The 56,777-nt window shown below is 71.1% G+C and carries 53 protein-coding genes (2 of these 53 only partly in view); 30 read left to right on the top strand and 23 right to left on the bottom strand.

Annotated elements, in window-relative coordinates; all coding sequences use genetic code 11:
- Both PBV52_RS40395 and PBV52_RS40390 read right to left on the bottom strand, forming a co-directional pair.
- On the bottom strand, window positions 1–122 hold the 5' portion of the coding sequence (locus tag PBV52_RS40395) for a transketolase (protein ID WP_274245698.1). It extends 1,726 nt beyond the left edge of the window; the window shows 122 of its 1,848 coding nt (coding positions 1–122); its start codon is at window positions 120–122; its stop codon lies beyond the left edge, outside the window.
- Window positions 119–2,119 (bottom strand): FAD-dependent oxidoreductase, encoded by a 2,001-nt coding sequence (locus tag PBV52_RS40390; protein ID WP_274245696.1) that lies wholly within the window; start codon window positions 2,117–2,119, stop codon window positions 119–121. Before PBV52_RS40390 ends, PBV52_RS40395 begins: the two co-directional genes overlap by 4 nt.
- A gap of 196 nt (window positions 2,120–2,315) precedes the next feature.
- Here PBV52_RS40390 and PBV52_RS40385 point away from each other — a divergent pair, with 196 nt between their 5' ends.
- Window positions 2,316–3,305 carry a TIGR03557 family F420-dependent LLM class oxidoreductase gene (locus PBV52_RS40385; RefSeq protein ID WP_274245694.1) on the top strand — a complete coding sequence of 330 codons (990 nt, stop codon included), beginning with the start codon at window positions 2,316–2,318 and terminating at the stop codon, window positions 3,303–3,305.
- 20 nt (window positions 3,306–3,325) lie between these two features.
- Complete coding sequence (locus PBV52_RS40380) at window positions 3,326–4,417, top strand: enolase C-terminal domain-like protein (RefSeq protein ID WP_274245693.1); 1,092 nt, start codon at window positions 3,326–3,328, stop codon at window positions 4,415–4,417.
- Between the two features lie 11 nt (window positions 4,418–4,428).
- Here the strand turns inward: PBV52_RS40380 and PBV52_RS40375 are convergent, their stop codons facing one another.
- Window positions 4,429–5,466 carry an SDR family oxidoreductase gene (locus PBV52_RS40375; protein ID WP_274245692.1) on the bottom strand — a complete coding sequence of 346 codons (1,038 nt, stop codon included), beginning with the start codon at window positions 5,464–5,466 and terminating at the stop codon, window positions 4,429–4,431.
- Between the two features lie 6 nt (window positions 5,467–5,472).
- Window positions 5,473–5,994, bottom strand: a complete 522-nt coding sequence (locus tag PBV52_RS40370; RefSeq protein ID WP_274245691.1) for a phage holin family protein — start codon at window positions 5,992–5,994, stop codon at window positions 5,473–5,475.
- Between the two features lie 148 nt (window positions 5,995–6,142).
- On the opposite strand from PBV52_RS40370, the gene PBV52_RS40365 reads away from it, so the two are divergent.
- Together PBV52_RS40365 and PBV52_RS40360 are read left to right on the top strand one after the other, a co-directional pair.
- On the top strand, window positions 6,143–6,490 hold the full coding sequence (locus PBV52_RS40365; RefSeq protein ID WP_274245690.1) for a VOC family protein: 348 nt from the start codon (window positions 6,143–6,145) through the stop codon (window positions 6,488–6,490).
- A gap of 204 nt (window positions 6,491–6,694) precedes the next feature.
- Window positions 6,695–7,042 (top strand): DUF6204 family protein, encoded by a 348-nt coding sequence (locus PBV52_RS40360; RefSeq protein ID WP_274245689.1) that lies wholly within the window; start codon window positions 6,695–6,697, stop codon window positions 7,040–7,042.
- Here PBV52_RS40360 and PBV52_RS40355 read toward each other — a convergent pair.
- From PBV52_RS40355 to PBV52_RS40315, 9 genes are all read right to left on the bottom strand, one after another.
- On the bottom strand, window positions 7,020–7,568 hold the full coding sequence (locus tag PBV52_RS40355) for a GNAT family N-acetyltransferase (RefSeq protein WP_274245688.1): 549 nt from the start codon (window positions 7,566–7,568) through the stop codon (window positions 7,020–7,022). The genes PBV52_RS40360 and PBV52_RS40355 overlap by 23 nt on opposite strands.
- Before the next feature lie 19 nt (window positions 7,569–7,587).
- On the bottom strand, window positions 7,588–7,842 hold the full coding sequence (locus tag PBV52_RS40350; protein ID WP_274245687.1) for a DUF1049 domain-containing protein: 255 nt from the start codon (window positions 7,840–7,842) through the stop codon (window positions 7,588–7,590).
- Between the two features lie 76 nt (window positions 7,843–7,918).
- Window positions 7,919–9,697, bottom strand: coding sequence for a CocE/NonD family hydrolase (locus tag PBV52_RS40345; protein WP_274245686.1), 1,779 nt, complete (start codon window positions 9,695–9,697; stop codon window positions 7,919–7,921).
- A 142-nt stretch (window positions 9,698–9,839) separates the two neighbouring features.
- Window positions 9,840–10,775, bottom strand: a complete 936-nt coding sequence (locus tag PBV52_RS40340; protein WP_274245685.1) for an LD-carboxypeptidase — start codon at window positions 10,773–10,775, stop codon at window positions 9,840–9,842.
- Window positions 10,772–12,790 (bottom strand): prolyl oligopeptidase family serine peptidase, encoded by a 2,019-nt coding sequence (locus PBV52_RS40335; protein WP_274245683.1) that lies wholly within the window; start codon window positions 12,788–12,790, stop codon window positions 10,772–10,774. The genes PBV52_RS40340 and PBV52_RS40335 overlap by 4 nt, the downstream gene beginning before the upstream one ends.
- Window positions 12,791–12,795: 5 nt before the next feature.
- On the bottom strand, window positions 12,796–14,100 hold the full coding sequence (locus PBV52_RS40330) for a M20/M25/M40 family metallo-hydrolase (RefSeq protein WP_274245681.1): 1,305 nt from the start codon (window positions 14,098–14,100) through the stop codon (window positions 12,796–12,798).
- The gene (locus PBV52_RS40325; protein ID WP_274245679.1) at window positions 14,093–14,926 is read right to left on the bottom strand and encodes a M55 family metallopeptidase; all 834 of its coding nucleotides are present in this window, start codon (window positions 14,924–14,926) and stop codon (window positions 14,093–14,095) included. The genes PBV52_RS40330 and PBV52_RS40325 overlap by 8 nt, the downstream gene beginning before the upstream one ends.
- Window positions 14,927–15,026: 100 nt before the next feature.
- Window positions 15,027–15,914 (bottom strand): MOSC domain-containing protein, encoded by an 888-nt coding sequence (locus PBV52_RS40320; protein ID WP_274245677.1) that lies wholly within the window; start codon window positions 15,912–15,914, stop codon window positions 15,027–15,029.
- A gap of 7 nt (window positions 15,915–15,921) precedes the next feature.
- A complete protein-coding gene (locus tag PBV52_RS40315) occupies window positions 15,922–16,611 on the bottom strand; it encodes an aminoglycoside phosphotransferase family protein (RefSeq protein ID WP_274245676.1) in 690 nt (229 codons plus the stop codon).
- Between the two features lie 193 nt (window positions 16,612–16,804).
- Here PBV52_RS40315 and PBV52_RS40310 point away from each other — a divergent pair, with 193 nt between their 5' ends.
- From PBV52_RS40310 to PBV52_RS40300, 3 genes are all read left to right on the top strand, one after another.
- Window positions 16,805–17,605 (top strand): SDR family oxidoreductase, encoded by an 801-nt coding sequence (locus tag PBV52_RS40310; protein WP_274245674.1) that lies wholly within the window; start codon window positions 16,805–16,807, stop codon window positions 17,603–17,605.
- Between the two features lie 105 nt (window positions 17,606–17,710).
- Window positions 17,711–19,249 carry an APC family permease gene (locus PBV52_RS40305; protein ID WP_274245673.1) on the top strand — a complete coding sequence of 513 codons (1,539 nt, stop codon included), beginning with the start codon at window positions 17,711–17,713 and terminating at the stop codon, window positions 19,247–19,249.
- 14 nt (window positions 19,250–19,263) lie between these two features.
- On the top strand, window positions 19,264–19,485 hold the full coding sequence (locus PBV52_RS40300) for a hypothetical protein (RefSeq protein WP_274250027.1): 222 nt from the start codon (window positions 19,264–19,266) through the stop codon (window positions 19,483–19,485).
- Window positions 19,486–19,764: 279 nt separating this feature from the next.
- On the opposite strand, the gene PBV52_RS40290 is transcribed toward PBV52_RS40300, so the two are convergent.
- Window positions 19,765–20,772 (bottom strand): hemin ABC transporter substrate-binding protein, encoded by a 1,008-nt coding sequence (locus tag PBV52_RS40290; RefSeq protein WP_274245672.1) that lies wholly within the window; start codon window positions 20,770–20,772, stop codon window positions 19,765–19,767.
- Between the two features lie 208 nt (window positions 20,773–20,980).
- Here PBV52_RS40290 and PBV52_RS40285 point away from each other — a divergent pair, with 208 nt between their 5' ends.
- The 4 genes from PBV52_RS40285 (at window position 20,981) to PBV52_RS40270 (ending at window position 26,063) form a co-directional block, all read left to right on the top strand.
- A complete protein-coding gene (locus PBV52_RS40285) occupies window positions 20,981–21,739 on the top strand; it encodes a hypothetical protein (protein WP_274245670.1) in 759 nt (252 codons plus the stop codon).
- Between the two features lie 37 nt (window positions 21,740–21,776).
- The gene (locus PBV52_RS40280) at window positions 21,777–22,685 is read left to right on the top strand and encodes an HtaA domain-containing protein (protein ID WP_274245668.1); all 909 of its coding nucleotides are present in this window, start codon (window positions 21,777–21,779) and stop codon (window positions 22,683–22,685) included.
- Between the two features lie 171 nt (window positions 22,686–22,856).
- Complete coding sequence (locus tag PBV52_RS40275; protein ID WP_274245666.1) at window positions 22,857–23,396, top strand: hypothetical protein; 540 nt, start codon at window positions 22,857–22,859, stop codon at window positions 23,394–23,396.
- A 105-nt stretch (window positions 23,397–23,501) separates the two neighbouring features.
- Entirely contained in the window at window positions 23,502–26,063 is a 2,562-nt protein-coding gene (locus tag PBV52_RS40270) for an immunoglobulin I-set domain protein (RefSeq protein WP_274245664.1), read from the top strand.
- Window positions 26,064–26,123: 60 nt separating this feature from the next.
- Here the strand turns inward: PBV52_RS40270 and PBV52_RS40265 are convergent, their stop codons facing one another.
- From PBV52_RS40265 to PBV52_RS40250, 4 genes are all read right to left on the bottom strand, one after another.
- Window positions 26,124–26,849 (bottom strand): class I SAM-dependent methyltransferase, encoded by a 726-nt coding sequence (locus tag PBV52_RS40265; RefSeq protein WP_274245661.1) that lies wholly within the window; start codon window positions 26,847–26,849, stop codon window positions 26,124–26,126.
- Between the two features lie 153 nt (window positions 26,850–27,002).
- Window positions 27,003–29,441: a SpoIIE family protein phosphatase gene (locus PBV52_RS40260; RefSeq protein ID WP_274245660.1), complete on the bottom strand. Its 2,439-nt coding sequence runs from the start codon at window positions 29,439–29,441 to the stop codon at window positions 27,003–27,005.
- 186 nt (window positions 29,442–29,627) lie between these two features.
- The gene (locus PBV52_RS40255; RefSeq protein WP_274245658.1) at window positions 29,628–32,015 is read right to left on the bottom strand and encodes an MFS transporter; all 2,388 of its coding nucleotides are present in this window, start codon (window positions 32,013–32,015) and stop codon (window positions 29,628–29,630) included.
- A gap of 183 nt (window positions 32,016–32,198) precedes the next feature.
- On the bottom strand, window positions 32,199–32,642 hold the full coding sequence (locus PBV52_RS40250) for an SRPBCC family protein (RefSeq protein ID WP_274245656.1): 444 nt from the start codon (window positions 32,640–32,642) through the stop codon (window positions 32,199–32,201).
- Between the two features lie 193 nt (window positions 32,643–32,835).
- On the opposite strand from PBV52_RS40250, the gene PBV52_RS40245 reads away from it, so the two are divergent.
- From PBV52_RS40245 to PBV52_RS40230, 4 genes are all read left to right on the top strand, one after another.
- Window positions 32,836–33,885, top strand: coding sequence for an Rv2578c family radical SAM protein (locus tag PBV52_RS40245; protein WP_274245654.1), 1,050 nt, complete (start codon window positions 32,836–32,838; stop codon window positions 33,883–33,885).
- A 136-nt stretch (window positions 33,886–34,021) separates the two neighbouring features.
- Window positions 34,022–35,599, top strand: a complete 1,578-nt coding sequence (locus PBV52_RS40240; RefSeq protein ID WP_274245652.1) for an alpha/beta hydrolase — start codon at window positions 34,022–34,024, stop codon at window positions 35,597–35,599.
- 53 nt (window positions 35,600–35,652) lie between these two features.
- Complete coding sequence (locus tag PBV52_RS40235) at window positions 35,653–36,051, top strand: RidA family protein (protein WP_274245650.1); 399 nt, start codon at window positions 35,653–35,655, stop codon at window positions 36,049–36,051.
- Window positions 36,052–36,091: 40 nt separating this feature from the next.
- On the top strand, window positions 36,092–36,625 hold the full coding sequence (locus PBV52_RS40230; protein ID WP_274245648.1) for a GNAT family N-acetyltransferase: 534 nt from the start codon (window positions 36,092–36,094) through the stop codon (window positions 36,623–36,625).
- A gap of 112 nt (window positions 36,626–36,737) precedes the next feature.
- Here the strand turns inward: PBV52_RS40230 and PBV52_RS40225 are convergent, their stop codons facing one another.
- A complete protein-coding gene (locus PBV52_RS40225) occupies window positions 36,738–37,313 on the bottom strand; it encodes an adenylosuccinate lyase (protein WP_274245647.1) in 576 nt (191 codons plus the stop codon).
- Window positions 37,314–37,693: 380 nt separating this feature from the next.
- Here PBV52_RS40225 and PBV52_RS40220 point away from each other — a divergent pair, with 380 nt between their 5' ends.
- From PBV52_RS40220 to pssA, 10 genes are all read left to right on the top strand, one after another.
- Window positions 37,694–39,511, top strand: a complete 1,818-nt coding sequence (locus PBV52_RS40220; RefSeq protein WP_274245645.1) for a 3-hydroxyacyl-CoA dehydrogenase family protein — start codon at window positions 37,694–37,696, stop codon at window positions 39,509–39,511.
- 208 nt (window positions 39,512–39,719) lie between these two features.
- Complete coding sequence (locus PBV52_RS40215) at window positions 39,720–40,532, top strand: TetR family transcriptional regulator (RefSeq protein ID WP_274245643.1); 813 nt, start codon at window positions 39,720–39,722, stop codon at window positions 40,530–40,532.
- A 183-nt stretch (window positions 40,533–40,715) separates the two neighbouring features.
- A complete protein-coding gene (locus PBV52_RS40210) occupies window positions 40,716–40,934 on the top strand; it encodes a hypothetical protein (protein WP_274245641.1) in 219 nt (72 codons plus the stop codon).
- A gap of 839 nt (window positions 40,935–41,773) precedes the next feature.
- Complete coding sequence (ccrA, locus tag PBV52_RS40205; protein ID WP_274245639.1) at window positions 41,774–43,117, top strand: crotonyl-CoA carboxylase/reductase; 1,344 nt, start codon at window positions 41,774–41,776, stop codon at window positions 43,115–43,117.
- Window positions 43,118–43,134: 17 nt separating this feature from the next.
- On the top strand, window positions 43,135–45,183 hold the full coding sequence (locus PBV52_RS40200) for a protein meaA (protein ID WP_274245637.1): 2,049 nt from the start codon (window positions 43,135–43,137) through the stop codon (window positions 45,181–45,183).
- Window positions 45,180–46,154, top strand: a complete 975-nt coding sequence (locus PBV52_RS40195; protein WP_128434209.1) for a CoA ester lyase — start codon at window positions 45,180–45,182, stop codon at window positions 46,152–46,154. Before PBV52_RS40200 ends, PBV52_RS40195 begins: the two co-directional genes overlap by 4 nt.
- A 5-nt stretch (window positions 46,155–46,159) precedes the next feature.
- The gene (locus PBV52_RS40190) at window positions 46,160–46,684 is read left to right on the top strand and encodes a MaoC family dehydratase (protein ID WP_225827565.1); all 525 of its coding nucleotides are present in this window, start codon (window positions 46,160–46,162) and stop codon (window positions 46,682–46,684) included.
- Window positions 46,685–46,687: 3 nt separating this feature from the next.
- Window positions 46,688–47,893: an acyl-CoA dehydrogenase family protein gene (locus PBV52_RS40185; protein ID WP_128434208.1), complete on the top strand. Its 1,206-nt coding sequence runs from the start codon at window positions 46,688–46,690 to the stop codon at window positions 47,891–47,893.
- A gap of 170 nt (window positions 47,894–48,063) precedes the next feature.
- Window positions 48,064–48,720 (top strand): phosphatidylserine decarboxylase, encoded by a 657-nt coding sequence (locus tag PBV52_RS40180; RefSeq protein WP_274249870.1) that lies wholly within the window; start codon window positions 48,064–48,066, stop codon window positions 48,718–48,720.
- Window positions 48,707–49,561 carry a CDP-diacylglycerol--serine O-phosphatidyltransferase gene (gene pssA, locus PBV52_RS40175; protein ID WP_234439685.1) on the top strand — a complete coding sequence of 285 codons (855 nt, stop codon included), beginning with the start codon at window positions 48,707–48,709 and terminating at the stop codon, window positions 49,559–49,561. The genes PBV52_RS40180 and pssA overlap by 14 nt, the downstream gene beginning before the upstream one ends.
- A 107-nt stretch (window positions 49,562–49,668) precedes the next feature.
- Here the strand turns inward: pssA and PBV52_RS40170 are convergent, their stop codons facing one another.
- Window positions 49,669–50,799: a glycerate kinase gene (locus PBV52_RS40170; RefSeq protein WP_274245630.1), complete on the bottom strand. Its 1,131-nt coding sequence runs from the start codon at window positions 50,797–50,799 to the stop codon at window positions 49,669–49,671.
- Window positions 50,800–51,001: 202 nt separating this feature from the next.
- On the opposite strand from PBV52_RS40170, the gene PBV52_RS40165 reads away from it, so the two are divergent.
- Both PBV52_RS40165 and PBV52_RS40160 read left to right on the top strand, forming a co-directional pair.
- Window positions 51,002–52,126, top strand: a complete 1,125-nt coding sequence (locus tag PBV52_RS40165; protein WP_274245628.1) for an ADP-ribosylglycohydrolase family protein — start codon at window positions 51,002–51,004, stop codon at window positions 52,124–52,126.
- Between the two features lie 40 nt (window positions 52,127–52,166).
- Window positions 52,167–52,661, top strand: a complete 495-nt coding sequence (locus PBV52_RS40160) for an NUDIX hydrolase (protein WP_274245626.1) — start codon at window positions 52,167–52,169, stop codon at window positions 52,659–52,661.
- Between the two features lie 127 nt (window positions 52,662–52,788).
- Here PBV52_RS40160 and PBV52_RS40155 read toward each other — a convergent pair whose 3' ends face one another.
- Complete coding sequence (locus PBV52_RS40155) at window positions 52,789–53,454, bottom strand: DNA-binding response regulator (protein WP_274245624.1); 666 nt, start codon at window positions 53,452–53,454, stop codon at window positions 52,789–52,791.
- Window positions 53,455–53,629: 175 nt separating this feature from the next.
- On the opposite strand from PBV52_RS40155, the gene PBV52_RS40150 reads away from it, so the two are divergent.
- The 3 genes from PBV52_RS40150 to PBV52_RS40140 all read left to right on the top strand — a co-directional run bounded on the left by PBV52_RS40150 (window position 53,630) and on the right by PBV52_RS40140 (window position 55,500).
- Window positions 53,630–54,256, top strand: coding sequence for an NAD(P)-dependent oxidoreductase (locus tag PBV52_RS40150; protein ID WP_274245623.1), 627 nt, complete (start codon window positions 53,630–53,632; stop codon window positions 54,254–54,256).
- Between the two features lie 102 nt (window positions 54,257–54,358).
- Window positions 54,359–55,081 (top strand): Sir2 family NAD-dependent protein deacetylase, encoded by a 723-nt coding sequence (locus PBV52_RS40145; protein ID WP_274245621.1) that lies wholly within the window; start codon window positions 54,359–54,361, stop codon window positions 55,079–55,081.
- A 47-nt stretch (window positions 55,082–55,128) separates the two neighbouring features.
- Complete coding sequence (locus PBV52_RS40140) at window positions 55,129–55,500, top strand: VOC family protein (protein WP_274245619.1); 372 nt, start codon at window positions 55,129–55,131, stop codon at window positions 55,498–55,500.
- A 12-nt stretch (window positions 55,501–55,512) separates the two neighbouring features.
- On the opposite strand, the gene PBV52_RS40135 is transcribed toward PBV52_RS40140, so the two are convergent.
- Entirely contained in the window at window positions 55,513–55,995 is a 483-nt protein-coding gene (locus PBV52_RS40135) for a methylated-DNA--[protein]-cysteine S-methyltransferase (RefSeq protein WP_274245617.1), read from the bottom strand.
- Window positions 55,996–56,004: 9 nt separating this feature from the next.
- On the bottom strand, window positions 56,005–56,777 hold the 3' portion of the coding sequence (locus PBV52_RS40130) for an AlkA N-terminal domain-containing protein (RefSeq protein ID WP_274249868.1). Its footprint extends 706 nt past the window's final position; 773 of the gene's 1,479 nt are visible here — the last part of the coding sequence; its start codon lies beyond the right edge, outside the window; its stop codon occupies window positions 56,005–56,007.

Raw genomic sequence — 56,777 nt, 5'->3', positions numbered from 1 at the left:
ACGGCCGTCAGATCGGCGGCAGACATCGACGACGTCGGATGCCCCGAACCGGCCGCAGCTGAGGCCCGCACACTGTCCACCCGCAACTGCTGGGCGAGCTCGACGAGTTCAGCGGTGTTCATGAGGCGCCTTCCGAAGGGTTGTGGAAACGGTGTTCGGGCGGTTCGGGGGCTGTGGGGGCGTCGGGGTGGGGCTTGTGGATGGACGGGGTGCCAGGGAGTGGTTCGCCGGTCTCGGGGGTGACGGTGGAGGGGGCGCTGCCTGCGGGGGCGCCAGAGGACGGTTCGCCGTTCCCGGGGGCGGCGGTGACTGGGTCGCCACCAGCGGGCGCGCCAGAGGACGGTTCGCCGTTCCCGGGGGCGGCGGTCGAGGGGGCGCCACCAGCGGGGGTGCCGGGGCGCGGCTTGCCATGCGGTCGGGGGTCGGGGCGCTTCACGGGGCCAGGGGGTTCGTCGTGCTTGGCGGCGTCGGGGTCCTGGACGGGGTCGGGAGGTCCGGACTTCTCGGGGGTGCCGGCGCGGCCCCGGCCTGATGCCCCGCCACCCTTGACGGCATCGGGGCGCCGGACGGAAAGGGGAGCCCCGAAGCGCTTGCTGTCCTGGGCCTCAATGGCATCAGGGTGGTCTGCGGAGCTCGGCGATTCGAAGCCCTTCGCGGGCGCGGCCGGGTCGCTGCCCGCGCCCGAAGATCCGGGGTCCCTGCCGGCACCGGCATGCTCGACGGCGCCCGCGGCGGTCGCAGGCCCTGCCCCCGAACCCTTGGCGGGCCCAGCACCAGACCGGCTCCCCACTCCCCCCTCCCCCTCCGTCTCCCCCCGCCCCGGCACCCGAGGCACCTCCGGTGACGCGGTGTCCAGCGGTACCGACCACGCTCGCACCAGGCCCAACTGCACGGCCTGGCGCGGCAGTACGGCGTCCAGGAGCCAGTCGGCGGCGACGCGGACGCGGTTGCCGGGCATCGCGGCGAGGTGGTAGCCGCGGGCGACCGCGCCCGCCGCCACGCCGGACAGGTGGACGCCGAGCGGGTTGGCGGCCGCCTTGACGCCGCCCAGGTCCACGACGAAGCCCATGTCGCGGTGGCGGTAGGCGCGCCGCTCCCCGATGCCGAGGGACGCGGCGACGTTGTGGGCCACGGCCTTGCCCTGCCGCCAAGCGTGCTGGGCGGTCATCGGCGTGTACGCGCCGGGTTTCTCCAGGTCGGGCACGGCGGCCCCGTCCCCGGCGGCGAACACCTCGGGCCGGCCCGGCACCTGGAGGAGCGGGTCGACGAGAAGGCGGCCCCGCTCCAGGGGCAATCCCAGGGACTCGGCGAGCGGATCGGGCCGTACGCCGACGCACCACACCAGCGTGCGCGTGTCGACGAACTCGCCGTCGGTCAGCAGCACTCCGCTGTGCGTGGCCTCCTTCACGGAGGTACCCATCCGCACCTCCACGCCCCGCTGCCGCAGCACCCGGTCGGCGGTGCGCGACAGCCGCTCGTCCAGCTCGGGCAGGACGCGTTCGGCGATGTCGAGCAGCATCCAGCGCGGCCGTATGCCTGCCCGCAGGGGGTGTTTGCGCACCTGGGAGTCGGTGAACAGCTTGCCCTGCGCGGCGACCTCCGTACCGGTGTATCCGGCGCCCACCACCACGAAGGTGCACCGCGCCGAGCAGCTCTCGGGGTCGTCGGCGGCGGCCGCGAGCTCCACCTGCCGGGTCACATGGTCGCGCAGATACAGCGCCTCGGGCAGGCCGCGGAAGCCGTGCGCGTGCTCGGCGACGCCGGGGATGGGCAGCAGCTTGTTGACGCTGCCCGCGGCGAGGATCAGCCGGTCGAAGGTCAGCGTCCCGCCGTCGCCCTCGGGGCCGGTGTAGTGCACCGTGCGCCCGTCGAGGTCGATGGCGTCGGCCTCGCCCAGCACCAGCCGCACATGGGGCAGGGTGCCGGAGAGGGAGACGGTCACCCGGCGCGGTTCCAGGATGCCGGCGGCGACCTGGGGCAGCAGGGGCAGATACAGGAAGTAGTCGGTCGGGTTCAGCAGGGTGATGTCGGCCTTGTTCCGGGCGAGCCGGGACAGGGTGCGGGCCGCCCGGTACCCGGCGAATCCGGCGCCGACGATCACGATGCGGGGTCGACTCACGGTTGGCCTCCGGGGCTGTCGCGTACCTCGGGAGCCTTCCGCGTCCCCCTGGTCAAGGCCCCCAAACGTCGCCCCGGGGCAGCACCGGTTTCCGGCACGCCGACCCGGCCGGCCCGGTTTCCCGTCGGGCCGCCGGGTACCCGGACGGCAACCCGTCCCGCCGCTGACTCGACGCGGCAGTCCCGGAGGTGTCTCCATGCCCGAGTACGGCCACTTCCTGGCGTGCGAGGAGTTCCGTCCCGCCGAACTCGTCGAGCAGGCGAGGATGGCGGAGCAGGCCGGATTCCAGTCGCTGTGGATCTCGGACCACTACCACCCGTGGAACGACGCACAGGGCGAGAGCCCGTTCGTGTGGTCGGTGATCGGCGCGCTCTCGGAGGCGGTGTCGCTGCCCGTCGAGACGGCCGTGACCTGCCCGACCGTGCGGACCCACCCGGCGGTGGTGGCGCAGGCGGCGGCGACCTCCGCGGTCATGACGAACGGCCGTTTCCGGCTCGGCGTCGGCAGTGGTGAGGCCCTCAACGAGCACATCCTCGGGCATATCTGGCCGCCCGCGAGCGTACGCCTGGAGATGCTGGAGGAGGCGATCCTGATCATGCGCCGGCTGTTCACCGGCGAGGAGGTCAGCCATTACGGCGCCCACCACCGGGTGGAGAACGCCCGCCTCTACACGGTCCCCGACGAGCCGGTCCAGATCGACATCTCCGGCTTCGGCCCGGCGGCGACGGCGCTCGCGGCCCGGGTCGGCGACGGCTTCATCACGATGATGCCGGACCAGGAGCTGGTGACCCAGTTCCTCCCCCACTGCCTTAAAGGCGTGGGGGCACCCCCATCGGGCGGCGGGCACGCCAAGCCGGTCATGGGCGGCACGAAGGACTGCTACGGCACCGACCGCGACGAGGCCGTACGCACCGTACGGCGGCTGTGGTCCAACCAGCTGCTGCCCGGCGAGATGGCCCAGATCCTGCCCTCGCCGCGCCACTTCGAGCAGCTGGAACCGCTGGTGACCGAGCAGATGGTGAGCGAGAACACGGTGTGCGGGGACGACGTCGACGAGCACGTGACCGAGCTGAACGCCTTCGCCGACGCGGGCTTCGACCGGGTCTACGTCAGCCAGATCGGCCCCGACCAGCGCGGCTTCTTCGACTTCTACCGTACGAAGGTGCTGCCGCAGCTGCAGCCGTGACAAGGGGCAGGACCCACGCGATGAAACTCCACCTCCCCGTCGTCTCCGTCTACACGGTGCCCACCGACGCCCCCGAGGCGGACGGGACGCTGGCCTGGAACTCCACGACCGTGGTGATCGCCGAGGTGACGGCGGGCGACGCGACCGGCACCGGCTGGACGTACGGCCCGGCGGCGGTCGGCGACCTCCTGCGCGACCACCTCGCACCCCTCGTCGAGGGGCGAAGCGCCCTGGACATCCCGGCCGCGCACGAGGCGATGTCCCGCGCGGTCCGCAACGCGGGCCGCCCGGGCGTCGCCGCCTGCGCGATCTCGGCGCTGGACATCGCCCTGTGGGACCTCAAGGCCCGCCTGCTCGAACTGCCCCTGGCCCGGCTGCTGGGCATCTGCCGGGAACACGTCCCGGTCTACGGCAGCGGAGGCTTCACGACGTACCACGACACCCATCTGGCCGCCCAGTTGAACGGCTGGGTGCACGGCCAGCACATCCCACGCGTGAAGATCAAGATCGGCGAGGACTGGGGCCGCGCGGTCCTGCGCGACCTCTCCCGGGTCGAGGCGGCCCGCCAAGTGGTCGGCCCCGAGGCCGAGTTGTACGTCGACGCCAACGGCGCCTACACCCGCAAGCAGGCGGTCCGCGTCGGCCGTGCCCTCGCCGAGCACGGCGTCGGCTGGTTCGAGGAGCCGGTGTCCTCGGACGATCTGACCGGCCTGCGCCTGATCCGCGACGCCTTGGCGTGCGACATCACGGCCGGAGAATACGGCTACGACCTCCCGTACTTCGCCCGCATGATCGCCGCGGGCGCGGTCGACTGCCTCCAGATCGACGCGACCCGCTGCGGCGGCCTCACCGAGTTCCTGCGCGCCGCCGCCCTGGCCCAGGCCCATGGCCTGCAGGTCTCGGCGCACTGCGCCCCGCACGCCCACGCCGCCGCGGCCGCCGCGATCCCCAACCTCCGCCACATCGAGTGGTTCCACGACCACGTCCGCATGGAGGACATGTTCTTCGACGGCGCCCTGGACCCGACGGGCGGCACGGTGACCCCGACGCAGGGCATCGGCCACGGGCTGACGCTGAGGGCGGAGGAGGTACAGGAGTACCGGGTCGCCTGACACCGGGTCGCCTAATGGCGAACCAGGCGGGTCAGCCGTCGTGCCGCCAGAACACCGGCGCCGATCGTGAGCGCCTGCCCCACCCTGCCGCGGTTACGGGAGAGCCACTCCTGTGAGCTGCGCCGATGGGACTCCTCGTCGAAACGCCCATGCGCCCCGAAGTCCCGCCCCCGCGCCCCGTCCGCCGGCGTCCACAGGTTCCCCGGCCCCGGCTGCTCGCCCTCGTCCTGCTGCGCCTCGAAGCCGGTCCTCGCCAGATACCGGTCCAGCAGGCCGGGCACGACCGCGTTGGCCATCAGCGTCGCCACCGTGGAGCCCCCCACCCAGTACTCCCGCCGCCGCCCGTGCCCGGCCGCGTGCACGATCGCCCGCGCGGCGACCTCGGGCTGGTACACCGGCGCCACCGGCCGGGCCCGCCCCGGGAGGCGGTTCAACACCCAGTCGAACTGGGGGGTGTTGAGGGCCGGCAGCTGCACCATCGTCGTGCGCACCCGGCTCCCCTCGCGGAGCAGTTCGCAGCGCAGTGACTCGTTGAAGCCCTGGATGGCGTGCTTGGCTCCGCAGTACGCCGACTGCAGCGGAATCCCCCGGTAGGCGAGCGCGGACCCGACCTGCACGATCGTGCCCCGGTCGCGCGGCAGCATGTGGTGCAGGGCGGCCCGGGTGCCGAACACACAGCCCAGGTAGGTCACTTCGGTCACCCGCCGGAACTCGTCCGGGGTGACCTCGGTGAACGGCGCGTAGATCCCGGCGAAGGCGTTGTTGACCCAGACGTCGATGCGCACGAAGGCGTCGACGACCTTCTGCGCCGCGTCGTCGACGGCCTTTGCGTCGGCCATGTCCACGCTCACGACGAGGGCCTCACCGCCGGCCCGCTGCACCTCGTCCGCCGCCCCGGCGAGGCCCTCGCGCCCCCGGGCCAGCAGGGCGACCCGGTCGCCCCGCGCGGCGAAGGCGAGGGCCGCGGCCCGGCCGACGCCGCCGCTGGCCCCGGTCACCACGACGGTCCTGCCAGGCCCCGGCAGGGCGGTCTCCCACGGCCCGCGCACTGCGCATCACGCCCGGTGGTGCGGCTGCTCGGGGTCGATGTCGTCCGGATGCGGCGTCCGCGCGTCGGGCATGTCCGGCGGCACCGCACCGGGTACTCCCGTCCCGGGCGGGCCGGCCGGCATCGGCGGGTAGGGCAGGCCGAGCCCGCCCGGCGGGGCGGCCGGTGCCGTGCCGCCGACGGTGCGTCCATGGGCGGCGGCCAACTCGGCCTCGTGCTCCGGCGTCGGCCGGGACGCCGACGGGCGTGCCACGCCCCGCAGCACGTACGCCACCACGCCGAGGATGACCGCGGTGATCAGCGCGGCGGCCCAGTCCGGCAGCCCGGTGGCCAGGCCGAGCCCCAGGGCGAGCGCGAGGGACGCGCCCGCGTACAGGGCGACGGCGCCGGAGCCGGCGTACAGCATGGCCCGGCGGCGCTGCCTGCGCGTCTGCTCACGCAGCTCGTCACGCACGGTCTCGCGCGCCACCTGCGCCAGCTCGTCGACCAGTTGCTTGTCCAGGTGCTCAAGATGATCCAAGCGGTTCATGGCCGCCGAGTACCCGTACACGCGTACGCATAACGCGCTCCGTCACACCCCGTACCGGCGCGTGAGCCGTCGCAGGAGTGAAGGATCGCGTGAGGGGATCGCGTGAAACGATCTCCCTGCCCGAGGGCCCCCAACTAGGCTCGTCCGTATGGACATCCTGGGAACCACGCTGCGCGTGTGCGTCGACGACCTGGAGAGGGCAGTCCCCTTCTACGAGCGCCTCGCGGGCGGCACAGCCCTCCGCTTCGAACGCGGCGGCGTGCAGGTGGCCGCGGTGGGCTGCTTCCTGCTGATGAGCGGTCCGGAGGCCGAGCTGGAAGTGCTGCGCAAGGTCGCGGCGACGATCGCCGTCAAGGACGTCGAGGAAGCCCACCAGGTGCTCAGCGACCTGGGCGCCCACATCGTCGCGGGTCCGGTCACGACGCCGGGGGGCCGCAATCTGATCGCCATGCATCCGGACGGGGCGATCTACGAGTACGTGGACCGTCAGAGCTGATCCACGCCGCAGCAGCGCGACGGGTTCGTCGGGCGTGAGGTTGTCCGGGTCGAGGACGTCGGCGTCCAAGTGCGACCAGAATCCGACCGGTTGCCAGGTTGGAGGGGGCGTCGAGCACGACGAAATTCCGCATGCGGTCCATCCCCTCGGACGTAGAGTCGGCCCTCGACGCCCATTCACAGGAGCGCGAGCGGGAGCGGGAACATGAGCGAGCAGCACACGTACCGGGTGATCGTCCGGGGCACCTGGGACGGGCTCACCGACGAGGCCCGGGCGCGGCTGCTCGCCGAGGCCGCCGAGCACGGTCTGAGCAGCATGCGGTTCTCCGAGGAGGGCTCGCTCTCCTATGAACCGTCACCGCTCAAGCATTTCTCGATGCGGTACGTGGTGGTCTCGGACGCGGCGGACGGCGAGGAGATGGCCGGCGCGATCGCGGAGGACCGCGCCGAGACCACGCTCCGGGAGCTGGGCTATGGCTTCGGCGCCCTGAAGTCGACGGTCACCGACCTCGACACGATGAAGATCAACTTCAAGCCCGCATCTCGGCGGTGACGGCCCACCGCTGATGGTCGCGCCACGCCCCGTCGATGAAGAGCATGCTCGGCGAGAAGCCCTCCAGGCGGAAGCCACAGGCGCGGGCGAGGGCGATCGAGGCGGTGTTGGCGGGCTGGACGTTGATCTCCAGCCGGTGCAGCCGCATCGGCCCGAAGGCATGGCCCACCACCAGGTCCAGGCCCTCCCGCATCAGGCCCCGCCCGGCCGCGTGGGTGAAGGCGCCGTAACCGAGGGCGCCGCTCTGGAAGGCGCCCGCGACGATGTTGTTGATGTTGATGAACCCGGCGATGCCCCCGCCGTCGCCCTTCTCGCAGACCAGGAACCCCGCCTTGGTCGGATCCTCGATCAGCCGCCCCGCGTAGGCGGCGTACGCCGCGGCGCTGTCCGGCGGGAAGAGCCACGGCTGGTGCAGTTCCTTGCTCTCCCGGGCACGCGCGGTGAACTCGCCACCGTCCTCGTAGGTGAAGTGGCGTATGCCCACACGGGGGCCCTCGGCGAGATAGCGGGACGGAGGGTGAGGCATTCCGCCAGCCTACGACCCGCTAGCGGCGCCGCGTCATGAAGTACGCCCCGAACAGCGCACCGATGACGCCCATGCCGAGCAGCGCCAGCCACAGCGGCATCGTCACCAAGGGGACCAGCAGCCGGATCTCGGTCTCGCGGGTGTTCTCGAAGATGAAGATCAGCGCGAGGGCGACGAGCACCAGAACGGCGACCCTGGCGGGGGTCAGCGCCCCGCCCAGGCCTCTGCGCTGCCCGCCGGCCCTCCCGCCGCTCTCCGACGTCTTCGCGGTCATACGACAAGGATGCTCCCGAAGAGGCGATCACGCACGGTGAGCGGCTCTCCCGGCTCTCCCGGCTCTCCCACCTCGCTCAGCCGACCACCGGCAGCTGGAGCACCCCCGTGTCCCCGGGCGCGCTGACCACGGTCACCGGCTTGATCCCCCGGTTCCCGAAGTACGCGTCGTCACTCGCGGAGATCACGAACCGCAGCCGGTGCCCCTTCTCGTACCGGTGCACGATCCCCGGCAGGGTCACGGTGAAGCCCTTCGTGACGTCGGGCACCCGCACCGGCGCGACCAGCCGGTGCACCAGCGTCCGACTGCCGTCGGGGGCGACGTCGTACAGCTTGGCGAACAGGACGAGCTTGTCGGCGGCGTCCGGGGAGTGCTGGGTCCGCTCGGCCTTCGGGGAGAGGACCTTCAGCGTGGCCCGGGGCGCGCCCACGACGTCGGTGGTGCGCCCGAGCGGCTCGCTGGTCCAGCCGAGGTAGGTGCCCGGGGTGTCGTGCGGTGCCGGGTCCGGCAGCCCGAGGATCCCGTACAGCGAGCTCTCCGAATGGCTCGTGGAGACAAGCCAGTTGGTGTACGTACGACTGCCGCGCACCACCTTGCTGCGGTTGTCGACGAGTTTGCCGTCGCCGGAGAGGTAGAGGGTCCGGCTCGGGGCGGGGACGCGGTCGGCGGTGGCGTAGGTGCCGTTGGGGTCAGTGATCCAGTCCCGGTAGTAGGCGAAGGCCGGTCCCGTGTCGACGCTCTTCTTCCCCAGGTAGCGGTCGAACCAGGCGAGGATGCGACGGCCGACGTAACTGGTCTCCAAGTTTCCCTGGCCTAGGTTGAGTTCACCGGCTGCCGGGTCGGTGATGCCGCCGCTGTGGCCCCAGGACTGCCAGATCATCTTCGTCGGCGTTCCCTGGCCCTTGAGCGTCTTGTACGTCGCCGTCGCCTCGTTGAGGTTGAAGAGGCTGTCGGCCTGGCCCTGGACGAGGAGGGTGGGTGCCTTGACGCGGCTCAGGTACGACACCGGCGAGACGCTGCGTGCGTAGGCGAGCAGCTCGGCGGTCTGCTTCGCCGGGTAGCGGCCGGAGTTGAGGGTGCGGACGGTGTCGCAGGCCTTGGTGACGAAGTGCAGACAGGCGAGGGAGTTGATGCGGGAGGGGTCGAGGCTCGGCTCCAGCAGGGGCTGGCCCTCGCCGATGAGGTAGAAGCCGTTGGCCCACTGCCATTTGAAGGCGCCGGGCACGCTGCCGCTGCCTATGGTGTTGTTCGGGTCGAGGGAGTACGCCAGGTCGTTCCAGGTGATCATCGGGACCAGGGCGTCGAGTCGCTGGTCGACCGCGGCCGTGGCCAGCTGGATGGCCCCGCCGTAGGAGCCGCCCACCATGCCGACGCGCGGGTCGCCGGGGGCGTCGAGGGTGACGAAGTCGGCCTTCGTGCCGTCGTCGGCGGCGCGCCTGCCGCCCAGGAAGTCGACCAGCCGCGAGGCGGCGACGCCGTCGATGGTGGGGTCGTCGAGCGAGATCAGGCAGCCGGACTTGCCGAAGCCGAGCCCCGAGTAGACGAGGGAGACGTACCCGCGCTGAGCGAAGGCCTTGCCGATGGCGTCGGTCGAGCCGTCGGACTTGCTGCCGCCGAAGCCGTTGGTGGCGAGGACGGCGGGCGCGGGGTGGGCGCGGTCCACGCCCGCGGGCCGGTACAGGTCGGCGTCGACCGTGCACGTACGGCCGCCTGCCTGGACGGTGAACTTCAGGGCGGTGACGGTGAACTGGCCGGTCGCAGCGGCGGCCGGAGCGGTGAGCGCGAGGGGTGCGGTGAGCGTGGCGCCGAGGACGAGGGCGAGTGGGGCTCGGAATCTGGGCACACGACGGGACACGGAGACCTCCACATTGAGGCACGCTGGGGACAGCCCTGCTTACCGACCAGTAAGTACTGGCTGGTTGTCATGGTGTGACACGTGTCAGACGGGGTCAATCAGCGTGACGGAGGTTTCTTGACGGAGATTCAGTGAACAGTGCTCAGCGCAGAGCGGGCTCGTCGAGGATCAACGTCCCCGCGTCGGCGTCCAGTTCGGCGCCGACCCCGAAGGGGATCGTCAGCGCACCTTCACAGTGCCCGAACCCGAACTCCTCCACAACGGGCACACCGAGGCCACCCAGTCGGTCCCGAAGCAGCGCACGCACCCGCTCGTACGGCTCGCACTCCTGCCACGACCCGAGCAGCACGCCCCGCACTCCGTCGAACAGGCCGGCGCGAAGGAGTTGGGTGAGATAGCGGTCGAGGCGGTACGTCTCCTCGCCCACGTCCTCCAGGCACAGCAGTCCGCCGCGCGCGGAGGTCCTGGCGTGCGAGGTGCCCGCCTCGGCGGCGAGCAGGCAGAGGCAGCCGCCGAGCGTGACGCCCCGCGCCCGGCCGGGGACCAGCGCGGACCCGGTGGAGGTGATCGTGCGCACCGACTCCGGCTCGAACAGCGTGGCCTTCAGGTGCTCCTGTGCCCGCGCGTTCTTGATGAAGTCGATGCCCGCCGCCATCGGCCCGTAGAGCGTGGCCAGACCCAGCCGGGTGGCGAACGCCTCGTGCAGCACGGTGATGTCGCTGAACCCGACGAAGACCTTCGGTCCGGCCGCCCGCATCGCCTCCCAGTCGAGCAGGTCGATCATCCGCTGCACTCCGTAACCGCCCCGGGCGCACAGCACCGCGTCCACGGACGGATCGCACCAGGCGGTCTGCAGATCGGCGGCCCGGTCGGCGTCCGTGCCCGCCAGATAGCCGAACGCGTCATGCCGGTCGAGCACGTGGGAGGCCACCACCGGGTCGAGATCCCAGCCCCGCAGCACGTCGAGCCCGGCCTGCAGCCGCTCCTCGGGCACCGGCCCACTGGGGGCGACGACGGCCACGCGGGCGCCGGGGGCGAGCCGGGACGGCCGTACCAGTGGCCGTACGGACTGATTCACTTGGTGAGCTCCAGGGTCGGGATCCCGGGCGGGTTCAGTCCGAAGACCTGGGCGTACAGGGAGAGTTCGGACTCCAGGACGCGGATCATCGTCTCCGCCCGCCGGAAGCCGTGCCCCTCCCCTTCGAAGGCGATGTAGGCGTGCGGCACCCGGCGTCCCTCCATGCGGGCCAGGAACCGCTCGCACTGGGTGGGCGGGCAGATGACGTCGTCCAGGCCCTGCAGCAGCAGGAACGGCGCGGTGAGACGGTCGGCGTGCGCGGCGGGTGAGCGTTCCGCGTAGCGTCCCGGGACTTCGGCGAGCGGTCCGACCAGGGTTTCCAGGTACTGCGACTCCAAGTCGTGGGTCTCTCCGTCGCCCCAGCCGGCCAGGTCGAGGATGGGGTAGAGGATCGTGCCGCACGCGTAGACGTCGGTGGTGGTGAGCGACGCGGCCGCGGTCCAGCCGCCCGCGCTGCCACCGCGGATGGCGAGCCGGTCGCGGTCGGCGCTGCCCTCGTCGGCGAGGGCGAGCGCGACCGCGGCGCAGTCCTCGACGTCGACCACGCCCCACTGCTCGCGCAGCCGGTTGCGGTACGCCCGGCCGTACCCGGTGGAGCCGCCGTAGTTGACCTCGGCGATCCCGATGCCGCGCGAGGTGAAGTAGGCGATGGCCAGGTCGAGGACGAGGGGCGCCCGGCCGGTGGGGCCGCCGTGCGCCCAGACGACGAACGGCGGCGGCTTGTCGGCGGGGGCCACGCAACCGGGGTTGTGGGGCGGGTAGATGTGCGCGTGGATCTCGTGTCCGGCGGGGCCGGTGAAGGTGCGGATCTGCGGCTCGGGGTAGTAGGCGGGGTCGACGGCGTCGTCGTGCTCGGCGCCGATGACCCGGGCCCGGCCCGTACAGATGTCGAGTTCGATCACCTCGTGCGCGCTGCGAGGGCTGGCGCCGACGGCGACCACCTGCTCGCCGTGCACCGCGAGCGTGGGCTCGAACTCCGTCCAGGGGCCCGCCGCATCGACGATCTCACCGGTCTCCGGATCCAGCACCCCGAGGGCGGTCGAGCCGCGACCGTGCACCACCGCGACGAGCCCGCCCGCCAGCGGGGCGAACCAGCGCAGGCCCGGCTTCCACAGCGGCCCGCCGAACTCCTCCTCGCGCGGGCACAGCGGTTCACCGTCGCGGTAGAGGTTCCACCAGCCGCTGCGGTCGCTCGCGTACAGCAGCCGTCCGTCGGCCGACCAGTCGACCTGCGCGATCGATTCCTGCGGTCCCCCGGCGGCGGTCCGCGGGACGCCGAGCGTGCCGTCGGTGCCGACATCCGCGACCAGCAGCTCCGTACCGTCCCACGGCATCCGCGGATGGTCCCAGGCGAGCCATGCCGCGCGCCGGCCGTCGGGCGAGATCCGCGCTCCGGTGACGAACCGGCGCCGGTCGTCGGTGAGTTCGCGTACGGCGTCGCGGTTCTCGGCCGCCGAGCCGTCCAGCGGGACGGCGGCCAGGACGCGCCGCACATCGGTGGGCCCCTCGCCGGTGAACTCCTCCAGCACGCACCACACTTCACCGCGCCCGAGCCGCAACTGCGGCTCCACCCAGCGCAGTCCACCGCCCACCGCAGACACGGGAGTCAACGGGACCGGCTCGCCACCCTCCTCGTACCGGTAGAGCCGCTGGTCGGCGAAGTGGACGAAGACGACGAGCGGCCGGCCGTCGACCACCGCGCCGGCCCACGGCCGTCCGCCGTACTCGACGACCCGGCTGCGCACGTTCCACGGCGCGGGCAGCACCGACTCCTCCCGGCCGCCCGCCCGTCTCCCGCCACCACCCTTCCAAGGAGGCGCTTCGCGCCCCACCTCCTCATTCCGCCGCCGCACGAGAGTGCGCCGCCCGCCCTCCGTGGGCCGCGGCTCGGTCCACCACGGCTCGTCGCCGACGAAGCCCACATACTCGGGGTGCCCGTCGTGCGTGGCGGCGAGGGCCGCGTCGATCGGCGAGGGCCAGGAACCGTAAGCCAGCGTCCGCACTGTCTCCCTCAACTCCCCTACGCCGTCCGCAGAAAGCGGTCGAGTACCCGGACGCCGAAGTGCAGCGCCTCGACCGGCACGCGCTCGTCGACGCCGTGGAACATGGCCCCGTAGTCGTAGCCGTCCGGCAGCTTCAACGGGGAGAAGCCGTAGCCGGTGATGCCGAGCCGCGAGAACTGCTTGGCGTCCGTGCCGCCGGGCATGCAGTACGGCACCACGTGCCCCTCGGGCGCGAACTCCGCTACGGCGGCACGCATACGGGCGTATGTCGGCGAGTCCACCGGCGACTGGAGGGCCACCTCGCGGTGGTGGAACTCCCACTCCACGTCGGGGCCGGTGAGCTCGTCGAGGGTGGCACGGAACTCGTCCTCGACGCCGGGAAGATACCGGCCGTCGACGTAGGCCACGGCCTCCCCCGGGATCACGTTGACCTTGTAACCGGCTTCCAGCATCGTCGGGTTGGCGCTGTTGCGGACGGTCGCCTCGACGAGCCTGGCCACCGGGCCCAGCTTCTCCAGCAGGCCGTCCACGTCGTCCAGGTCGGCCTCCAGGCCGTACAGCGCGGCGAGTTCGGTGAGGGCGGCGCGGACCGTCGGGGTCAGCCGCAGCGGCCACTCGTGGGCGCCGATGCGGGTCACGGCGGCAGCGAGGCGGGTCACCGCGTTCTCCCGGTTGGGCCGGGAGCCGTGCGCGGCCCTCCCGCGTGCGGTGAGCTTGACCCAGCCGGTGCCGCGCTCCCCCGCCGCGATGGGGTAGATCTGCCGCCCGCCTCCGTCATGGACGGTGAACGCGCCGGCCTCGCCGATGCCCTCGGTGCAGCCCTCGAAGAGCCCCGCATGCCGGTCGGCGAGGAATCCGGAGCCGTCTTCGGCGCTCGCCTCCTCGTCGGCGGTGAACGCGATCACGACGTCCCGCCGGGGCCGTACGCCCTCCCGGGCCCAGGCCCGGACGACGGCCAGGATCATCGCGTCCATGTTCTTCATGTCGACCGCGCCCCGCCCCCACACCACCCCGTCGCGGATCTCCCCGGAGAAGGGGTGCACGCTCCACTCGGCGGCCTGCGCGGGCACCACGTCGAGATGACCGTGCACGAGCAGCGCGTCGGCCGACGGGTCGGTGCCCTCGATGCGGGCGACGACGTTCGTACGGCCCTCGGTGCGCTCCACCAGGGTGGGCTCCAGGCCCGCCTCGGCGAGCCGCGCGGCGGCGTACTCGGCGGCGGGGCGCTCCTGGCAGTCGCCGCCGCCACGGTTGGTCGTGTCGATGCGGATGAGGTCGGAGGTGAACGTCACGACCTCCTCCAGTGCCTGCTGGTCAGCCATACTGCTCCTCCACCGCGGCCGAGGCGATCGTGGTCACTGCCTTGAAGGTACGGATTCCCTCGTACATGCGCTCGCTGGTGTACGCCACCTTTCGCTCGCCGATCCGTTCGACACCGGGGACGACGGTGGCGGCCATCGCGAGATGCTCGGCGTCGAACTCGACGGCGACGGTGAACGGTCCGTCGCTCACCGGCTCCTGACGGCCCGCCAGCGCGGCCGCCTCCTTGGCGGCGGCCCGGATGTCGGCGGCGGTCCTGGCCGGCGTACGGCACACGGCCGCGTACCGCGAGACATGGTCCTTGACGGCGACCTTCAGCGCCTCGGGCGCGTACCCGAGCGCGTCCTCGCAGGCCACGTCGTCGCCGGTGACGAGCACGACGGGCACGCCGTACTCGGCGACGACGTGCGCGTTCAGCAGCCCCTCGCTCGCTCGTACGTCGTTCAGCCACACCCCGGTGATGGAGTTGGCGAGGTAGGTGTGCGCGAGGACGCCCTCCATGCCGGCGCCCGCGTGGTAGCCGACGAAGGCGATGCCGTCCACGTCGCCGTGCTGCACGCCCTCGACCATGGACAGCGCCTTGTGCCGGCCGGTGAGCATCTCGGCCCGCTCGTCGAGCCGTTCGAGCAGCAGATTGCGCATGGTCCAGTGGGCCTCGTTGATGACGACCTCGTCGGCGCCGCCCTCGAAGAATCCCAGCACCGCGGCATTGACGTCCGAGGTGAACATCCCCCGGCACCGCTCCCACTGCGGCGTCCCGGGCAGCACGTCGGCCGGCCAGGTCACGCCGGTGGCGCCCTCCATGTCGGCGCTGATGAGAATTTTCACGCGGGCCCGTCCCCTCGCTGCTCACAGGCTTGTCGTCCGGCTGGTGACAGCAGTGTGCGCCGGCACGCGGCGGTGACGGGGATCTTCATGCTCCTTCACGTTACGCGTCGGCCGGGGAACTGCCTACGAGGTCGCCACGGGGCGGTCGGGGGCGGGTCAACGTGACCACGTCGCCCACCCGCACCGTCCCTGCCTCCAGCACCTCCAGGTACACGCCGAGGCAGGAGAGCCGCCCCAGATCGAACACCGGTATGCGGTGCTCCCGGGCAACCGCGCGCATGATGCCGGGATCCGGCGGCAGTTCGTCATGGCCGAGGGTGGGGACCACGCAGCGAGGTGTGGGCACCACGACCCGGAAAAGCGCCTCGCCCACACGCAGGCACGATCCCGGCCAGGCGTCTTCCGGGAAGCCCGGTCCCTCGTTGGTGTCCACGACCAGGTTGGGCCGGAAGCGGCGCGCGTCGTAGTCCCCGGCGGGATACACGGTTCGCATGCGGGCCAGGGCCGCCGTGGTGACGAGATGGACCTGCCCGAAGTCGAAGAAGGTGCCGGGGGCGACGCTGCCCGTCGTGATGCTCTGCCCTGTGGCATCGACGGAGGCCGCCTCCCGCACAGCCTCCGGGACACCGCCTTCGTACTCCGGCACAGCGCGCTCGAGCCTGCCCTGCTCCGGCACGTCGGCCGACACGAACACCTGGCGGCCCAGCAGCTCGGACAGCCGTACGTCCAGATCAGGATCCTCCACCGGAAGGGCAGTGCCGTCCGGCAGCACGACCCGGACCACGCCGGAATCGTCCAGGCGGCTCCGGCAGCGCAGCAACGCCCCCCACTTGCGCGGATGCTTGGCGCTGCCCACGGCGCGCGTCTCGTCGAGCACGGCGTACATCCGGTCGCCGGACATTCCGCGTTCCGTGACCGACACGGCGGTCACGGCCTCCCCCAGCATCGACTTCACCGGATACCGGTGCAACGCCGTCACAGTCCCCATAGATCGATTATGGCTGCGTACTCCCGTCGGTGCCCGGTCCGAAGGTGCTCTCGATCCAGTGGGCGTCGGTCAGATACCGGCGGTCGTGGCCGTCGGCGACGTGCCTCGCGAAGGCCGGATTACCTGCTGCCGCCTCGGCGTACATCCACTCCACCAGCGCTCGCAGGCGCGCCGCCGCGACGGCCGGGAACGCGGCCCGCTCCTCGTCCGACAAGCCGTACGCGTCGGCGAAGAGCGTCAGCCGACGGCGGGCTTCGGGGACCGGCAGCGTGAGCTCGACCTCGTCCGGCGCGTACAGGGGCACGAAGCGGTACGCGGTGTAGACCGCGTCCCACAGGCGGGGGCCGGGGTGAGCGGTGTCGAAGTCGAAGAAGGCGACCGGAAGTTGATCCCGGAACACCGTGTTGTACGTGGCCGCGTCGCCATGCAAGATCACTTCCGCCGGTTCGCGCGCCGGGAACAGCCACCCGTCACCCGGCTGTCGCACGAAGCTCACCGAGGCATCGTGCAGAGCGCGCAGCAGGCGCGCCGCGGCGACCAACGACGCGTCACTGCGCACCTGCGGTGCGCCGAAATCGTGCCCCACCTCGCCGGGCAGGAACTCGACGACCTCCTCTTCGCCGTCCTCGCTCAGCCCGCAGGGTCGCGGCGCACCGGTGAACCCCACCTCGGCCAGATGAGCCAGGAACCGCTGCACGGTGGCGCTCCACGGACCCGCGGGACGTCTGACTCGATCCCCTTCTCGGACGACCTGGTTCACTCCGCCGGCCAACAGTTCGCGATCTTCCACCGGGGCACCATACCCAGGGCCGCCGGGCCGCGCAGCCAACTCCAGTAGCAGAAAAGGTAGTTGCCCAGCAGCTGTCGGTCATGGACGATCTCGGACCGTGATGACGAACAACAGCCAAGGACACTCCGCCACCGGTCAGGACCGACCGTCGGCCCGCCCGCTCGCCCTGATCACCGGCGTGGGGCGCACCGTCGGCATCGGCGCGGGCATCGCCCGCCGGCTGTCCGCCTCCGGTTGGGACATCGCCTTCACCTACTGGGCTCCCTACGACGAGCGCATGACCTGGGGCCCCGAACCCGGCGCGACCGGTGCGATCACCGACGCCCTCACGGAACACGGCGCCGCCACCACGGCCATCGAGGCGGACCTTGCCGACCCGGACGCTCCGGCCCGCGTCTTCGACGAGGTCGAACGCAGCATGGGCAGCGTCACCGCCCTGGTGATGTGCCACTGCGAGTCGGTCGCCTCCGGCCTGCTCGACACCACCGTCGAAAGCTTCGACCGGCACTTCACGGTCAATGCGCGCGCCACCTGGCTGCTGATCCGCGAGTACGGCCGGCGGTTCGCCGCCGCCCCGGGCAGCGGCCGGATCATCAGCCTCACCAGCGACCACACCGTGGGCAACCTCCCCTACGGCGCCAGCAAGGGCGCCCTGGACCGGATCACCCTGGCCGCCGCACATGAATTCGCCGACCTCGGCGTCACCGCCAACGTGATCAACCCGGGGCCGGTGGACACCGGCTGGATGACCGACGAAGGGCGCGCGTTCGTGCTCCGCCAGACGCCGCCGGGCCGCCTCGGAACCCCGCAGGACACCGCCCACCTCGTCGACTTCCTCTGCTCGCCACAGGGCCAGTGGATCAACGGCCAACTCCTGATGAGCAACGGCGGATTCGCCTAGCCCTGCAGCACCTTGGTGAACATGGACGCAGCAGAGGCATCAATGACCTGAATGTCCCCTACCTCCCTGTTGTATGGATTCACGTACGACAGGGAGTGAAGGCACATGGCCGACGACATCAAGGAGGCGGGCCCACCGCCGTCCGCCGGCTTGAAATCCAACGCGATCGGGTTCGTCGACGCGCTCGTCATCGGGCTCAACTCCACCTCCCCGGCGTACTCGGTCGCGGCGGTCATCGGCCCGGTCGTGCCACTGGTGGGGATCTACGCCCCCGGCGTGATGCTCGCGTCGTTCGTGCCCATGCTGCTGATCGCCTCGGCCTTCTACTACCTCAACAAGGCCGACCAGGACTGCGGCACCACCTTCTCCTGGGTCACCCGGGCCATGGGGCCGTGGGCCGGGTGGCTCGGCGGCTGGGCCATCACGATGACCGGGGTGCTGGTCGTCGGGTCGTTGGCGGATGTCGCCGTGACCTTCGCCCTGATCGCCTTCGGCCTCGACAGCTGGGCCGACAACGACGCCGTACGCCGACTGCTCACGGTGCTGCTCATCCTGCTGATGACAGCCGTCTGCGTCATCGGCACCGAGGTGTCGGCCAAAGTGCAGAACGCCCTGATCATCGCCCAGGTCGTCTGCCTGCTCGCCTTCGCCGTGGTGGCGCTGTACCGGGTCTACGCCGACACCGGCACGCTCGACTCCATCGAACCGTCGCTCCGCTGGCTGGACCCCTTCGGAGCCGGAGGTGCCGCGCTGACGGGGGCCCTGCTGCTGGGCGTGTTCATCTACTGGGGCTGGGAGTCGGCGGTCAATCTCACCGAGGAGACCGAGGACTCCGCCACCGCTCCCGGCAGGGCGGCCGTGTGGTCGACGGTCATTTTGCTGGTGACCTACGTGGCGGTGGGTTTCGCGGTGGTCGCCTACGCCGGAACGGCCTATCTGGCCGAGAACGCAGCGGAGGAGGAGTTCATCTTCGCCCTGCTCGCCGAAGAGGCCATGGGCGGCTGGGACTGGGTGGTCCTGCTCGCGGTCTCCACGTCCGCGCTGGCGTCGACACAGACGACGATCATCCCGGCGTCCCGCACGGCACTGTCCATGGCACGCCGTCATGCGCTGCCCAAGCATTTCGCCCGGATCCATCCGCGACTGCGCACACCCGACGTGAGCACGTGGTGGGTCGCCGCCATCGCCATCGCCTGGTACCTCGTCGTCAACGAGATCAGCGCCAACGCGCTGTTCGACTCGCTCACCGCGCTCTCGCTGCTGATCGCGTTCTACTACGCGCTCACCGGTGTCGCCTGCGCCGTGTACTACCGCCGCCAACTGACCACAAGCGTCCGCCACTTCGTCCTCATCGGCCTCGGCCCGCTAGTCGGCGCCGGGCTGCTGGCATGGCTGCTGGTGGAGTCGGTCATCGACATGTCCGACCCCGCCAACTCCTACAGCGGCGACTCGTGGTTCGGGCTCGGCCCCCCGCTCGTCATCGGCATCGGCATCACCGCCACGGGCGTGGTCCTCATGCTCGTGTGGCGGCTGGTGGCTCCCGCGTTCTGGTCGGAACGCCCCGGTGTGGTCGACCCCGCCCTCGTCGACGGCGAGACGTCGGGAAGTGGCGGGGAATCAGGAAGCGGACCCGACGTGCGCTGAGCATCGCCGTCGAGATGCCGGCAGCATTCGCCGAGCTGTCACGGTGGGCGGAGCCGGCCGCCGTACTGGACGGTGGGACCCGGCCCGACGACCTCCACGCGCGCGTGCCGCAGGCCGTACGGGACGGGACGGACCCTCGGCCGACAGACGCCGTACTGGTCGTGCGCACCTGGCCCCCGCGGCCGTCGGCGCCACCGACGCCGTACGCCGCTCCACGCCCCTCCAGTGAGCGGTAGCCGTGGACGCCGCCTCCGCCGAAGCCGGCGACCTCTCCGACGGCGTACAGCCCGGAGACCGGCGTACCTGAGGCGATCAACGGCCCCGCGCCCGCGTCCAGGACCTTGTGGGCCGAGGCGGTGCGGCTGAGGGGGTCGCCGGGGTAGGCGAGCGCGTTGCGGATGCCCATGACCTGGACGTCCTTGGTGTAGGGGTCCGGACCGTCGCCTGCGCGAGGGGGCCACGGAGTCGCCAGCTGCTGCAACTGTGAACTTCCCTGTCCCGGACGGGCGTTGACCTCAGGCGGCCCGATGTATGCGATCCACCAGGATGTCGATCACCAACGGCATCCGCGGCCCATACCCCAGCAACACCCCGTCCTCCAGGTCCACCACCCGCCGGTCCATCCCCGCCGGCGTCTGACCGATCCCGGGTATGTCGACCAGCCCGTCGATGCCGCCGACCGACTCCAGCCCCTTGGTCATCATCAGGATCACATCCGGCCGCGCCCGCACCAGGGCCTCACTCGTGATCGGCGTGAACGGCTTGTCCAGCCCGGCCTCCTTGCCCGCGTCCACCGCCCCCGCAGCCTCGATCAGCGAGTCGGCGCCCGAGCCCTTGCCGCCGATCAGATAGACGGCCGCGCTGCCGCGCATGTACAGGAAGGCGACCCTGGGCTTGCCGCCCTTGGGCACGGCGGCGCGGGCCGCGGCGAGTTCGTCGCTCATGCGCTCGTTGAGAGCCTTGCCCGCGTCGGGGACACCGAGCGCCTCGGCGATGCGGGTGGTGCGCCTGGGGACGTCGGCGAGTTCGGTGGCCGGATCGAGTACGACGACGGGGACGCCGGCATCGCGGATCTGGTCGATGGCCTCCGAGGGGCCGGTGTCGGTGTCGGCCAGCACGACCGTCGGCCGCAGCGAGAGCACGCTCTCCGCGCTCACGTCGTGCGCCTTGGTGACCTGCGGGAGTTTCTTCGCCTCCGCGAAGGTGGCGGTGATGTCGCGGCCGACGACACGGTCACCGAGACCCAACGTGAACACGATCTCCGCGACACCCCCGTTGAGCGGCAGGATGCGCGAGGCGTCCTTCACCTTCACCTCACGCCCGTCGGAGGAGTCGACGGTGACCGGCAACTTCGGAGTCGGCGGCTCGCCTTCGAGGGGGACGAGGGTGTTCTTCGCGAGCTGCTTCTCGGCAGCGGCCGCGCGTTCGCCCGCGGAGGCGGGTGACGCGTCCGCCGTCGAGGAGCCGCCACCCCCGCCGCCGCAGGCACCCGTCAGCAACGCGAGGGCCAGAGCAAGGGGCATGAGGGCTCGGCGGGCCCGTGGCCCGGGGTGGGGTCTTCCCGTCAACAGGTGGGGTCTTCCGGTCATTCGCATCGCTCGGCCCTCCGGTCTCTCGTCTCGCACCCAGTTGATCAATAGCTTAGGTTAGGTTTACCTTATTAACTCCTGGTGGGGGTGCGACGTGAAATCGCCATGTGGCCTGCGCGGCAGGCGAGTTGACCGTACGACCGTGCTGGCGGCCTCGGCCGCCGCCGTCCTCCTGGCGCTTCCGGCCGCCTCGCCGGCAGCCGCGGCGGGCGCCTCGGCAACGGGCCCGGAGGGCCAGAAACTCACGGTCTCCAAGCCCTCGGGCCTCAAGCCGGCGGGCGAGACGGTCACCGTGTCCGGCACCGGCTACAACACCGAGAAGGGCATCTACGTCGCCTTCTGCGTGGACAACGGCGCCGGCAAGACCCCCACTCCCTGTGTGGGCGGAGTGGACATGTCCGGCGAGTCCGGGGCGTCCGCGTGGATCTCCTCCAACCCGCCCTCGTACGGCGAGGGGTTGGCGACACCGTACGAAGGCAGCGGCCACAAGGGCTCGTTCGGCGTGCGACTCAAGGTCCGCGTCAAGGACGCGAACACCGACTGCACCAAGTCCGGCGTGAAATGCGCCGTCATCACCCGCAACGACCACACCCGGGGCGGCGACCAGAGCCAGACCGTTCGGATCCCGGTGACCTTCGGCGCCACCGGCGGCACCGGCGGCAGCTCGCCCAGCGGCGACGGCGCCACGGCGAGTCCGACCGCGACGGCCAGTGCGGGCGCGACCGGCGGTGGCGGTACGGGCAGTTCGAGCGACGGCGCCGCCGACGAGACCTCCGACGGCCCGCTCGCCCGCACCGGTTCCGTGGCCCTGACGGCCGGCGTGACCGCGGCGGCCCTGGTCGCGGCCGGCACCGGAACCTGGCTCTGGGCACGCAGGCGCCGCGCGGCGAACGCGGAGTGACCCCCACTCGACTCACCCTCCGAAAGGAGACTTGGAGATGACCAAGAGACCCGGCGCCGCCGCCGTGACGGGCGGCGCGCTGCTCACGCTGCTGTGTCCGGGCGGCGCGGCCGCGCAGGACGGGGACGCGTTCGCGCGCGAGGTGTCCGGCGGCTACGCGAGCTGGAACCTCGCATCCGCCGAGTTCGACGACCAGGGCATCTCTCTCGGCGTGGCCGAGCCCGCCGTACGGGGATCCGCGGACCGCGCCTGGTTCCCGACGACCGGCGGCGGCGCCGACCCCGAAACCGGCGACGCGGACGTCGAGTTGGGCGGCTCGGCCCTGCTGACCTCCTCCACCGGCCCACGCCCCCTGCCCCTCGGCGGGCTCCGGCTGCGGCTCGACGGCGACGCGGGCACCCTCCACGCGCGTACGGCCGTCGACGGCCGGGCCCGCGAACTCACCCTGGCCGACGTGAAGTCCGGCGCCGAGCCCGTCGTACGGACGAGTGGGGTGACCTGGACCGGGCTGCAGGCGTCACTCACGCAGGACGGAGCGGCGCTGCTGTCCGAGTGGAGCGGAGCGGAATTCGCGGCGGGGGACGCGTACGGGGTGCTGGACCTGACGGTGGGGACCGGTGGCGACACGACCGAAGCCGCGCCGGAGGAGAAACCGGCGACGCTCCCCCCACAGGCCACGGCCCCGTCCGCCACCGTCACCCGCACCACCCTCACCCCCGGCGTCGAACAGCAGGTCAGTGGCGCGGGGTTCGAGCCCGGCGAGGTCGTGCTCGTCGCGATCGACCAGGACACCCGGTACCAGGCGGTGGCCGACGAGGCGGGACGGATCTCCCGGACGTTCCCGGTGTACGCGACGGCCACCGAGGGCGCGCACACCGTCGAGCTCGCCACGGTGACCGGGGAACGCAGGGCTGTCGCGGACTTCGGCGTGCGGGCGCCGACGTAGGACATCCGTCGGGACGGGACGAGGAGCGGGCGCATCCAGTCGGACGGTCCGCTCTCCGGCATGCCCAAATCCCTTGTGATTCAGGGGCGTTGATGCTCTTTGCCGCCCGTTGACAATCCAACGGGAACGGCACTTAGGTTTGCCTTACTTAACTCACGAGGAGAGCTCACCATGAGATCCGTTCCCTCCCCCCGTACCGCCGCCCGCGCCGCCCTCGCCGTAGCCGCCTCCGCCGCCCTGACCCTGGGCCTGGCCACGTCGGCCTCCGCCGCCACCTCGGCCCGCACGGTCACCGACGGCGGCGCGACGTACAACCTGTCGCTGACCTCGCCCGCCACGGCCGCCGCCGCGGGCCAGGTCATCACCGTCTCCGGCTCCGGCTACAACACCGGTCAGGGCATCTACGTCAGCCTGTGCGTGGTCGACGGGGCGCAGGGCGCCAACAAGCCCACCCCGTGTCTGGGCGGCCAGGACGAGGACGGCTCCACCGGTGCCTCGCACTGGGTCAACAACACCTTCGGCGGCATGTTCGCCAACAGCTCCAAGTTCGGCACGGGCGGCACCTTCAGCGTGCAGATCTACGTCAAGGCCACCCTCGGCGACGGCAGCGTCTGCGGCCAGGACGTCGAGTGCGCCGTGGTGACGCGCGCGGACCACTTCGACAGCGAGGACCGCAAGTACGACGTCCACGTCCCGATCACCTTCCAGTAGGCGCCCGTCAGGCCGGGCCCCACACGGGGGCCCGGCCCTCGGTATCCCCGGGGTGCCGGGCGCACCCGACCAGTGAGGACCCATGAGGACCCATGAGGACCCACCATGACTGACGAACCCAGACCGGCGGACGGAGCCGGACCCCGGTCCCGGCGCTCCACGGCGCTCCTCGGCGCCGTCGCGCTCGTGGCCACCGCCGTCGCGCTCGGCTCCGCCGCGCAGGCCTCCGACACACCGAGGACGGCCCTCGGCAAGGACGGCCAGAAGCTCACCGTCTCCGCCTCCGCCGACCTCGACCCCGACGGCGAGACGCTCCGCGTCACCGGCTCCGGCTACGACGCGGCCAAGGCCATCTACGTCGCCCTGTGCAAGGACAACGGCGACAACCGCGTCCCCACGCCGTGCCTCGGCGGCGCTGACGAGACCGGCACCGGCAGTTCCTCGCAGTGGATCGTCCCCGAGGGCGACGAGTACGCGGGCGACCTGGCCGTGCAGTGGGGCGAGGGCGGCACGTTCGACGTCGGGATCGACGTCAAGGCCAAGGACAGCAGCCTCGACTGCACCAAGGTCAGCTGCTCGGTCGTCACCCGCGTCGACCACCGCAACCCCGGCGACCGCTCCCAGGACGTCCGCATCCCGGTCACCTTCGAGGGCCAGGACCCCGGCGACGGGGACGACGGCGGCGACGGCGTGGACGTACCGCCGGGCACCGTCAGCTACGCGCAGGCCGCCGAGTTCACCACCGCGGGCCGCCCGCTGGACCTGCTGCTGCACCCCGACTCCGGGAAGCTGTACGTCGGTTCGGACAACATCCCCGACACCGCGGACGTCGCCGAGCAGGGCCTGTACGCCCTCGACCCGAAGGACGGCACACTCCTCGGCCACGTCCAGCAGGCTCCCGGCGCCACCGGCGCGCTCGCGGCCCGCGTGGTCCGCTGGATCGCCGCCCCGCTGGCCGGCGACGGCGTCGTCTTCCACTACCCGCTGCGCGGCATAGGCACCGCGAAGGACGGCGACACGGCCGCGAAGGGCGTGTGGCTGGGCGGCGGCGCGGTCACCGGCGTCGGTCCCGGCACCGACGCGTCCACCACGCTGGTCGCCCAGGGAGCCGTCCTGTCCGAGGTCGAGACCGCCACCGGCACGGTCAAGAGGACCGCCACGCTGGAAGGCGGCGGCATCCTCGGCGTGGACGCCGCGCGCGGCACCGCCTGGTCGGCGGACACCGCGGGCGGAAAGCTGTACCGCGTCGAGACCGGCTCCCTCACCGTCACCGCCACCGCCGAACTCCCGGCGGCCTCCGTCCACTTCGTCGAGACGGACCCGGCGACCGGCAACGTCTGGGTGGGCAGCACCTACGACGTGCTCGTCTTCGACAAGGACGGCAAGCAGCTGGCCAAGCTGACCGGCAAGGACCGGGCCACGGCCATGGCCTTCGACACGGCCACCGGCGAGGCCTTCGTCCTGCGCGAGGACTGGGGCACCGCCCAGGACGGCGCGGACAACGTCGGCGCCCTGGAGGTCTACGACAGCGCCACGGCCGAGCGGGCGGCCGAGCCCCTCGCCCTGCCCGGCAGCCGCGCCGGCGCCTACGCGGGCGTCGCCGTCACCCCCGGCGCCACGTCCGTCTACGTCACCGACCAGGCCGAGAGCAAGGTCGTCAAGCTCGACCGCCGCGTCTCCCCCAAGGTCGTCCAGTCCCCCACGGACCAGTCCGTAGCACCCGGCGACAAGGTCACCCTCGTCGCCGCCGCCGAGGGCACCCCGGAGCCGACCGTGCGCTGGCAGGTCAGCGCCGACAGCGGCCAGACCTGGTCGACGGTCGACGGCGCGACCCAGAACGCGTACTCCTTCACCGCGAAGGCGACCCAGGACGGGTACCGGTACCGCGCCGAGTTCACGAACTCCCCGGGGACGACGCGCACATCGCCGATCGCTCTGACGGTCAAGGAAGCGGGCGACGGGAACGGGAACGGCGACGAAACCCCGGACACCCCCGGCCAACCCTCCGGCTCCAAAACCGTCACCGGCCCGAACGGCCAGAAACTCACCGTCACCCCGGTCAACAACCTCGCCACCGAGAACCAGACCGTGAAGGTCACCGGCACCGGCTACGACGCGAAGAAGGGCATCTATGTCGCCCTCTGCGTCGACAACGGCGACGGCGAGTTGCCCACGCCGTGCATCGGCGGCGTCGACATGACCGGCGGTTCGCACTCCTCCGCGTGGATCTCCTCCAACCCGCCCGACTACGGCGAGGAGTTGGCGATCCCGTACGGCGCGGGCGGCACCTTCGAGGTCGAGCTGACCGCGGACGCCAAGGACGAGTACACCGACTGCTTCAAGGCCACGTGCGTCCTGGCCACCCGGGGCGACCACACCCTGTCCGGCGACCGCTCGCAGGACGTCAAGGTCCCGGTCAGCTTCGTCGGGCAGGACCCGGTGGACACGGACGACGACGGCGGCAGCGGCGGTACCGGCACGACGGGCGGTGGCACCGGAGGCACGGACAGCGCCTCCACCACGGGCGGATCCGACGGCACCGGCACCTCCACCGCGGGCGGCAGCCTCGCCTCGACCGGCGTCACGGTGCTCTCCGTCGGCGCGCTCGCCGCCATGCTGCTCGTCGCGGGCTGGGCGGCGTACCGCAAGGGCCGTAACGCCAACTGATCGACGGTTGGGGCGAGTTCACTCTCCGGCGCGCACGGACGCGCCGGAGGTCAGCCGTCATCAGGCCGTACGGCCCGCCATCACCCACTTGGACGGCAGCTCGATCCGAGTCCCGTCGGGCGCGTACTCCGTGGTGATCAGCGGCAGTTCACCGCTCGCGAGGACGGTCAGCCCGGCCGCGCGCAGATACTCCGGCACCGCGGCGTCGGCCACCTCGCCGGGGGCGATGCCGTGCCGGAGGATCGGCGCGAGCTTGGGCGGTGGTCCCGCCGGGTTCTGGGCGAGGCCCATGAGGACGGGCTTGGCGGACTCGGAGAGTTCGACGAGGAAGGCCCGGCCCCGCTCGCCGACCAGCGTGGCGATGGCGTTCACCATGGGCTGCCGGTCGTCGGGCTCGGCCTGGTGCAGCACGCCCCGCATGTAGACGTTGACGTCGCCGAGTTCCGCGTGCAGCGTCTCGGCCTCGGTCTTCTCCACGGCGTCGAACAGCCGGTACGTCGCCTGCCCGGCGGGGTCTGCCTGCCGGGCGTGGTCGAGGGCCGCGGCGGACAGGTCCGCGCCGAGGACGCGCCGGAAGCGGTCGGCGAGGAAACGGGTCTGGGTGCCGTTGCCGCAGCCGAGGTCCACCATCGGCAGTCCGGGATCGGCCAGGTGCGCCTCGAAGAGGGCCAGGTGAGGGCCGGCGGTCAAGGCCGGCTCCGCGTCCCAGAACACCGCCCCCTGTTCGTCGGGGGCTTCACTCCAGAAGCCCTCCCAGGCCTCCCGGTATCGACTGGTCACGCTCATGCCCAACTCCCCAGGGTGCGACGCCGACCCGTCGTCAAGTGACGGGCGAGTACGGTTTATCGCGGCCGGGTCACGGCTACAAGCGCGTGGCGCATTCCTTCACTCCGCATTCGAGAGCGGTACGCCGTCGTACGCCCCTCGGGGCACAAGGGATCAGCGTCGCGGGAGCGTGAGTTCGAACCAGACGGTCTTTCCGGCGCTCGTACGGCTCGTGCCCCACTCGCGCGCGAGCGTGCTCACCACACGCAGCCCACGCCCGGACTCGTCGCCCGGACCGGCGTTGAGCAGCGTCGGCAGATCGTGATCGTCGTCGTCCACCTCGCACAGCAGCGTGTCACCGCGGACGAGGCGCAGTACGACGGGACGGCTGTGGGAGTGCCGTACGGCGTTGGTGACGAGCTCGCTGACCAGCAGTTCCGTGGTGTGGACGAGGCGGGGCAGGCCCCACTCGTGCAGCTGCTCACGGACGACGGCGCGGGCCCGGCCGACCTGTCTCGGGTGGAGGTCGATCCGCCACTCGGCGACGTCGTCCGGCTCGATGCCGTTGAGGCGGGCCATCAGCAGGGCGACGTCGTCCTTGCGGCCGCCTCGTGTGTTGAGTGCGCGGATGATCGTGTCGCAGGCGTCGTCCATGGACGCGGCCGGGTGGGCGGCGGACTCGCACAGGGTCGCGAGACCGACGCCGATGTCCTCGCCGCGCACCTCGACCAGCCCGTCGGTGCACATCACGATCCGGTCGCCGGGCTCCACGCGCACGCGTACCGCCTCGAAGGGCACCCCGCCGACGCCGATCGGCGCACCCGTGGGCAGGTCGAGCAGCTCGCTGCGCCCGTCGTCGGCACGGACCAGGACGGGCGGGATGTGACCGGCGTTGGCGATCTGCAGTTCGCTCGCGATCGGGTCGTAGACGGCGTACAGGCAGGTCGCGAGGTAGGTGTCGCCGAGGCGCTGGGCGAGGTCGTCGAGGTTGCGCAGCAGCTGGGCGGGCGGCAGGTCGAGGGCGGCCATGGTCTGTACGGCCGTCCGCAACTGCCCCATCATCGCGGCCGAGTTGAGGCCGTGGCCCATCACGTCCCCGACGACGAGAGCGGTGCGGGCGCCGGGCAGCTTGACGGAGTCGAACCAGTCGCCGCCGACCCGTCCGAGCAGGGTGCCGGGCAGATAGCGGGTGGCGATGTCGCAGCCCGCCATGCGCGGCGGGATGTGCGGCAGCATGCTGTCCTGGAGGGTCTCGGCGACGCTCTCCTGGTACGTGTACATGCGCGCGTTGTCGAGGACGAGGCCCGCGCGGGCGGCGAGTTCGGCGCCGGTGACCCGGTCCATGTCGTTGAACTCGACGCGCTCCGGGTGCCGCAGCAGGATCATGAAACCGAGGACGACATTGCGTGCCTTCAGGGGCACCACCAGCATCGAACGGCCGGTGATGAGCGGCCGGATGTCGCGCTTTTCGAACTGCGAGGCGATCGCGTGGCCCATCTGCTCGCTGATGCGCGGCACGAGGACCGGCTCACCGCTGGTCATGCACTGGAAGAACGGCGTGTGCGCGGGAAACGGCATGGCCTCGCCGACCGGCACGACGTCGTCCCAGCGGCCGGGTTCGTCGGTGTGCTCGACGGCGACCCGGTGCCACATGGTGGTCGTGTCCGGCACGCCCTCGGCGAATCCCTCGCCGGCGACGACCTGTTCACGCAGATAGGTACCGGCGACATCGGTGAAGCGCGGCACGACGGCCTTGCTGACCTCGATGATGGTCCGGGCCAGGTCGAGGGAGGTGCCGATGCGGCCGCTGACCTCGTTGAGAAACTCCAGGCGTTCGCGTACGGCGGTGTACTCGAGGTCCTCGACCTCGTCGGCGTATTCCTGCGGTAACGGCAGGCCTTCAGCGGCGGCCCGGGCGGCCCGCTCCCGGCGGGCCCTGCGCTCCACGCGCCGGGGCACGCCCCAGTCGGGGGTGACGGGCACCCGGTCGTTCTGGCTGAACTCCAGTACCGGATAGCCGAGTTCGAGGATCTGCCCGACGATGCGGGCGCCCTCCTCGACGCTCATGCTGGGCAGGATCTCGGGGAGGCGGCGGGCGAGTTCCTCGGCGCCGGGGAAGTCGGTGTGCAGAGCGAAGCCGGGTGCGACGCGCTCGAAGCCGGTGTGCTCGTCGGGCTCGCTGCCCTGCTGGAGTGCGCCCACATCGGCGCCGAGCACCAGCAGCCGCTCCGGTCCGGGCCCCACCAACGGGTAGGCCCACCACAGGACGTCGACGCGGTCGCGCTCGGGCACGGTGAGGCGGGCGCGGCCCGCGGCAGGGTAGAACAGCCGCCCGTCCAGGGACGATTCGAGATCGTGACCGAAGCCGTCGTACGCCGCGTACGCCCCGTACGGCGTGAGGTCGTCCTCCTCGGGCAGCGCTCCGGAGACGGGCAGCAGATCGACGGCCGGGCGTCCGATCGCCTCCTCCTTGGCGGCGCCGAACAGGCGGCGTGCGCCGGAGCTCCAGTGGGAGACGAGGCCCTCGCGGTCCACCACGACGACGGCCAGCGGGACGCGGCCGGCCGCGGCGTGTTCCGTCACCGCGCCGTCCCTCTCGGTGCCACGGTCCATCGCCCAGGCCCTCTCTCCCCACAGCTCCGCAAGATCTGTGCCGCCTACTCCACCGTACGGCTGTCGGCGGTGGTGATGTGCGGCAACACGGGAATTGGTGTGACGGGATCGCAGCCGCGCATGACGGGGCCGGGGGGCCCGTCCGCGCGGCGTCCCCGCAGGACAGCACGGGTGCCGGTCGTCGGCTCAGTCGTCGTGACCGAGCTGAAGGTCGCGTTCCGTTCGGTCTCCGCCGGCGACTTGGAGCACGGTGGCGACCGGCGGGTAACCCGCGGCGATGACGGTGTACTCGCCGGAGGACAGGTCGACGAACCGGAAGGTTCCGTCCGGTCCGGTGGTGAGCGTGTCCCTGACGTTGCCGGCCGGGTCGAGCAGCGTCACGCGCGCGTCCTCGACGGGCCGCCCACCGCCCGCCCGCACGGTGCCGCGCAGTGTGGCGCCGCCGGCGAGTTCGATGTCCTGGCGGGTCTCACGGGCCACCTGGACGGTGACGGGAACGGCGGTCGGACGGAACGCGGGCGAGCTCGCCGCGAGGGTGTACTGGCCGGCCACCAACTCGGTGATGACATAGCCGCCGTCGCAGCCGCTGCGGGTCGTGGCGACGACGTCGCCGTGCACGTCGGTGAGTGTGACGGTGGCGTCCACGGGCGTGCCGTCCGGGGTGCGCACGCTCCCGGCTAGGCGTCCGGCGCCGCCGAGGACGATGTCCACCTCGACGGGGTACTCGCCGACGGTCACGGAGACGGCCTGCGGCTGGTGGCCGCCCGCCGCGGCGATCAGCACGTACGCCCCCGGGCCCGGCGTCGCCAGCCCGTACCGCCCGTCCTCGCCGCTCGCGCCGCGCCCGACCTGCTGCCCGGCGACGTCGATGAGCGTGAGCGCCGCGCGCGGTACGCCCGTTGCGTCCGGGTGCTGAACCGTGCCGCAGACGGGGACCCCGGCGGCGTACGGCGAACGGGCCGACGGGATCTGGCCATCCACGGGCGCCGTGTCCGTCTCCGGGGCCGGGGCGTTGTGGGACACCAGGGGCTTCTCCTTGAGGAAGAAGGCGATGAGCAGACCGAGCACGAGCACCGGCACGAGGTAGAGGAAGATCCTCGGCATGGCGTCGGCGTAGGCCCGGATGTAACCCTCGCGCAGTGCCTCAGGCATGGCGTGGACGAGTTGCGGGGTGAGGGACTCGGGGTCGGGCAGCTCGCCGCCCGCGCGCGTGGGCAGGCGTTCGGCGAGGGCGTCGGCGAGCCGGCCGGCGAAGAGGGTGCCGAAGACCGCCGCGCCGACGCTGCCGCCGATCTGCCGGAAGTAGTTGTTGGCGCTGGTGGCGGTGCCGAGGTCGGCGGGGCGCACGGAGTTCTGCACGGCGAGGATCAGGACCGGCATCACCATGCCGATACCGGCGCCGAGGACGGCCATCCAGATGCTGTAGTGCAGCCGGGGCGTGTCGACTTCGAGCCGGGACAGCAGCCACATGCCGACGGCCGCGAGCGCGCTGCCGAGCACGGGGTAGATCTTGTAGTGGCCGGTATGGCTGATGAGTTGGCCGGCGATGACCGAGGTGCCGACGATGCCGGCCATCATCGGCAGCATCAGCAGGCCCGACTCGGTGGCCGTGGCCCCGTCCACCATCTGCAGGAACGTCGGCAGATAGCTGGCCGCGCCGAACAGCGCGACGCCGATCACGAGGCCGACCAGGCCGGTGACGTTGAAGACGGAGTCCCTGAACAGCCGCAGCGGGATGAGGGGTTCGACGGCGAAGTGCTCGACGACGAGGAACAGGACGGTCGAGACGACCGCTCCCGCGCCGAGGCCGAGGACGACGCGGGAGTCCCAGGCGTACTCGATGCCGCCCCAACTGGTCAGCAGGACCAGGCAGGTGGAGGCGGCGGCGAGCAGGAGGGAGCCGAGGATGTCCAGCCGGGCCCTTGTCCGCGGCTTCGGCAGCTTCAGTACGACGGCTACGACGGCCAGGGTGACGAGGCCGAAGGGGACGTTGATGTAGAAGCACCACCGCCAGGAGAGGTGGTCCGTGAAGTAGCCGCCCAGCAGGGGGCCGGCGACCGAGGCGAGGCCGAACGCGGCGCCGATCAGGCCCATGAAGCGGCCGCGCTCCCGGGTCGGCACGATGTCCGCGATGATCGCCTGGACGCCGATCATGAGCCCGCCCGCGCCGACGCCCTGGATCGCGCGGTAGGCGATCAGCTGGTCCATGGTCTGCGCTCGGCCCGCGAGCGCGGAGCCGACGACGAAGACGACGATCGCGAACTGGAAGACGCCCTTGCGGCCGAGGAGGTCGCCGAGCTTGCCGTAGATGGGCAGGCCGACGGTGGCGGTGAGCAGGTAGGCGGTGATCGCCCAGGACATCTTGTCCAGGCCGTGCAGCTCACCGACGATCTTCGGCAGCGCGGTGGCGACGATCATCTGCTCCAGCGCGGCCAGCAGCAGCGCGAGCATCAGCGCGAAGAAGACCAACCGCACCCGGCGCGGACTGAGTTCGGTCGCCCGGGGCTGCGTGGGAGTGGGGACGTCCGGGGGCGCCGCGGCCTGTTCGTCCTGTACCAGAGTGATCGCGCCCATGTGCCGCTCCCCTCGTCGCGCTGCTACACATTTCCCGCATAAGGCGACAACTGCGAACAAGCGCGACGAGTTACGGCACCGGGCCTGGCGACGGAAAGATCCACTCGATCCGGTGAGGGAGCCAACACCCGCCGGGGATCAGCGCATTGGCGCACGCAAGATCCGCGAGGCGGGCGTTCGGGCTTACTTCTCGACTTCGGTCGCGAGCTTGGTGAGCACCGCGTCGTAGATCCGGCCGAGGCCCTTGGGCGCGAAGGTCTTCTCGAAGAAGCCGCCGATACCGCCGGCGCCCTGCCAGGTGGTGGTGACGACGACCCGGGACTTGCCCTCGCCGGCGGGGGTGACCCGCCAGGTGGTGACCATGGAGGAGTTGCGGTCCTTCTCGACGAGCTCGCCGTCGGTGGGCTCGCTGACCTCCAGGAGGCAGTCGCGCACGCGCTTGCTGGTGGCCTGGAGCTTCCAGTGGACGAGGGTGCCCTCGCCGTCGCCGCCCTCGCGCACCTCGTACTCACTGAAGTGCTCGGGGAGCAGCTTCGCGCGCGTGCCGCTGTAGTCGGCGAGGGCGTCGAACACCTTCTCCGCGTCCGCCGCGACGACCCGCTCCGTAGTGGCCTCGACCTGCGCCATTGACTTCCTCCAGGACCAGAATTCTCGGGGGTTGGGGCAAGCCAACCACCCCGCTCCCGGACCGCCCAAATCGGGGCCCCGCTCAGCCTCCCGAAGCGATCACACATCGATCCAAAACGAAGCCAGGGATACAGGTCGCACGATCAAGGGAACATGTGTTCTATTCTGGGGGCAGTGCTACCGAGGAGGCGTCATGCGCTGGGAGAACCTCACCCTGGAGTCCGACCACAGCCGGGCCGACTCCGCGCTGTTCGGCGCGGACGCCGTAGTGACCCGCACCTTCGACACGCCCGAGTTCGCCGGCATCACGTTCCACGAGATCCGGGCGCGCTCGATCCTCAACCGGGTGCCGGGCGCCTCGCGGATGCCCTTCGAGTGGACGGTCAACCCGTATCGGGGCTGCACGCACGCGTGCGTGTACTGCTTCGCCCGCAAGACCCACAGCTATCTGGACCTCGACACGGGCCTCGGTTTCGACTCCCAGATCGTGGTCAAGGTGAACGCCCCGGAGCTGCTGCGCCGTCAGCTCTCCTCGCGCCGCTGGCAGGGCGAGCACATAGCGATGGGCACGAATGTCGACTGCTACCAGCGCGCCGAGGGCCGCTACCGCCTGATGCCGGGCATCCTCGCCGCCCTGCGCGACCACGCCAACCCCTACTCGATCCTGACGAAGGGCACGCTGATCCTGCGCGACCTCGACCTGCTGAAGCAGTCCTCCGAGGTGACGGACGTCGGCATATCCGTCTCGGTCGGCTTCACCGACCCCGAGCTGTGGCGCACCGTGGAGCCGGGCACGCCCTCCCCCGAGCGCCGTCTCGACGTCGTACGGACCCTGACCGAGCACGGTCTCGGGTGTGGCGTGCTGATGGCGCCGGTGATTCCTTTCCTGAGCGACCACCCGGCCCAACTGCGGGCGACCGTGCGGGCGATCGCCGCCGCCGGGGCGACCTCCGTCACGCCGCTGGTGCTGCATCTGCGGCCGGGGGCCCGCGAGTGGTTCATGGCCTGGCTCGACCGGCACCACCCGTATCTGGTCCGCCGTTACGAGCGGCTGTACGCGGACGGCGCCTACGCACCGAAGTGGTACCAGCGCCGGATCACCCGCCAGGTCCACGACCTGGCGCAGGAGTACGGCATCGGCCCCACGCGCGCGGGCATGCCAAGGCGGATCCGCGAGCCCGAGCCGGGGGCAGAGCCCGCCGAGCACACGCGGTCCGAACCGACCCAACTCTCACTCATTTGAGGGCATTGGAGCGCTTCCCTCGACCCAATCGGGTCAAGTCCCGCCGGAACGAGTTCTTCCGGGCGTCCTTTCCGGGACGAATGCGGCAGGGACCGCGACACTCGCGGTCCGCGCCCCTCTGTCCTGGAAGGACCCCATGAGAGAACGCGCAGCCGTACTGTGCGGCGCCGCCGCCGTCGTGGCCGGGGCCCTGACGGCCGTCCCCGCCGAGGCGAGCCCCCCGCCCACCGCGGACACCGCTCACGCCGCGCCCCTCACCTGGAAGAAGTGCGCCACCAAGAAGTACCCGACGCTCCAGTGCGCGTCCCTCAGGGTGCCGCTCGACCACTCCCGTCCGCGGGGACGGCAGATCACGCTCGCGCTGTCCCGTGTCCCGCACACCGCGAAGAAGTACCAGGGCCCTCTGCTGGTCAACCCGGGCGGCCCCGGCGCCAGCGGCCTGACGCTCGCCGGATTCGTGGCCTCCGCACTGCCCAAGGCGGTGGCGGCACAGTACGACGTCATCGGCTTCGACCCGCGCGGAGTCGGCAAGAGCAAGCCCGCCCTCGACTGCAGGCCCGGCCACTTCGCCGCGGTGCGCCGGGACGCCGTGCCGAGCACCTCGCGGATCGAGCAGGCCAACCTCGCGCGCGCCAAGGCCTTCGCCCGGGCCTGCGGCGAGAAGTACGGGGACGTACTGCCGTACATCGACACGGTCAGCGCCGTGCGGGACATGGACCGGATCCGTGCGGCGCTCGGCGCGCGGCGGATCAATTACTTCGGTTACTCGTACGGCACCTATCTCGGCGCGGTCTACGCCAAGCTCTTCCCGGAGCGGGTGCGGCGCGCGGTCCTGGACTCGGTCGTCGACCCCACCGGCGTCTGGTACGACGACAACCTCGCGCAGGACCACGCCTTCAACGACCGGCACCGCGCCTTCATGGCATGGATCGCCAAGCACGACACGGTCTACCGGCTCGGCAGCGATCCGGCGAAGGTCGAGGCCAAGTGGTACGCGATGCGGGCGGCCCTGGCCAGGAAGGCGGCCGACGGCAAGGTGGGCGCCTCCGAGCTGGAGGACACCTACATCCCCGGCGGCTACTACAACGGCTACTGGCCCTACCTCGCCGAGGCGTTCGCGGCGTACGTGAACGGCAAGAACGCCGAACCGTTGGTCGAGGCGTACGAGAGGTTCGGCGCCGCCGACGCGTCCGACGACAACGGCTACAGCATCTACACCTCGGTGCAGTGCCGTGACGCCGCCTGGCCGCGCGACTGGCGCGAGTGGCGGACGGACAACTGGGCCGTCTACGCGAAGGCGCCGTTCATGACCTGGAGCAACGCCTGGTACAACGCGCCGTGCGCATTCTGGCCGACGAGTTCGCTCCCCTCGGTCAGCGTCGCCAACGGCACGGTCCCGCCGATGCTGCTGTTCCAGGCGACCGAGGACGCGGCCACCCCGTACGCGGGTGCCGTCACGGTGCACCGGCTGCTGGCCCGCTCCAGTCTGGTGGTCGAGCAGGGGGGCGGTAACCACGGCATCACGCTGGGCGGGAACGCCTGCCTGGACAAACACCTCGCGGCCTACCTGGCCGACGGCACGGTGCCGCACGGCCGAGGCGCGGTCGACGCGGTGTGCGAGGCGCGGCCCGACCCCAAGCCGCTGAGCTCCAAGGTCGCGTCCACGTCGTCGCGCGGCGCCGAACTGCACAGGCTGCTCGGCTTCCGCCCCTGAGCGCCTGACGGTCCGTCGGGGGCGTTGTCAGACTCATGGTCCACCATGGACGCATGAGTGAGCTGACCAGGATTCCCGCCCCCGACGGGGTCGCCCCCGCCGCCCAGTACACGCATGTCGTGCTCGGCACCGGCCGTTTCGTCGCCGTCTCCGGCCAGCTCGCCCTGGACGAGGACGGCAAGCTCGTCGGCGAGGGCGACCCGGCGGCCCAGGCCCGCCAGGTCTTCGTAAACCTGCGGCGCTGCCTGGCCGCGGCGGGCGCGACCTTCGACGACGTCGTCAAACTCACCTACTTCGTGACGGACATGGCGCACATGCCCGCGATCCGTGCGGCCCGCGCCGAGCACATACCCGACGACCGGCTGCCGGCCGCGTCGGCGGTGCAGGTCGCCGGGCTGGTGCGGCCGGAGTTCCTGATGGAGGTCGAGGCGTTCGCGGTGCTGCCGGGATAATCGCAGGCGCTACCAGGTGGGCGGTGTCTACGGTGCCGTCATGGACGACGACGGCATACTGATCCGCCCCATGACCCTGGCCGACTGCGAGCGCGTCGCCGAGATCCGCGTCGGCGGCTGGCAGAGCGCGTACAAGGGCCTGATACCGCAGCCCTACTTGGACGCCCTGGACGTGGCACAGGACGCCGAGCGCCGTCGCGCCCACTTCTCGCAGGCCGACGGGAGTGTGGTGAACCTGGTCGCCGAGCGGGACGACAAGATCGTCGGCTGGGCCTGCCACGGCCCGTACCGCGACGGCGAGGTGCGCACCGAGGACGCCGAGTTGTACGCCCTCTACGTGGACCCCGGACGGTACGGCGACGGCATCGGCCACGCCCTGCTGCAGGAGTCGGTACGCCGGTGCACGGCCGCCGGGCACGCTCGCATGCTGCTCTGGGTCCTGGAGCACAACACCCGTGCCCGGCGCTTCTACGAGCGGGCGGGTTTCCGCCCGGACGGCGCCGAGGAGCCCTTCGAGGTGGACGGCATGGAGGTGCCCGAGGTGCGGTACGCGCGGGAGCTGCCGTCCGGGTGAGGGGTCAGCCCGAGGTCACCGACGGCCAGTCCGAAGCCACCGACGGTCGGCCCGGGCTTCACCACTCCCCAGGGCTTCGGCGCCGCCCAGGGATTCACCGCCGCCCAGCGTTTCACCGCTGTCTCGGGATCCGCGCCAGCGCGTGTACCGCCGCCTCCGCGAGTGCCGGGTGGGCCAGCGCCTCGTTCAGGACGCGTCTGGCCCGGGTGTCGCCCAGTGTGCCGAGGCCCTCCACGCAGGCGAGGGCCACGCGGCGGTAGGGGTCGTGCGGGCGCAGGCGTCGCTCCAGGGTGGTGATGAGGGCGGGCACGGCCTCGGGGGCGCGCAGCTCGACCAGGAGCCGGACCGGGTGCAGGGCGTAGGCGACGCGGAGTTCGTTTGTGGCGAGGGCGGCCGCCGCGCGGGCCGTGCGCGGGTCCCCGAGCCGGGCGAGGGCGTGGGCGGCGGAGACACAGCGCTCCGGGTCACGGTGGTTAAGGAGCAGGACGAGAGACTCGAAGGACCGGCGGTCCCCGGCGAGGCCCAGCCGGAACGCGGCCAACTCCCTGGCCCACAGCGGCTGTCCGGGCGCGGTGAGCACATCGGCGAGTTCGTCGAGGTCCTCGGTCGCCACGAGGCGGTCGTACGCGGCCGACGCTCCGGACTCCTGCCGTAAGCGCTCCGTGAGTGATCGCAACTCTTCGTCCATGAAGCCGAGCGTATGCAAGCGGCGCGCCGCGCGGGACCTACATCACAAAGACGAGGTCTGGCGTGCTCGTTACCCACCGGTTAAGCTCATACGAGCGAGTTCACCCACTCGCACATTTACTTGCAGCGGCCTGGTGACGCAGCCACTGCGAGTGCTGGTCGGTTCGGTACATCAGGTACCTCAGTAGTACGACTCGGCTCCGGGACAGGGCCGATCGGATCCGCCGTTCCCCGGCGCGTGTGCACGCGCTCGGTGACGGCACCGGGCGTGTGCGCCAGTAGCCCGGCAACACCCGCACTCACTCCTTTCCGCACCCGGTGCGCCTTCTCGGCGCACCCGGGCGCGTTTCCAGTCGTCACCCTCATTCCTGGAGTCCCGCGATGGCCACTCCCCTGTCCGACACCTCGTCCGACACCCCTCTGTCCCCGCTCAAGACCGTTGCCGTGGTCGGCCTCGGCACCATGGGCACCGGCATCGCCGAGGTCCTGGCCAAGGCCGGTCGCGAGGTCATCGGCATCGACATCAGCGAGGCCGCTGCCGCCAAGGCCGTCGCCACCCTGGAGACCTCGACCGCCCGTGCCGTGGAGCGCGGCCGGCTGACCGAGCAGGAGCGCGCGGAGGCCCTCGCCCGCATCCGCACCTCCACGGACCTGCGGGCCGCGGCCGACGCGGACCTGGTCATCGAGGTGGCGCCGGAGTCGTACGAGATCAAGCAGCAGATCTTCCGCGAGCTGGACGGGATCGTGCGCCCCGAGACGATCCTGGCGACCGGCACCAACGCCCTGTCGGTCACGCGGCTGGCCGCCGACTCGGCCCGCCCCGAGCGCGTGCTCGGTCTGCACTTCTTCAACCCGGCGCCGGCGATGCGGCTGGTCGAGGTCGTCTCCTCCGTGCTGACCGCGCCGACGGCCGTCACCGCGGTCACGAACCTCGCCCTCGACCTCGGCAAGGAGCCCGTCGCGGTCGGCGACCGGCCCGGTTTCGTCGCCGACGGGCTGTTGTTCGGCTACCTGAACCAGGCGGCCGCGATGTACGAGGCGAAGTACGCCTCCCGCGAGGACATCGACGCCGCGATGCGGCTGGGCTGCGGACTGCCGATGGGACCGCTGGCCCTGCTCGACCTGATCGGCATCGACACCGCGCGCAGGGTCCTGGAGGCCATGTACGCCGAGTCCCGCGACCGGCTGCACGCCCCCGCGCCGATCCTCAAGCAGCTCAGCGAGGCGGGCCTGACAGGCCGTAAGTCGGGCCGCGGCTTCTACACGTACGAGGCGCCGGGCAGCGCCACCGTCGTGCGGGACGCGCTGACGCCGCTGGACGGCGCCGCCCTGGCCCCCGGCCGCACGGTCCGCTCGGTCGGCGTCGCGGGCTCCGGCACCATGGCGTCCGGGATCGCCGAGGTCTTCGCCAAGGCCGAGTACGAGGTCGTGCTCGCCGCCCGCAGCGAGGAGAAGGCGCAGGCCGCGAAGGCCCGTATCGGCAAGTCGCTTTCCCGCTCTGTCGACAAGGGGCGGATGACCGCCGAGGCCGCCGCGCAGACCCTGGACCTGATCACCGCGGCGGGTTCGTACGACGCGTTCGCCGACGTCGATCTGGCCGTCGAGGCCGTCGCCGAGGACCTGGAGATCAAGCGGCAGCTGTTCGCGACGCTGGACAAGGTCTGCAAACCGGGCGCGGTGCTGGCCACCACCACCTCGTCGCTGCCCGTCGTCGCCTGCGCCCGCGCCACCTCGCGTCCGCAGGACGTGATCGGCATGCACTTCTTCAACCCGGCGCCGGCGATGAAGCTGGTCGAGGTCGTCCGCACGGTGCTGACCGCCGACGACGTCCACTCCACGGTCCGCGAGGTCTGCGCCAGGATCAAGAAGCACGCCGTGGACTGCGGTGACCGTGCCGGATTCATCGTGAACGCGCTGCTGTTCCCGTACCTGAACAACGCGATCAAGATGGTGGAGGAGCACTACGCGACGCTCGACGACATCGACGCGGCGATGAAGCTGGGCGGCGGCTACCCGATGGGCCCGTTCGAGCTGCTGGACGTCGTCGGGCTCGATGTCTCCCTGGCGATCGAGAAGGTCCTGCACCGCGAGTTCCGCGACCCCGGCCTCGCTCCGGCGCCGCTCCTGGAGCACCTGGTGGCCGCGGGCTGCCTCGGCCGCAAGACGGGCCGCGGCTTCCGCGAATATGCCCGGCGCTGAGCGGCCCGGCGACTGGTTCAGCAGCGGTCAGGAGTGGGGCGGGCTGCTGGACCCCGGCAGCCCGCCCCCGCCCGCCCCGCGCAGCTCTCCCCCAGCCGACCGAAGCAGCTCGCCGCCACCCGCCCGACCCGGCACTCCCCCGCCCGTCCAGGGCGGGGGGAACCCCGTGCATGCGCATCAAACTGCGCGCATGCAGTACGTTCGGGTCATGCCCCAGCCCGCCAAGTCCTCACGTACACCAGCCACGCCCGACGCGCCGGAAAGTGCCGCAGGCAGTCGCGCGGCCGCCCAACGGCTCAAGATGCGCCGCGAACTGGCGGCCGCGGCGATGGAGCTGTTCGCGACCAAGGGGTACGAGGCGACCACCGTCGACGAGATCGCGGCCGCGGCCGGGGTCGCCCGGCGCACGTTCTTCCGCCACTTCCGCTCCAAGGAAGAGGCGATCTTCCCGGACCACGACGACACCCTGATCCGCGCCGAGGCGGTACTCAACGCGGCACCGGCCCATGAGCACCCGCTCGACACGGTGTGCCGCGGCATCAAGGAAGTCATGCGGATGTACGCGGCCCGTCCGGAGATCTCGGTCGCCCGCTACAAGCTCACGCGCGAGGTGCCCACCCTGCGCGAGGCCGAGATCGCGTCGGTGGCCCGTTACGAGCGCCTCTTCACCCGGTATCTCCTCGGCCACTTCGACGAGCACGCGCACGACGACGACGCCAACGACGACCCGCTGCTGGCGGAGGTCGCCGCGTCCGCGGTGGTCACCGCGCACAACCACGTCCTGCGGCGCTGGCTGCGGGCCGGGGGTCAGGGCGACGTGGAGGCACAGCTCGACCACGCCTTCGCGATCGTTCGGAGGACGTTCGGGACGGGGATCGGGGCGGGCCGGGAGACCACGCCGCGTACGGCGCCGGCCTCCGTGGCGACGCAGGGCGAGGTGCTGGTGACGGTGGCCAGGACCGACGCGCCGCTCGACGAGGTGATGCGGACCATCGAGCAGGCGCTGAAGGAGCGGGCCTAGGGCGCGGGCGCGGGGCCCAGGCCGGGGCGCAAGGCCGAGGGCTTCGTCGTGGATCTCTGAGGGGTCCCTCAGAGATACCTCAGAGATCCCTCAAGGAATCCCCCGGGGGGAACCATCGCGCAGGCACGTCCGTCCTCCATATCGAAGCACGATCTTCATGGTGCGCGACGGAAGTGAGTTGCCATGCAGGCGGACGACCCGAACAAGCTCGAAGCCACACTGGCCGACGGGCGGCGCATGACCCTGTCCCTCCCGGCGACGGACGCGAAGTGGGCCGCCGACGGCATCAAGGGCCTGCGCGCCGTGCCGCCCACGCACACGGGCCGCGGGGAGGAGCCTCCCGCCCTCCCCGAGGAGCCGGCGCTCCCCCTGCAGGTGGCGCTGCTCGGCCTGGGCGCCTAGCGCCGACGCCGAAGACGCGGACGGAGCGGCCCGGCACGAACCGGGCCGCCGGCCCAGCGTCCGCCCCTCCCGTCCGGGGTCATCGGGCGGGGCCCCATCCACTCCTGCCCCCGCCGCTCCCAGTCGGCCCCGGCAGATGCGGCCGCGCGGCCGCCACCAGCGCCTCCACGCGGCCCTGCCGGAAGCGGCCCGGGTCCCGGTCGAACTCCGTCGTCCCGGCGACCCGCACCCCCTTGCCCAGCGGCGCCGGCACCGCCCGCCTTCGCCGAGCCCAGGTGCACCAGCCGTCTCGGTAGCGACTCGGCCGCCATGGCGAAGCCGTAGCCCTTCCCCGCAGCCGCCTCGATCCGTACACCCAGCGAGGCGCTCACCTCCCGGGACCAGACGCCCGCGGCCGATCACCACCGCATCCGCCTGGCAGGTCCCCGCACCGGTACGGACCTCGACTCCTCCACGGCAGCTGCTCGATCCCTGACCGATAGCGCCCGTTTAGCACCTACTCGTCGGTAGCTTTGATCGATCATCGCTCATTTGTTACGTAAAGATTTCATCTGAGAGCAAGTTCTGGCACCCAGTGCCTTGCCAGGTGACACGCGGTGCCATACGTTGAAAGAGTCCGGGCGGCCGGCGTGCAGAGACCATTCGTACGCCGGCTGTCCCCGCAAGCCCCCTCCGGGGCGTGCGCGCCCGGGCGCCTGCGTCACAGGCAACCTCCCGCGCCACAAAGCGCTGCCGAACAGCACCACCCGCCGAACCGACGGCAACCCCCAAACCCTCAGCAGCACCGACGTAACCCTCAGCACCCCTCCCTCAGGGTGCTCACCGCCGGAGGCAACACCGTGACCGTGAAGGACATTCTGGACGCGATCCAGTCGCCGGAATCGACCCCGGCCGACTTCGCCGCCCTGCCGCTCCCCGAGTCGTACCGCGCGATCACCGTGCACAAGGACGAGACGGAGATGTTCGCGGGCCTGGAGACGCGCGACAAGGACCCGCGCAAGTCGATCCACCTGGACGACGTGCCGGTGCCGGAACTCGGACCGGGCGAGGCCTTGGTGGCCGTCATGGCCTCCTCGGTCAACTACAACTCGGTCTGGACGTCGATCTTCGAGCCGCTGTCGACCTTCGGCTTCCTGGAGCGCTACGGCCGGCTCAGCGAGCTCACCAAGCGCCACGACCTGCCGTACCACATCATCGGCTCCGACCTCGCGGGCGTCGTCCTGCGCACCGGCCCGGGCGTCAACTCCTGGAAGCCCGGTGACGAGGTCGTCGCGCACTGTCTGAGCGTGGAGCTGGAGTCCTCGGACGGCCACAACGACACGATGCTCGACCCCGAGCAGCGCATCTGGGGCTTCGAGACCAACTTCGGCGGCCTCGCGGAGATCGCCCTCGTCAAGTCCAACCAGCTGATGCCGAAGCCGGACCACCTGAGCTGGGAGGAGGCCGCGGCCCCCGGGCTCGTGAACTCCACGGCGTACCGCCAGCTGGTCTCCCGCAACGGCGCCGGCATGAAGCAGGGCGACAACGTCCTGATCTGGGGCGCGAGCGGCGGACTCGGCTCGTACGCCACCCAGTTCGCGCTGGCCGGTGGCGCCAACCCGATCTGTGTCGTCTCCAGCGACCAGAAGGCGGACATCTGCCGGGCGATGGGCGCCGAGGCGATCATCGACCGCAACGCCGAGGGCTACAAGTTCTGGAAGGACGAGCACACCCAGGACCCGAAGGAGTGGAAGCGCTTCGGCAAGCGCATCCGCGAGCTCACCGGCGGCGAGGACGTGGACATCGTCTTCGAGCACCCGGGCCGCGAGACCTTCGGCGCCTCGGTCTACGTCACGCGCAAGGGCGGCACCATCGTCACCTGCGCCTCGACCTCGGGCTACAACCACGAGTACGACAACCGCTACCTGTGGATGTCCCTGAAGCGGATCATCGGCTCGCACTTCGCCAACTACCGCGAGGCCTGGGAGGCCAACCGGCTCATCGCGAAGGGCAAGATCCACCCGACGCTGTCGAAGGTCTACTCCCTGGAGGAGACCGGCCAGGCCGCGTTCGACGTGCACCGCAACCTCCACCAGGGCAAGGTCGGCGTGCTCTGCCTGGCCCCCGAGGAGGGCCTCGGCGTGCGCGACGAGGAGATGCGCGCCAAGCACATCGACGCCATCAACCGCTTCCGCAACATCTGAGACACCCGAGGTCATAGATGACTGAGCGTCAGCCCGCCGAAGGCAAGCGGGAGAAGGACCGGCCGTGGCTCATGCGGACCTACGCCGGTCACTCCACGGCCGAGGCGTCCAACGAGCTGTACCGGCGCAACCTCGCCAAGGGGCAGACCGGCCTGTCGGTGGCGTTCGACCTGCCGACCCAGACCGGCTACGACTCCGACCACATCCTCGCCCGCGGCGAGGTCGGCCGGGTCGGCGTGCCGATCGCGCACCTCGGTGACATGCGCCGGCTGTTCCAGGACATCCCCCTGGAGCAGATGAACACCTCGATGACGATCAACGCCACCGCCATGTGGCTGCTGGCGCTCTACCAGGTCGTCGCCGAGGAGCAGGGCGCGGACATCACCAAGCTCCAGGGCACGACCCAGAACGACATCGTCAAGGAGTACCTGTCGCGGGGGACCCATGTCTTCCCGCCGGGGCCCTCACTCCGGCTGACGACGGACATGATCGCGTACACGGTCTCCCACATCCCGAAGTGGAACCCGATCAACATCTGCAGCTACCACCTGCAGGAGGCGGGCGCCACGCCGGTCCAGGAGATCGCCTACGCGATGTCCACCGCGATCGCGGTTCTCGATGCCGTACGCGACTCGGGGCAGGTCCCCGCCGAGAAGTTCGGGGACGTCGTGGCCCGTATCTCCTTCTTCGTGAACGCGGGCGTCCGCTTCATCGAGGAGATGTGCAAGATGCGGGCGTTCGGGCGGATCTGGGACAAGGTCACGCGCGAGCGGTACGGCATCGAGAACCCCAAGCAGCGCCGCTTCCGGTACGGCGTCCAGGTCAACTCCCTCGGTCTGACCGAGGCGCAGCCGGAGAACAACGTCCAGCGGATCGTCCTCGAGATGCTGGCCGTGACCCTCTCGAAGGACGCACGCGCGCGTGCCGTGCAGCTGCCGGCCTGGAACGAGGCCCTCGGTCTCCCCCGGCCCTGGGACCAGCAGTGGTCGCTGCGCATCCAGCAGGTGCTCGCCCATGAGAGCGACCTGCTGGAGTACGAGGACATCTTCGAGGGCTCGCACGTCATCGAGGCGAAGGTCACGAAGCTCGTCGAGGAGTCCCTCGCGGAGATCGACCGCATCCAGGAGATGGGCGGCGCGATGGCCGCCGTCGAGTCCGGCTACCTCAAGTCGCAGCTCGTCTCCTCGCACGCCGAGCGCCGGGCCCGTATCGAGTCCGGGCAGGAAAAGATCATCGGCGTCAACATCTTCGAGACGACCGAGCCGAATCCCCTGACGGCGGATCTCGACACGGCCATCCAGACGGTCGACCCGGCGGTTGAGGCCCGGGTGATCGCCGGGCTGCAGCACTGGCGCGACACCCGCTACCAGCCGCCCTTCAACCACCCGCGCCCCTGCAAGGCGCTGGAGCGGCTGAAGGAGGCCGCCAAGGGCACCGGCAACCTCATGGAGGCCACCCTGGAGTGCGCCCGCGCCGGGGTCACGACCGGCGAGTGGGCCGGGGCCCTGCGCGAGGTGTTCGGCGAGTTCCGGGCGCCGACCGGTGTGTCGTCGGCGCCGGTGGCGGTCCCCGCCGAGGAGGGCTCGGCCATGTCCGAGGTGCGCCGCAAGGTCGACCTGACGGCCAAGGACCTCGGTGTCGGCAAGCTCCGCTTCCTCGTCGGCAAGCCCGGTCTCGACGGGCACTCCAACGGCGCCGAGCAGATCGCCGTGCGGGCCCGTGACGCCGGGTTCGAGGTGGTCTACCAGGGCATCCGGCTCACCCCGGAACAGATCGTGGACGCGGCCCTCGCGGAGGACGTGCACGCGGTCGGCCTGTCGATCCTCTCCGGCTCGCACGCCCAGCTCGTGCCGGACGTGCTGGAGCGGCTCCGTGTGGCCGGTGCCACAGATATACCGGTGATCGCCGGTGGCATCATCCCCAATGGTGACGCCGAGCAGCTCAGGGCCGCCGGAGTGGCCGCCGTCTTCACCCCGAAGGACTTCGACATCACCGGCATCATCGGCCGCATCGTCGACGAGATCCGGAAAGCGAACAAGCTCGACCCCCTGGAGGTCCCCGCATGACCACGCCCGCCCCGCAGGTCAACCGCCTTCGCCCGCGGCGCTCCTGCCTCGCCGTGCCGGGAAGCAACCCGCGCTTCCTGGAGAAGGCCCAGGGCCTCCCCGCGGACCAGGTCTTCCTGGACCTGGAGGACGCGTGCGCGCCGCTCGCCAAGCCCGAGGCGCGGCACACCATCGTCAAGTTCCTCAACGAGGGCGACTGGACGGGCAAGACGAGGGTCGTGCGCGTCAACGACTGGACGACCGAGTGGACGTACCGGGACGTCGTGACCGTCGTCGAGGGCGCCGGCCAGAACCTCGACTGCATCATGCTGCCGAAGGTGCAGACGGCCCAGCAGGTCGTCGCCCTCGACCTCCTGCTGACCCAGATCGAGAAGACGATGGGCTTCGAGGTCGGCAAGATCGGCATCGAGGCGCAGATCGAGAACGCCCAGGGCCTGAACAACGTCAACGAGATCGCGACGGCCTCCCAGCGCGTCGAGACGATCATCTTCGGCCCGGCCGACTTCATGGCGTCGATCAACATGAAGTCGCTGGTCGTGGGCGAGCAGCCGCCCGGCTACCCGGCGGACGCCTACCACTACATCCTGATGAAGATCCTGATGGCCGCCCGCGCCAACAACCTCCAGGCGATCGACGGCCCCTACCTCCAGATCCGCAACATCGACGGCTACCGCGAGGTCGCCCAGCGCGCCGCGGCCCTCGGCTTCGACGGCAAGTGGGTGCTGCACCCGGGCCAGGTCGAGGCGTCCAACGAGATCTTCTCGCCCTCCCAGGAGGACTACGACCACGCCGAGCTGATCCTGGACGCGTACGACTACTACACGTCCGAGGCGGGCGGCAAGAAGGGCTCCGCGATGCTCGGCGACGAGATGATCGACGAGGCCAGCCGCAAGATGGCCCTGGTCATCTCCGGCAAGGGCCGCGCCGCCGGCATGCAGCGCACCAGCAAGTTCGAGATCCCGGAGGCCTGAGCGCGATGCAGTTCGGACGCACCTACGAGGAGTTCGAGGTCGGGGCGACGTACAAGCACTGGCCGGGCAAGACGGTCACGGAGTACGACGACCACCTGTTCTGTCTCCTCACCATGAACCACCACCCGCTCCACATGGACACGAACTATGCGGAGAAGACGACGGACTTCGGCAAGAACGTCGTCGTGGGCAACTACATCTACTCCCTCCTGCTCGGCATGAGCGTGCCGGACATCTCCGGCAAGGCGATCGCCAACCTGGAGATCGAGTCGCTCAAGCACGTGGCGCCGACCTTCCACGGCGACACGATCTACGGCCAGACGACCGTGCTCGACAAGTGGCCGTCGAAGTCGAAGAACGACCGCGGCATCGTCTACGTCGAGACCAAGGGCTACAAGCAGGACGGCACGCTGGTCTGCGTGTTCCGCCGCAAGGTCATGGTCCCCACCGAGACGTACATCAAGGAGCGCGGCGGCGAGCAGCCGGGCCGCCCGGAACTGAACGCACCTACGGAAAAGACGGAGAAGTAGGCCATGGCCCGTCTCGCCCAGACCGCCGGTCTGACCGACATTCAGCAGGAGATCCTCTCCACCGTCCGCGACTTCGTGGACAAGGAGATCATCCCGGTCGCCACCGAGCTGGAGCACCGCGACGAGTACCCGCAGCAGATCGTCGACGGCCTCAAGGAGTTGGGCCTCTTCGGCCTGATGATCCCCGAGGAGTACGGCGGTCTGGGCGAGTCGCTCCTGACGTACGCCCTGTGCGTCGAGGAGATCGCCCGCGGCTGGATGTCGGTCTCCGGCATCATCAACACGCACTTCATCGTGGCGTACATGCTCAAGCAGCACGGCACACAGGAGCAGAAGGACCACTTCCTGCCCCGCATGGCGGCCGGCGACATCCGCGGCGCCTTCTCGATGTCGGAGCCGGGCCTGGGCTCCGATGTGTCGGCCATCACGTCGAAGGCGGTGAAGGACGGCGAGGAGTACGTCCTGAACGGCCAGAAGATGTGGCTGACGAACGGCGGAACGTCAAGTCTGGTCGCCGTCCTCGTCCGAAGTGACGAAGGACACCCCGAGGGCACCGCGCCCCACAAGTCGATGACCACCTTCCTCGTCGAGAAGGAGCCCGGCTTCGGCGAGGTCCGCCCCGGCCTCACCATCCCGGGCAAGATCGACAAGATGGGTTACAAGGGCGTCGACACGACCGAGCTCATCATGGACGGCCTGCGAATTCCGGCCAATCGGGTGCTCGGTGGCGAAACGGGCCGAGGTTTTTACCAGATGATGGACGGCGTCGAGGTCGGGCGCGTCAATGTGGCGGCGCGTGGCTGCGGCGTCGCTCAGCGTGCGTTCGAGCTGGGTGTCCAGTACGCCCAGCAGCGGCACACCTTCGGCAAGCCGATCGCCCAGCACCAGGCCATCCAGTTCAAGCTGGCCGAGATGGCTACCAAGGTCGAGGCCGCGCATGCCATGATGGTGAACGCGGCACGCAAAAAGGACTCTGGGGAACGAAACGACCTTGAGGCTGGGATGGCGAAGTACCTCGCCTCCGAGTACTGCAAGGAGGTCGTGGAGGATGCCTTCCGAATCCACGGCGGCTACGGCTTCTCCAAGGAGTACGAGATCGAGCGCCTCTACCGAGAGGCTCCGATGCTGCTTATCGGTGAAGGTACCGCCGAGATCCAGAAAATGATCATTGGTCGCAGGTTGCTCGAAGAGTATCGGTTCCAGGGCTGATTGTCCGTATACGGGGTGTTTTCTTGGAGAAGAAGATCACACCCCGTCAGCGCTCTTCAGCCGCCGACTCGACTTCCTGGCTTGCCCAGTTGTGGCCTGCGACCGGTACGATCCCGGGAAAGCCGCCGTCCCCTGATACCGCGCGGCATCATCCGCTACGAAGGTCATCCATGCCCCACAGCCAAACCTCTGCACCACGCGACAGCCGGGCCGGCGTACGCCTCGCGCGCGGAGCATCGCCGTGGCTTCTCCCGACCGTCGCCACCGCAGCCGTCAGCCTGCTGCGCGCACGCCGCTCCGGCGTCGCCAAGGCCGTTGCCGTGCCCGCCACCGCTCTCGCGGCGGGCATGCTGTGGTTCTTCCGCGACCCCGAGCGCGAGATCGCCCAGGGCCGGGTCATCTCGCCCGCCGACGGTGTGGTGCAGAGCATCATGCCGTGGAAGGACGGCCGCACCCGCGTCGCGATCTTCATGAGCCCGCTCAACGTCCACGTGAACCGCGCGCCGCTCTCCGGCACGGTCACGTCCGTGGAGCACATCCCCGGCGGGTTCGTTCCGGCGTTCAACAAGGAGAGCGAGAACAACGAGCGCGTAGTCTGGCATTTCGACACCGAACTCGGCGACATCGAGATGATCCAGATCGCCGGCGCGGTGGCCCGCCGCATCGTGCCGTACATCCCGCAGGGCACGAAGGTCGAGCAGGGTGACCGCATCGGTCTGATCCGCTTCGGCTCGCGCGTCGACATCTACCTGCCCGAGGGCGTGGAGGTCGCGGTCGAGGTCGGCCAGAAGACCGTGGCTGGGGTGACTCGCATTGACCGTGATTGATCCTGAGACCCAGCCGGGCTGGGTGCCCGAGGCCGACGAGGTCGACGAAGAGGAGGAGATGCCTCTTTCTCTTCGCTTGTCGATAGCGGACACCCTCACCCTCGGCAACGCCACGTGCGGCTTCATGGCGGTGTACTTCACCACCACCGGCATCCTGATCCCGGCCCTCACCGGAAGCCAGGAGTCCGGCATGGCCCGCCACAGCGCGGCCACTGCGGTCATCCTGATGCTGTGCGCGGCGGTCTTCGACCTCTTCGACGGCCTGGTGGCGCGCAAGCTGCGCTCCTCCCCCATGGGCGCGGAGCTGGACAACCTCTCGGACCTGATCAGCTTCGGCCTGGCTCCGGCGTACTTCGTCCTGGTCTACGGCATGGTCGCCGACGACGCGCACCAGAGGGTGGCGGCGGTCGGCGCGATCGTCGTGCTGCTCGCGGTGGTGCTGCGGCTCGCGAGATTCTCCTGTGTGACGCCTCCGAACGGCATGTTCCAGGGGATGCCGTCGCCGTTCGGCGCGCTGACGGTGGTCGCGATCGTGCTGCTGGAGCTGCCCTTCGTGGCGACACTGCTGGCGATCCTGGGTACGGCGTGGCTCATGGTGAGCCGGGTCGAGTACCCGAAGCCGCGGGGCCGTCTCGCGGTGGCGATGCTCTCCTGGATCGTCCTGGCGATGGGCCTCCTGGCCGCCTGGGCCTTCGGTGCCCCCAGCGGCCAGCTGCTGCTCCAGACGGGCTGTGCGCTGCAGCTGGTCATGGGCGCGGTCATCCCGCTGTTCGCCACGGCCCGCCGGGTGAACAACTTCCGCGACAACCGTCGTGAGGCGCGGGCGGCACAGCTGCCGTAAGCGGCCGTACGCGGCTGTAAGCGGTCGTACGACAACACGAAGGGCCCCGAACCGACTGGTTCGGGGCCCTTCGATGTTCGATGTTCGATGGACGTACCGTGGTCGGCTCAGCTCAGGAAATCGCGCGCGATCCGCTCCGCCGACCGCTCCAGGATCGGGCCCGCGTCCGCGATGCACTTGGCCACGTCCGGCTCGATCTCCGTCAGCGGGTACGCCCGCCGGATCCCGGCCCGGCCGAGGGCCTCCGGCGCCAGCGCGAGGCGGCCGCACACCGCGACGACCTCCTTGCCGGCCGCGCGGGCGGCGGCCGCGACGCCTGCCGGGGCCTTGCCGTGCAGCGTCTGCTCGTCCAGGGAGCCCTCGCCGGTGATGACGAGGTCAGCCCGGTCGAGCGCGGGCGCGAAGCCCAGGACGTCGAGCATGACCTCGATGCCGGGGCGGAAACGGGCGCCGAGGAGGAGGGCGCCGTAGCCGATGCCGCCGGCGGCGCCCGCGCCCGGTGCGGCGGCGTGCTCCGCCGCCTTGGGGCCGGCCGACTCCTCCAGGATCTTCGCGAAGTGCGCGAGCGCCGCGTCCAGCGTCTCCACGTCGTCCGGCGAGGCGCCCTTCTGCGGGCCGTACACCGCCGGCGCGCCCTTCGGGCCGGTCAGCGGGTTGTCGACGTCGCTGGCGAGCACCAGGTCGATGGCGGACAGCCTCGGGTCCAGGCCGGAAAGATCTGCGGTGGCCAGGTCACCCAGGCCCCCGCCGCCCGGCCCCACCGGCTCCCCGTCGGCGTCCAGGAAGCGCGCGCCGAGCGCGGTCAGCATGCCGGCGCCACCGTCCGTGGTGGCGCTGCCACCCACGCCGAACACGATGGTGCGGGCGCCCGCGTCCAGCGCGGCCCGCAGGAGTTCGCCGGAGCCGTACGTGGATGCCGTGAGCGGCGCGAAGACGCCCGCGGGCAGCCGTTGCAGGCCGCTCGCCTCCGCCATCTCCACGACCGCCGTGTCGCCGCGCAGCGCGAAGGCCGCCGTCACCTCGTGCCCGAGGGGCCCGGCGACCCGTACCTCCCGCCGCTCGAAGCCGGCCGCGACCGCCGCGTCCACGGTCCCGTCGCCGCCGTCGGCCACAGGCATGGCCTCGACCTCGATGCCCGGCGCGACCCGGCGCAGACCGGCCGTCACCCGCTCGGCGACCTGCACGGCCGTGAGCGAGCCCTTGAACTTGTCCGCGGCGATGAGCACGCGCTGTGTCACCTGATTTTCCCCTTGCTCTCCGGGCCTCGCGCACGCCAAGGCCAGTCGCGCCGCTGCGACCTTAACCGGAGGACGCCCCCGCCGTCATGCGCTGCCCGGACCCTGAGAAGGAGGTGGGAACAACGTACGAGCGCCCTGGGAAACCCCTGTGCGAGCCGCCGAACCGCGAGCGACCACGGCCGGAATTGGGTAAACCGGTCCTATGACCCCTGTGGGCACTGAGTCAGAGCTCGCCGACCGCGTCCTCGGAGGCTGGCTGGGCCGGATCGCGGGCAACATGCTCGGCAAGCCGGTCGAGCAGGGCGACCTGTGGACGCGGGACCGTATCGACCGCTATCTGCGGCAGGCCGCAGCCCTGCCCCTCACCGACTATCTGCCCGAGCCGATCAGCGAGAGCGACGGCTTCGAGCTGCGCCCCGAGTGGCGCCAGTGCGTGCGCGGCCGGATCCACGGCAGCTGCCGCGACGACGACGTCGACTACGCCATCCTCGGCCTCGACCTGCTGGAGACCCACGGCTTCGGCTTCAGCACCGAGCAGGTCGGCGACCTGTGGCTGCTGCGGCTGCCGTACCTGCAGACCTTCACGGCGGAGCGGGCCGCGTACCGCAATCTCGCCAACGGTCTGAAACCGCCGCTGACGGCCACGTACGACAACCCGTACCAGGAGTGGATCGGCGCCCTCATCCGCGCCGACATCTACGGCTGGACCTGCCCGGGCGCCCCGCGCCGCGCCGCCTCCCTCGCCCGCCGGGACGCGGTGCTGTCACACACCGGCAACGGGGTGTACGGCGCGATGTGGGCGGCGGCGCTGATCGCGGCGGCGTTCACGGCGTCCACGGTCCGGCAGGCCGTCGACCAGGCGCTCGCCGTCATCCCGGCGAGCAGCCGCCTCGCCCGCACCGTACGCCGGGTCGTCTCGCTCCATGACACCCGGATGACCTGGGAGGACACTCTGACCACGGTCGCCGAGGAGACCGCCGGGCTCGGCTGGATCCACACCATCCCGAACGCCGCCGTGCTCACCGCCGGGCTCCTGTACGGCGACGGCGACTTCACCCGCACCATCACGCTCACCGTGCGCGGCGGCCTGGACACCGACTCCAACGGGGCGACGGCCGGTTCGGTGGCGGGTGTGCTGACCGGGGCGCAGGCGATTCCGGGCCAGTGGACCGAGCCGCTGGAGGACACGGTGCGCAGTGCGGTGTTCGGGTTCGACGGGGTGCGGATCAGCGAGCTGGCGGAGCGGACGGTGCGGCTGGCGGAGGTGGAGGCGGCGGAGGCCCAGGCGACGGTGCGCCGGGGGGACGCTTCCCTGCGCGGGGCGTGAGGCCGAGGCGCGGTTCGGGCAGGCTGGTTACCCTTCCTCGATGACCACCACGCCAGATTTCGCCACGTACATCGCGGGTCTCCCCCGCGTCCTCGCCGGGGCCGCTGCCCTCTTCCGTGACGAGGAAGGCCGCGTGCTGCTCGTGGAGCCCAACTACCGTGAGGGCTGGGCGCTTCCGGGCGGCACGATCGAGTCCGACGACGGTGAGACCCCACGGCAGGGCGCGCGCCGTGAGACGGCCGAGGAGATCGGCCTCGACCGCGAGCTGGGCCCGCTGCTCGCGGTGGACTGGGTGCACGGGACGGGGCGGCCGCCGCTGGTGGCGTACCTGTACGACGGCGGGGTCCTCGGCGAGGACGACTTCAAGGCGATCCGGTTGCAGGAGGAGGAGCTGCTGTCCTGGCGGCTGGTCCCGCGCGAGGAGATCACCGGTCATCTGCCCGGCGCCCTGGGCCGCCGTGTCCTGGCCGCCCTGGACGTCCTCTCGGGCGGCGGGGGGACTGCGGAACTGGAGAACGGTCACCGGGTGGGGTGACCGGCGGCGGGGCGGGATCAGCCCTCGACGTCCCGGGGCTTCGCATCCGGTGCGGGGCGTCGCCGGTCGATCGTCGCGTCGGTCGCCGCGCTCACCCTGCGCACCGGCTCGTCCCGCGCCGTGTCGATCAGCGGCGGATCAGGCCCAACTCCCCCGCACGTACACCGGCTTGGAAACGTGAGGCCGCGTCGAGGCCGACGAGCAGCTCCGCGACCCGGCGACGGTAGGTGCGCAGGGACATGCCCAGTTCCCGTGCGGCTGTCTCGTCCGTGGCGCCGGAGCACAGGGCGTGCAGCACCTTGGAGGTCTGGTCATCCATGCGGGGCCGTCTTGAATCGAGGAACGTGGCCAGGTCGGCCGCACTTTCCCAAGCGGCTTCGAACAGCGCATAGGCCCCGCCGATCAAGGCAGGCGAGGCACTCATGGTGTAGGTGCGCGGGCCCTGAGCGGCCGGGGCGGAGGGCACCGGCCCGGTGAGGATCATGGTCCGCCGGTCGATGATGACGGTTCCTTGCGGGAGCGGAGCGGTGGCGATCCGCACCTGGAAGCCATGGGCAGCCATCTCCCGCAGAGCGTCCCGGTCGCGCTCGTCGGCGAGAACCGCGGGGCTGTACAGCTTGCGTGCCCGGGGTGCCCTGCCGCGGCGGGCCTGGCGGCGGGCGGCCTCACGGGCTCCGGGCCAGGTGTCGAGATCGCGGGCGATATGGACCCATTCCACGTCGTCCGACTCCGCCAAGGGCTTGATCCGAGCCCAGAACTCGACATCACCGCGGAGCTCCATGACCTGTGGCATACGTCCATTGTGCCGTTGGCAGCAAGGTGCCACGAGCTCGCCCCAAGGGCACGCGCGCCGCAGGCTCACATCCATGAGCAACAGATTCCGCCTCGGTGGCGACCTGGATCGGAACCGGGCCGACCTTGCCTGAGTACCGGCTCATCCCACTTTCCTGACGAAGGATGCACATTCCATGAAGCTCTTGATCCTCGGTGCGACCGGCCCCACCGGTCGCCACGTCGTCGACCTGGCCATCGAGGCCGGCGACACGGTCACAGTCCTGGCCCGCAGGCCGGAGGCGCTGGACGATCTGGCAGACCAGGTCACCGTCGTCGCCGGAGACGCCACCTCGCACAACGATGTCGCGAAGGCCATGATCGGGCAGGAGGTCGTCATCTCGGCTCTCGGCAGGAGCACATCCGTGCGCGCCGACGACCTGTTCACCCGCGCCGCAGCGGCCGTGATCGGCGCGGCCAAGGAAAAGGGCGTATCCCGCCTGGTGTGGCTGTCCTCGTTCGGTGTGGGTGACACCTACCGGTCGGCGAGCGCCGTGCAGAAGGTCATATACAGCACGTTTCTCCGTAACATCTACGCGAACAAGGGGATCTCCGAGAAGGCGATCCGCTCCAGCGGCCTGGACTGGACACTGGTCTACCCGACCATGCTCACCAAGGGCCCCGCCAAGGGCAGCTACCTCGTCGGCGAGCGTCTCCCGATGAAGGGCAACCCGACGATCAGCCGCGCGGACGTCGCCGACTTCCTGTACAAGGCGGCCCACAGCCCCGAGTGGATCCACCGCGACGCCGTCGTCACGGACTGACGAGTCCTGATTCCTTCGGAGCCATACGGCTGTCCACCCCGAACCGGGAGTGGAGGGATTACTCGCTCGCCCCAGGGCGGTCGCGCGTCCTACCCTCGGCCCATGAACAGGCCCCTCGTAGCCATCCTCAGTGGCGCAGGCATCTCCACAGATTCCGGGATCCCTGATTATCGCGGGCCGAACGGGCTGTGGCGGCGGGATCCGGAGGCCGAGAAGCTCGTGACGTACGAGTACTACATGGGCGATCCGGAGATCCGGCGGCGCTCGTGGCAGATGCGGCGGAAGAACCGGACGCTCAAGGCCGAGCCCAACGCGGCGCACCGGGCGGTGGCCGAGCTGGAGCGGGCCGGGGTGCCGGTGCGGGTGATCACGCAGAACGTGGACGGGCTGCACCAGCTCGCCGGGATGCCCGCCCGCAAGGTGCTCGAACTGCACGGCAGCGCACGGAGTGTGCTCTGCACGAAGTGCCATGCGCGCGGTCCGATGGAGGACGCCCTCGCGCGCGTCGAGGCCGGCGAGGACGACCCGCCGTGCCTGGAGTGCGGCGGGATCCTCAAGTCGGCGACGGTGATGTTCGGCGAGCGGCTCGATCCCGTGGTCCTCGGCGAGGCGGTCGCGATCACCAAGGCCTGCCAGGTGTTCATCGCCGTCGGCAGCAGCCTCCAGGTCCAGCCCGCCGCCGGCCTCGCGGGCGTCGCCGCCGACCACGGCGCCCGGCTCGTCATCGTCAACGCCGAGCCGACGCCGTACGACGACCGAGCCGACGAGGTCGTAAGGGAACCCATCGGCACGGCGCTGCCCAAGCTGCTGCGCGAACTCGCCTAGGGGAAATGCTGGTGCGGGGGCTCGCTGCACACATCAGAATCCGTGCCATGACTTCTGCGATCCGCCATGTGACGATCGACTCCGCCGACGCCTACGCCCTGGCCGGCTTCTGGTCCCAGGTGCTGGACCTGCCCGTGCACGAGGACGACAAGCCGGGTGACGAGGACGTGCTGATCGAGGGCGCGGGCCTGCTGTTCGTGACTGTCCCGGAGCCCAAGACCGTCAAGAACCGGGTGCACCTGGACCTCCAGCCGCAGGACCGCACCCGGGACGAGGAGGTCGAGCGGCTGCTCGCCCTCGGGGCCACGCTGGTCGACGACCGCCGCAACCCGGACGGCAGGGGCTGGGCGGTCCTCGCCGATCCGGAGGGCAATGAGTTCTGTGTGGAGCGCGGTGCGGTGGAGCGGGCGGCCGGCTGAGCGGGCGCCGGTTCAGAACAACACCGCCGCGCTCTCGAAGTCGAGCAGCCGCTGCTTGCGGTCCAGGCCGCCGCCGTAGCCGGTGAGGCTGCCGTTGGCGCCGACGACGCGGTGGCAGGGGACGATGATGCCGATCGGGTTCTTGCCGTTGGCGAGGCCGACCGCGCGGGAGGCACCGGAGTTGCCGAGGGCGTCGGCGAGTTGGCCGTAGGAGCGGGTCTCGCCGTACGGGATCTCCCGCAGTCGCTCCCAGACGCGGCGCTGGAACGGCGTTCCGCGCAGGCTCAGTTCGAGGGTGAACTCCTTCAACTCGCCCGCGAAATAGGCCGCCAGCTGGTCCTCGGCCTCGGCGAAGGGGGACTCGTCGCGGGCACCGAAGGACTCCTCGGGCGGGCGGTGGCGTTGGTCGGTCATGTAGAGGCCGCACAGGATGCCGTCCTCGGCGACGAGGGTGAGCGGGCCGTACGGGCTGTCGATCACGGTGTGCTGTTTCACTGGCTTTCCTTACACGGGAAGGAAGTTGATCGGGTGGCTGTCCGTCGCCCACAGGTACTGGACGGCGTACGCCCGCCAGGGGCGCCACGCGGCTGCCCGGGCCGTGAGGGCCGCCGGAGTCGACGGGAGGCCCAACTCCTGGGCGGCACGGCGGATTCCGAGGTCGGTCGGGAGGAAGGCGTCGGGGTCGCCGAGGGCGCGCATCGCGATGACGTCGACCGTCCAGGGGCCGAAGCCGGGGAGGGCGAGGAGCCGGGCTCGGGTCTCCGGCCAGTCACTGTCGGGCCCCAAACGCACTTCGCCATCAGCTAGTTGACGCACCAGCGTCGTGAATGTCGTGCGGCGGGTGCGGGGCATCGCCAGCGACTCCGGGGCCACGGAAGCCAGCGCCTCAGGGGCCGGGAAGAGGTGCGTGAGGCCACCCTCCGGGTCGTCGACCCGCTCGCCGTGGGCGGTGACCAGGCGGGCCGCGTGGGTGCGGGCGGCCGCCGTGGAGACCTGCTGGCCGAGCACGGCCCGGACGGCGAACTCCGCCTCGTCGACCGTGCGCGGGACCCGGCGGCCGGGCGCCTTGTCGACCAGGGGGGCGAGCAGCGGATCCGTACGCAACTGGTCGTCGATGGCGACCGGATCGGCGTCCAGGTCGAGCATCCGGCGGCACCGGCTGATCGCGACGGTCAGATCGCGCAGGTCACCGAGGGTGAGGCGGCAGGCGATGTGGTCGGGCTGCGGGGTCAGGGCCACGATGCCGTGGCCGTACGGCAGCCTGAGCGTGCGCCGGT

The sequence above is a fragment of the Streptomyces sp. T12 genome (assembly GCF_028736035.1).
GTDB lineage: Bacteria > Actinomycetota > Actinomycetes > Streptomycetales > Streptomycetaceae > Streptomyces.
This window is presented reverse-complemented; position numbering and strand designations above follow the sequence as displayed.

Coding starts and splice junctions, on each gene's coding strand:
- PBV52_RS40385 (WP_274245694.1), top strand. CDS start 2,316: ATGCCCGAGTACGGCCACTTCCTGGCGTGCGAGGAGTTCCGTCCCGCC.
- PBV52_RS40380 (WP_274245693.1), top strand. CDS start 3,326: ATGAAACTCCACCTCCCCGTCGTCTCCGTCTACACGGTGCCCACCGAC.
- PBV52_RS40370 (WP_274245691.1), bottom strand. CDS start 5,994: ATGAACCGCTTGGATCATCTTGAGCACCTGGACAAGCAACTGGTCGAC.
- PBV52_RS40365 (WP_274245690.1), top strand. CDS start 6,143: ATGGACATCCTGGGAACCACGCTGCGCGTGTGCGTCGACGACCTGGAG.
- PBV52_RS40360 (WP_274245689.1), top strand. CDS start 6,695: ATGAGCGAGCAGCACACGTACCGGGTGATCGTCCGGGGCACCTGGGAC.
- PBV52_RS40355 (WP_274245688.1), bottom strand. CDS start 7,568: ATGCCTCACCCTCCGTCCCGCTATCTCGCCGAGGGCCCCCGTGTGGGC.
- PBV52_RS40350 (WP_274245687.1), bottom strand. CDS start 7,842: ATGACCGCGAAGACGTCGGAGAGCGGCGGGAGGGCCGGCGGGCAGCGC.
- PBV52_RS40330 (WP_274245681.1), bottom strand. CDS start 14,100: ATGGCTGACCAGCAGGCACTGGAGGAGGTCGTGACGTTCACCTCCGAC.
- PBV52_RS40320 (WP_274245677.1), bottom strand. CDS start 15,914: ATGGGGACTGTGACGGCGTTGCACCGGTATCCGGTGAAGTCGATGCTG.
- PBV52_RS40310 (WP_274245674.1), top strand. CDS start 16,805: ATGACGAACAACAGCCAAGGACACTCCGCCACCGGTCAGGACCGACCG.
- PBV52_RS40305 (WP_274245673.1), top strand. CDS start 17,711: ATGGCCGACGACATCAAGGAGGCGGGCCCACCGCCGTCCGCCGGCTTG.
- PBV52_RS40300 (WP_274250027.1), top strand. CDS start 19,264: ATGCCGGCAGCATTCGCCGAGCTGTCACGGTGGGCGGAGCCGGCCGCC.
- PBV52_RS40290 (WP_274245672.1), bottom strand. CDS start 20,772: ATGCCCCTTGCTCTGGCCCTCGCGTTGCTGACGGGTGCCTGCGGCGGC.
- PBV52_RS40280 (WP_274245668.1), top strand. CDS start 21,777: ATGACCAAGAGACCCGGCGCCGCCGCCGTGACGGGCGGCGCGCTGCTC.
- PBV52_RS40275 (WP_274245666.1), top strand. CDS start 22,857: ATGAGATCCGTTCCCTCCCCCCGTACCGCCGCCCGCGCCGCCCTCGCC.
- PBV52_RS40270 (WP_274245664.1), top strand. CDS start 23,502: ATGACTGACGAACCCAGACCGGCGGACGGAGCCGGACCCCGGTCCCGG.
- PBV52_RS40265 (WP_274245661.1), bottom strand. CDS start 26,849: ATGAGCGTGACCAGTCGATACCGGGAGGCCTGGGAGGGCTTCTGGAGT.
- PBV52_RS40260 (WP_274245660.1), bottom strand. CDS start 29,441: ATGGACCGTGGCACCGAGAGGGACGGCGCGGTGACGGAACACGCCGCG.
- PBV52_RS40255 (WP_274245658.1), bottom strand. CDS start 32,015: ATGGGCGCGATCACTCTGGTACAGGACGAACAGGCCGCGGCGCCCCCG.
- PBV52_RS40250 (WP_274245656.1), bottom strand. CDS start 32,642: ATGGCGCAGGTCGAGGCCACTACGGAGCGGGTCGTCGCGGCGGACGCG.
- PBV52_RS40245 (WP_274245654.1), top strand. CDS start 32,836: ATGCGCTGGGAGAACCTCACCCTGGAGTCCGACCACAGCCGGGCCGAC.
- PBV52_RS40240 (WP_274245652.1), top strand. CDS start 34,022: ATGAGAGAACGCGCAGCCGTACTGTGCGGCGCCGCCGCCGTCGTGGCC.
- PBV52_RS40235 (WP_274245650.1), top strand. CDS start 35,653: ATGAGTGAGCTGACCAGGATTCCCGCCCCCGACGGGGTCGCCCCCGCC.
- PBV52_RS40230 (WP_274245648.1), top strand. CDS start 36,092: ATGGACGACGACGGCATACTGATCCGCCCCATGACCCTGGCCGACTGC.
- PBV52_RS40225 (WP_274245647.1), bottom strand. CDS start 37,313: ATGGACGAAGAGTTGCGATCACTCACGGAGCGCTTACGGCAGGAGTCC.
- PBV52_RS40220 (WP_274245645.1), top strand. CDS start 37,694: ATGGCCACTCCCCTGTCCGACACCTCGTCCGACACCCCTCTGTCCCCG.
- PBV52_RS40215 (WP_274245643.1), top strand. CDS start 39,720: ATGCCCCAGCCCGCCAAGTCCTCACGTACACCAGCCACGCCCGACGCG.
- PBV52_RS40210 (WP_274245641.1), top strand. CDS start 40,716: ATGCAGGCGGACGACCCGAACAAGCTCGAAGCCACACTGGCCGACGGG.
- PBV52_RS40200 (WP_274245637.1), top strand. CDS start 43,135: ATGACTGAGCGTCAGCCCGCCGAAGGCAAGCGGGAGAAGGACCGGCCG.
- PBV52_RS40195 (WP_128434209.1), top strand. CDS start 45,180: ATGACCACGCCCGCCCCGCAGGTCAACCGCCTTCGCCCGCGGCGCTCC.
- PBV52_RS40190 (WP_225827565.1), top strand. CDS start 46,160: ATGCAGTTCGGACGCACCTACGAGGAGTTCGAGGTCGGGGCGACGTAC.
- PBV52_RS40185 (WP_128434208.1), top strand. CDS start 46,688: ATGGCCCGTCTCGCCCAGACCGCCGGTCTGACCGACATTCAGCAGGAG.
- PBV52_RS40180 (WP_274249870.1), top strand. CDS start 48,064: ATGCCCCACAGCCAAACCTCTGCACCACGCGACAGCCGGGCCGGCGTA.
- PBV52_RS40165 (WP_274245628.1), top strand. CDS start 51,002: ATGACCCCTGTGGGCACTGAGTCAGAGCTCGCCGACCGCGTCCTCGGA.
- PBV52_RS40160 (WP_274245626.1), top strand. CDS start 52,167: ATGACCACCACGCCAGATTTCGCCACGTACATCGCGGGTCTCCCCCGC.
- PBV52_RS40155 (WP_274245624.1), bottom strand. CDS start 53,454: ATGCCACAGGTCATGGAGCTCCGCGGTGATGTCGAGTTCTGGGCTCGG.
- PBV52_RS40150 (WP_274245623.1), top strand. CDS start 53,630: ATGAAGCTCTTGATCCTCGGTGCGACCGGCCCCACCGGTCGCCACGTC.
- PBV52_RS40145 (WP_274245621.1), top strand. CDS start 54,359: ATGAACAGGCCCCTCGTAGCCATCCTCAGTGGCGCAGGCATCTCCACA.
- PBV52_RS40140 (WP_274245619.1), top strand. CDS start 55,129: ATGACTTCTGCGATCCGCCATGTGACGATCGACTCCGCCGACGCCTAC.